Source organism: Dickeya oryzae (assembly GCF_020406815.2).
GTDB classification, from domain to species: domain Bacteria; phylum Pseudomonadota; class Gammaproteobacteria; order Enterobacterales; family Enterobacteriaceae; genus Dickeya; species Dickeya oryzae.
In genome coordinates, this window is record NZ_CP162670.1 from 4,036,998 (window position 1) to 4,094,668 (window position 57,671).

The 57,671-nt window shown below is 53.5% G+C and carries 49 protein-coding genes, 2 tRNA genes and 2 pseudogenes (2 of these 53 cut by a window edge); 27 read left to right on the top strand and 26 right to left on the bottom strand.

The annotated features are described in order from the left end of the window. The 3 genes and pseudogenes from rpoD to LF929_RS17750 all read left to right on the top strand — a co-directional run. Positions 1 to 1,735: the 3' portion of an RNA polymerase sigma factor RpoD gene (gene rpoD / locus LF929_RS17740; RefSeq protein ID WP_038903292.1), read on the top strand. It extends 101 nt beyond the left edge of the window; 1,735 of the gene's 1,836 nt are visible here — the last part of the coding sequence; its start codon lies beyond the left edge, outside the window; it ends in the stop codon at positions 1,733 to 1,735. 255 nt (positions 1,736 to 1,990) lie between these two features. Then, a tRNA-Ile gene (locus LF929_RS17745) sits at positions 1,991 to 2,066 on the top strand. A 216-nt stretch (positions 2,067 to 2,282) separates the two neighbouring features. After that, positions 2,283 to 2,813 (top strand): annotated as a pseudogene (locus LF929_RS17750) (GNAT family N-acetyltransferase). 53 nt (positions 2,814 to 2,866) lie between these two features. On the opposite strand, the pseudogene LF929_RS17755 reads toward LF929_RS17750, so the two are convergent. Then, positions 2,867 to 4,090, bottom strand: a pseudogene (locus LF929_RS17755) (methyl-accepting chemotaxis protein); the annotation flags it as partial. Between the two features lie 83 nt (positions 4,091 to 4,173). Here LF929_RS17755 and LF929_RS17760 point away from each other — a divergent pair. Continuing rightward, the gene (locus tag LF929_RS17760) at positions 4,174 to 5,496 is read left to right on the top strand and encodes an IS4 family transposase (protein WP_102800868.1); all 1,323 of its coding nucleotides are present in this window, start codon (positions 4,174 to 4,176) and stop codon (positions 5,494 to 5,496) included. Here LF929_RS17760 and LF929_RS17765 read toward each other — a convergent pair. The 12 genes from LF929_RS17765 to rlmG all read right to left on the bottom strand — a co-directional run bounded on the left by LF929_RS17765 (position 5,489) and on the right by rlmG (position 21,711). Beyond that, positions 5,489 to 5,938, bottom strand: a complete 450-nt coding sequence (locus LF929_RS17765) for an MCP four helix bundle domain-containing protein (protein WP_226093191.1) — start codon at positions 5,936 to 5,938, stop codon at positions 5,489 to 5,491. The genes LF929_RS17760 and LF929_RS17765 overlap by 8 nt on opposite strands. A 551-nt stretch (positions 5,939 to 6,489) precedes the next feature. Continuing rightward, a complete protein-coding gene (locus LF929_RS17770; RefSeq protein WP_226093192.1) occupies positions 6,490 to 7,470 on the bottom strand; it encodes an FAD:protein FMN transferase in 981 nt (326 codons plus the stop codon). A gap of 91 nt (positions 7,471 to 7,561) precedes the next feature. After that, a complete protein-coding gene (locus LF929_RS17775; protein ID WP_226093193.1) occupies positions 7,562 to 10,339 on the bottom strand; it encodes a flavocytochrome c in 2,778 nt (925 codons plus the stop codon). A 541-nt stretch (positions 10,340 to 10,880) separates the two neighbouring features. After that, positions 10,881 to 12,308, bottom strand: a complete 1,428-nt coding sequence (locus LF929_RS17780; protein ID WP_038907016.1) for a coniferyl aldehyde dehydrogenase — start codon at positions 12,306 to 12,308, stop codon at positions 10,881 to 10,883. Between the two features lie 170 nt (positions 12,309 to 12,478). Next, entirely contained in the window at positions 12,479 to 13,528 is a 1,050-nt protein-coding gene (gene apbE, locus LF929_RS17785) for an FAD:protein FMN transferase ApbE (RefSeq protein ID WP_226093194.1), read from the bottom strand. Between the two features lie 593 nt (positions 13,529 to 14,121). Further along, entirely contained in the window at positions 14,122 to 14,598 is a 477-nt protein-coding gene (gene spy / locus LF929_RS17790; RefSeq protein WP_226093195.1) for an ATP-independent periplasmic protein-refolding chaperone Spy, read from the bottom strand. Between the two features lie 263 nt (positions 14,599 to 14,861). Further along, positions 14,862 to 16,253, bottom strand: a complete 1,392-nt coding sequence (gene uhpT, locus LF929_RS17795) for a hexose-6-phosphate:phosphate antiporter (protein ID WP_168364906.1) — start codon at positions 16,251 to 16,253, stop codon at positions 14,862 to 14,864. Positions 16,254 to 16,462: 209 nt separating this feature from the next. Next, entirely contained in the window at positions 16,463 to 17,809 is a 1,347-nt protein-coding gene (locus tag LF929_RS17800; protein WP_226093196.1) for an MFS transporter, read from the bottom strand. Then, a complete protein-coding gene (gene uhpB, locus LF929_RS17805; RefSeq protein WP_038907011.1) occupies positions 17,809 to 19,320 on the bottom strand; it encodes a signal transduction histidine-protein kinase/phosphatase UhpB in 1,512 nt (503 codons plus the stop codon). Before uhpB ends, LF929_RS17800 begins: the two co-directional genes overlap by 1 nt. Further along, the gene (gene uhpA, locus LF929_RS17810) at positions 19,320 to 19,910 is read right to left on the bottom strand and encodes a transcriptional regulator UhpA (protein ID WP_226093197.1); all 591 of its coding nucleotides are present in this window, start codon (positions 19,908 to 19,910) and stop codon (positions 19,320 to 19,322) included. The genes uhpB and uhpA overlap by 1 nt, the downstream gene beginning before the upstream one ends. Before the next feature lie 260 nt (positions 19,911 to 20,170). Continuing rightward, a complete protein-coding gene (locus LF929_RS17815; protein WP_038903279.1) occupies positions 20,171 to 20,467 on the bottom strand; it encodes an MbeD/MobD family mobilization/exclusion protein in 297 nt (98 codons plus the stop codon). Between the two features lie 83 nt (positions 20,468 to 20,550). Then, on the bottom strand, positions 20,551 to 21,711 hold the full coding sequence (rlmG, locus tag LF929_RS17820; protein ID WP_226093198.1) for a 23S rRNA (guanine(1835)-N(2))-methyltransferase RlmG: 1,161 nt from the start codon (positions 21,709 to 21,711) through the stop codon (positions 20,551 to 20,553). Positions 21,712 to 22,164: 453 nt separating this feature from the next. On the opposite strand from rlmG, the gene LF929_RS17825 reads away from it, so the two are divergent. Further along, positions 22,165 to 23,118, top strand: a complete 954-nt coding sequence (locus LF929_RS17825; protein ID WP_038903277.1) for a TerC family protein — start codon at positions 22,165 to 22,167, stop codon at positions 23,116 to 23,118. Between the two features lie 96 nt (positions 23,119 to 23,214). Here LF929_RS17825 and LF929_RS17830 read toward each other — a convergent pair whose 3' ends face one another. The 4 genes from LF929_RS17830 to uxaC all read right to left on the bottom strand — a co-directional run bounded on the left by LF929_RS17830 (position 23,215) and on the right by uxaC (position 28,661). After that, positions 23,215 to 23,763 (bottom strand): YgjV family protein, encoded by a 549-nt coding sequence (locus LF929_RS17830; RefSeq protein ID WP_012883303.1) that lies wholly within the window; start codon positions 23,761 to 23,763, stop codon positions 23,215 to 23,217. Positions 23,764 to 23,875: 112 nt separating this feature from the next. After that, entirely contained in the window at positions 23,876 to 25,366 is a 1,491-nt protein-coding gene (locus LF929_RS17835) for a UxaA family hydrolase (RefSeq protein WP_210174360.1), read from the bottom strand. An 18-nt stretch (positions 25,367 to 25,384) separates the two neighbouring features. After that, positions 25,385 to 26,836: a tagaturonate reductase gene (locus LF929_RS17840; RefSeq protein ID WP_226093199.1), complete on the bottom strand. Its 1,452-nt coding sequence runs from the start codon at positions 26,834 to 26,836 to the stop codon at positions 25,385 to 25,387. A 415-nt stretch (positions 26,837 to 27,251) separates the two neighbouring features. Further along, complete coding sequence (gene uxaC / locus LF929_RS17845) at positions 27,252 to 28,661, bottom strand: glucuronate isomerase (RefSeq protein WP_210174362.1); 1,410 nt, start codon at positions 28,659 to 28,661, stop codon at positions 27,252 to 27,254. Positions 28,662 to 29,183: 522 nt separating this feature from the next. Between uxaC and LF929_RS17850 the strand changes: the two genes are divergently transcribed. From LF929_RS17850 to LF929_RS17890, 9 genes are all read left to right on the top strand, one after another. Then, positions 29,184 to 30,485: an MFS transporter gene (locus LF929_RS17850; RefSeq protein ID WP_210174363.1), complete on the top strand. Its 1,302-nt coding sequence runs from the start codon at positions 29,184 to 29,186 to the stop codon at positions 30,483 to 30,485. A 359-nt stretch (positions 30,486 to 30,844) separates the two neighbouring features. Further along, complete coding sequence (gene exuR / locus LF929_RS17855) at positions 30,845 to 31,624, top strand: transcriptional regulator ExuR (protein WP_016943152.1); 780 nt, start codon at positions 30,845 to 30,847, stop codon at positions 31,622 to 31,624. 457 nt (positions 31,625 to 32,081) lie between these two features. After that, entirely contained in the window at positions 32,082 to 32,756 is a 675-nt protein-coding gene (locus tag LF929_RS17860) for a DedA family protein (protein WP_038907001.1), read from the top strand. Between the two features lie 3 nt (positions 32,757 to 32,759). Then, a complete protein-coding gene (mzrA, locus tag LF929_RS17865; protein WP_038907000.1) occupies positions 32,760 to 33,113 on the top strand; it encodes an EnvZ/OmpR regulon moderator MzrA in 354 nt (117 codons plus the stop codon). Between the two features lie 232 nt (positions 33,114 to 33,345). Further along, the gene (locus tag LF929_RS17870) at positions 33,346 to 33,651 is read left to right on the top strand and encodes a YqjD family protein (RefSeq protein WP_038903267.1); all 306 of its coding nucleotides are present in this window, start codon (positions 33,346 to 33,348) and stop codon (positions 33,649 to 33,651) included. A gap of 3 nt (positions 33,652 to 33,654) precedes the next feature. After that, a complete protein-coding gene (locus LF929_RS17875; RefSeq protein ID WP_210174364.1) occupies positions 33,655 to 34,053 on the top strand; it encodes a phage holin family protein in 399 nt (132 codons plus the stop codon). After that, positions 34,050 to 34,343 carry a YqjK-like family protein gene (locus LF929_RS17880; protein WP_210174365.1) on the top strand — a complete coding sequence of 98 codons (294 nt, stop codon included), beginning with the start codon at positions 34,050 to 34,052 and terminating at the stop codon, positions 34,341 to 34,343. The genes LF929_RS17875 and LF929_RS17880 overlap by 4 nt, the downstream gene beginning before the upstream one ends. A gap of 290 nt (positions 34,344 to 34,633) precedes the next feature. After that, positions 34,634 to 35,029, top strand: a complete 396-nt coding sequence (locus LF929_RS17885; RefSeq protein ID WP_038903263.1) for a DoxX family protein — start codon at positions 34,634 to 34,636, stop codon at positions 35,027 to 35,029. Between the two features lie 102 nt (positions 35,030 to 35,131). Further along, entirely contained in the window at positions 35,132 to 36,118 is a 987-nt protein-coding gene (locus LF929_RS17890; RefSeq protein WP_210174366.1) for a glutathione S-transferase family protein, read from the top strand. Positions 36,119 to 36,198: 80 nt separating this feature from the next. On the opposite strand, the gene LF929_RS17895 is transcribed toward LF929_RS17890, so the two are convergent. Beyond that, positions 36,199 to 37,095, bottom strand: coding sequence for a LysR family transcriptional regulator (locus LF929_RS17895; protein WP_016943159.1), 897 nt, complete (start codon positions 37,093 to 37,095; stop codon positions 36,199 to 36,201). Positions 37,096 to 37,204: 109 nt separating this feature from the next. On the opposite strand from LF929_RS17895, the gene LF929_RS17900 reads away from it, so the two are divergent. Together LF929_RS17900 and zur are read left to right on the top strand one after the other, a co-directional pair. Then, positions 37,205 to 37,912 carry a pirin family protein gene (locus tag LF929_RS17900; RefSeq protein WP_210174367.1) on the top strand — a complete coding sequence of 236 codons (708 nt, stop codon included), beginning with the start codon at positions 37,205 to 37,207 and terminating at the stop codon, positions 37,910 to 37,912. 136 nt (positions 37,913 to 38,048) lie between these two features. Beyond that, positions 38,049 to 38,558, top strand: coding sequence for a zinc uptake transcriptional repressor Zur (gene zur, locus LF929_RS17905; RefSeq protein WP_016943161.1), 510 nt, complete (start codon positions 38,049 to 38,051; stop codon positions 38,556 to 38,558). Between the two features lie 266 nt (positions 38,559 to 38,824). Here the strand turns inward: zur and lexA are convergent, their stop codons facing one another. Together lexA and LF929_RS17915 are read right to left on the bottom strand one after the other, a co-directional pair. Continuing rightward, entirely contained in the window at positions 38,825 to 39,436 is a 612-nt protein-coding gene (gene lexA, locus LF929_RS17910; protein WP_012883286.1) for a transcriptional repressor LexA, read from the bottom strand. Positions 39,437 to 39,545: 109 nt separating this feature from the next. Further along, positions 39,546 to 39,911, bottom strand: coding sequence for a diacylglycerol kinase (locus LF929_RS17915; protein ID WP_019843762.1), 366 nt, complete (start codon positions 39,909 to 39,911; stop codon positions 39,546 to 39,548). A 128-nt stretch (positions 39,912 to 40,039) separates the two neighbouring features. Between LF929_RS17915 and plsB the strand changes: the two genes are divergently transcribed. Next, positions 40,040 to 42,529, top strand: coding sequence for a glycerol-3-phosphate 1-O-acyltransferase PlsB (gene plsB, locus LF929_RS17920; RefSeq protein ID WP_038906992.1), 2,490 nt, complete (start codon positions 40,040 to 40,042; stop codon positions 42,527 to 42,529). Between the two features lie 220 nt (positions 42,530 to 42,749). Here the strand turns inward: plsB and ubiA are convergent, their stop codons facing one another. The 5 genes from ubiA to LF929_RS17945 all read right to left on the bottom strand — a co-directional run bounded on the left by ubiA (position 42,750) and on the right by LF929_RS17945 (position 47,221). Further along, positions 42,750 to 43,634: a 4-hydroxybenzoate octaprenyltransferase gene (ubiA, locus tag LF929_RS17925; RefSeq protein ID WP_050570638.1), complete on the bottom strand. Its 885-nt coding sequence runs from the start codon at positions 43,632 to 43,634 to the stop codon at positions 42,750 to 42,752. Further along, positions 43,635 to 44,150 carry a chorismate lyase gene (gene ubiC / locus LF929_RS17930; RefSeq protein ID WP_038903258.1) on the bottom strand — a complete coding sequence of 172 codons (516 nt, stop codon included), beginning with the start codon at positions 44,148 to 44,150 and terminating at the stop codon, positions 43,635 to 43,637. It lies immediately after the preceding gene. Positions 44,151 to 44,519: 369 nt separating this feature from the next. Further along, a complete protein-coding gene (gene groL / locus LF929_RS17935; protein ID WP_019843759.1) occupies positions 44,520 to 46,166 on the bottom strand; it encodes a chaperonin GroEL in 1,647 nt (548 codons plus the stop codon). A 52-nt stretch (positions 46,167 to 46,218) separates the two neighbouring features. After that, a complete protein-coding gene (locus LF929_RS17940; protein WP_013316258.1) occupies positions 46,219 to 46,512 on the bottom strand; it encodes a co-chaperone GroES in 294 nt (97 codons plus the stop codon). A gap of 205 nt (positions 46,513 to 46,717) precedes the next feature. Further along, the gene (locus tag LF929_RS17945) at positions 46,718 to 47,221 is read right to left on the bottom strand and encodes an FxsA family protein (protein WP_038903257.1); all 504 of its coding nucleotides are present in this window, start codon (positions 47,219 to 47,221) and stop codon (positions 46,718 to 46,720) included. Between the two features lie 445 nt (positions 47,222 to 47,666). On the opposite strand from LF929_RS17945, the gene aspA reads away from it, so the two are divergent. The 7 genes from aspA to LF929_RS17980 all read left to right on the top strand — a co-directional run bounded on the left by aspA (position 47,667) and on the right by LF929_RS17980 (position 55,143). Beyond that, a complete protein-coding gene (aspA, locus tag LF929_RS17950) occupies positions 47,667 to 49,106 on the top strand; it encodes an aspartate ammonia-lyase (RefSeq protein ID WP_016943169.1) in 1,440 nt (479 codons plus the stop codon). A 173-nt stretch (positions 49,107 to 49,279) separates the two neighbouring features. Beyond that, on the top strand, positions 49,280 to 50,581 hold the full coding sequence (locus LF929_RS17955) for an anaerobic C4-dicarboxylate transporter (protein WP_226093200.1): 1,302 nt from the start codon (positions 49,280 to 49,282) through the stop codon (positions 50,579 to 50,581). Between the two features lie 114 nt (positions 50,582 to 50,695). Next, complete coding sequence (gene cutA, locus LF929_RS17960) at positions 50,696 to 51,076, top strand: divalent cation tolerance protein CutA (RefSeq protein ID WP_226093201.1); 381 nt, start codon at positions 50,696 to 50,698, stop codon at positions 51,074 to 51,076. Next, on the top strand, positions 51,052 to 52,815 hold the full coding sequence (locus tag LF929_RS17965; protein ID WP_226093202.1) for a protein-disulfide reductase DsbD: 1,764 nt from the start codon (positions 51,052 to 51,054) through the stop codon (positions 52,813 to 52,815). Before cutA ends, LF929_RS17965 begins: the two co-directional genes overlap by 25 nt. 92 nt (positions 52,816 to 52,907) lie before the next feature. Continuing rightward, on the top strand, positions 52,908 to 53,483 hold the full coding sequence (locus tag LF929_RS17970) for a transcriptional regulator (RefSeq protein WP_038903254.1): 576 nt from the start codon (positions 52,908 to 52,910) through the stop codon (positions 53,481 to 53,483). A gap of 161 nt (positions 53,484 to 53,644) precedes the next feature. After that, positions 53,645 to 53,720, top strand: a tRNA-Phe gene (locus tag LF929_RS17975). Positions 53,721 to 53,883: 163 nt separating this feature from the next. Continuing rightward, positions 53,884 to 55,143, top strand: a complete 1,260-nt coding sequence (locus tag LF929_RS17980) for an integrase arm-type DNA-binding domain-containing protein (RefSeq protein ID WP_024108196.1) — start codon at positions 53,884 to 53,886, stop codon at positions 55,141 to 55,143. Between the two features lie 969 nt (positions 55,144 to 56,112). On the opposite strand, the gene LF929_RS17985 is transcribed toward LF929_RS17980, so the two are convergent. Beyond that, positions 56,113 to 56,334 (bottom strand): helix-turn-helix transcriptional regulator, encoded by a 222-nt coding sequence (locus tag LF929_RS17985; protein ID WP_024108195.1) that lies wholly within the window; start codon positions 56,332 to 56,334, stop codon positions 56,113 to 56,115. A 120-nt stretch (positions 56,335 to 56,454) separates the two neighbouring features. On the opposite strand from LF929_RS17985, the gene LF929_RS17990 reads away from it, so the two are divergent. From LF929_RS17990 to LF929_RS18000, 3 genes are all read left to right on the top strand, one after another. Then, positions 56,455 to 56,715, top strand: a complete 261-nt coding sequence (locus tag LF929_RS17990; RefSeq protein WP_071603807.1) for a helix-turn-helix domain-containing protein — start codon at positions 56,455 to 56,457, stop codon at positions 56,713 to 56,715. A gap of 104 nt (positions 56,716 to 56,819) precedes the next feature. Continuing rightward, entirely contained in the window at positions 56,820 to 57,086 is a 267-nt protein-coding gene (locus LF929_RS17995; protein ID WP_035044538.1) for a helix-turn-helix domain-containing protein, read from the top strand. A 490-nt stretch (positions 57,087 to 57,576) separates the two neighbouring features. Further along, positions 57,577 to 57,671, top strand: the 5' end (the start) of a protein-coding gene (locus LF929_RS18000) for a hypothetical protein (RefSeq protein WP_024108193.1). Its footprint extends 496 nt past the window's final position; the window shows 95 of its 591 coding nt (coding positions 1–95); it begins with the start codon at positions 57,577 to 57,579; its stop codon lies beyond the right edge, outside the window.

Consider the following 57,671-nt stretch of genomic DNA (forward strand, 5'->3'; position numbering starts at 1 on the left):
TATCATCGACTCCGATCAGATCGAAGACATCATCCAGATGATTAACGACATGGGCATCCAGGTGATGGAAGAAGCACCGGATGCCGATGATCTCATGCTGGCTGAGAATACCGCCGACGAAGACGCTGCTGAAGCCGCAGCACAGGTATTGTCCAGCGTCGAATCCGAGATTGGCCGCACGACCGATCCCGTTCGCATGTACATGCGTGAAATGGGCACCGTTGAACTGCTGACCCGTGAAGGGGAAATCGATATCGCGAAGCGAATCGAAGACGGGATCAATCAGGTTCAGTGCTCTGTTGCCGAGTATCCAGAAGCGATCACCTATCTGTTGGAACAGTACGATCGTGTTGAAGCCGGAGAAAGCCGCCTGTCCGATCTGATAACCGGCTTTGTCGATCCGAACGCCGAAGAAGATTTGGCACCGAACGCCGCGCCTGAAAACGCCGAACTGGCTGATGACGGCATCGACGACGACGACGACGAGAACGAAGAAGACGAAGACGATTCCGACGATGACAACAGCATCGACCCGGAGCTGGCGCGTCAGAAATTCACCGAACTGCGCGATCAGTATGAAGCGACCCGCGTCAGCATCAAGGCGCATGGCCGCAGCCACCCATCGGCGATTGAAGAAATCAACAAACTGTCTGAGGTATTCAAGCAGTTCCGTCTGGTGCCAAAACAGTTCGACCTGCTGGTAAATAACATGCGTTCCATGATGGATCGCGTGCGTGCCCAGGAACGCCAGATCATGAAGCTGTGCGTTGAGCTGTGCAAAATGCCGAAGAAAAACTTTGTCACGCTGTTTACCGGCAACGAAACCAACAGCAAGTGGTTCGAAGCCGCACTGTCCATGGGCAAACCCTGGTGTGAAAAACTGCGCGACGTTGAAGACGACGTACATCGCAGCCTGCAAAAACTGCAACAGATCGAAGAAGAAACCGGCCTGACTATCGAGCAGGTAAAAGACATCAACCGTCGCATGTCCATCGGCGAAGCCAAAGCGCGTCGCGCCAAGAAAGAGATGGTGGAAGCGAACCTGCGTCTGGTTATCTCGATAGCCAAGAAATACACCAACCGTGGTTTGCAGTTCCTCGACCTGATCCAGGAAGGCAACATCGGCCTGATGAAAGCGGTAGACAAGTTTGAATACCGCCGTGGCTATAAGTTCTCCACCTACGCCACCTGGTGGATCCGTCAGGCGATCACCCGTTCTATCGCGGATCAGGCGCGCACCATCCGTATCCCGGTGCATATGATTGAGACCATCAACAAACTCAACCGTATTTCGCGCCAGATGTTGCAGGAAATGGGTCGCGAGCCGACGCCGGAAGAACTGGCTGAACGCATGCTGATGCCGGAAGACAAGATCCGCAAGGTATTGAAGATCGCCAAAGAGCCTATCTCGATGGAAACCCCGATCGGTGATGATGAAGATTCGCATCTGGGCGATTTCATCGAAGATACCACGCTGGAGCTGCCGCTGGACTCCGCCACCTCGGAAAGTCTGCGCTCTGCCACCCACGACGTACTGGCTGGCCTGACCGCACGTGAAGCCAAGGTGCTGCGTATGCGTTTTGGTATCGACATGAATACCGACCACACGCTGGAAGAAGTCGGCAAACAGTTCGACGTCACCCGCGAACGTATCCGTCAGATTGAAGCCAAAGCGTTGCGTAAATTGCGCCACCCGAGCCGTTCTGAAGTACTGCGTAGCTTCCTGGACGACTAAGAAAACAGGTTTTACTCTTTGTCACACCCCCGGTTTCGACCGGGGGTTTTTATTTAGGCCTCAATAGCCTTAGCCTGCCAGTCTGCCCGGCAGAAGCGATCCCCCTCACCTAGCCCATGTACTCATACCCTGCCCCACCAAAGGGTGTATGAATCCCTAATAATAACAATCCACTGTAGAGTGAATACAAAACGACCATATGGTCGCCGCGCTATAGACCCGACTAGCCGGATTACCTATAATCAACACCCGCATGGCCCCTTAGCTCAGTGGTTAGAGCAGGCGACTCATAATCGCTTGGTCGTTGGTTCAAACCCAACAGGGGCCACCAAATTTTAGTTTTAAAATCATATGATTAGGCCACCTTTTAGCGGGTGGCTTTTTTGCTATTCAGGGGCAAGTGTCTCTTATTTGTCTCTCAACACGGGCGATAAACCTCTCAGACCACCATATGAATTCTACAGTCGCCTCACTACCGCGGCTTCCTTCCTCGCCTGATTAAAATCGGTTATAACCTATACACCCTGCACAGACTAACGGTTTCATTATGGAGCTTTATACCGAGCGGTTGTACCTTCGTCCTGTTTCCCCATCCGATGTGGATTGTCTGTTCCGTATCTATGGCGATCCTGCAACTAACCGGTTTAACCCTGCGGGCCCTTATCCTGATATTGAGTATACCCGTACCGTGCTGGCTCGCTGGCTTAGCCACTGGGACGAGCAAGGGTTTGGAAACGTTGCCATTACGCTGCGTGATGACCCGCTGACGGTTATTGGGTTCGGCGGATTAAGCATCAAAACTTTCGCTGACATCACTATCAACAATCTTGGCTATCGTTTAGCGACACAAGCATGGGGAAAAGGGCTGGCAACAGAGTTTGCTCGCCGTATTCTGCGTTACGGATTTGATGATATCGATGTCAGCGAAATTTCAGCCGTGGTCAGGGTAAATCACTAGGATTCACAGAATGTCCTGAACAAAGCAGGCATGAAGTGTGTCGGAACACTGCATGACGTTGACAGTGGACCGCCCAGCCGACTGTTTATACTGACTCAGGATGAATGGCGCAAACGCTGATATTTTTTACCTACAACATTTGCGCCATCACCGCTCACGCGATTCAGGTTGGATTAGAAACGCGTCCAGCCTTCTGTTGCTGTGCTCTGTAACGCTGTCGTTAATTTCGGCTTAGCCAGTCTGGCCACAGAAGGTGGTGCCAGCGACACCGGTGCGGCAGACGTGCCAATATTGAACACCGATACAGACTGCAGAAGCTGTGTTGCCTGCTCTTGCAGACTCTGTGAAGCCGAAGCCGACTCCTCAACCAGCGCCGCGTTCTGCTGTGTGGTTTGATCCATCCCGGTCAGCGCCACGCCAACCTGCTCGATGCCCCGCGCCTGCTCTTCGCTGGCAACGCTGATTTCCGCGACCGTGTCCGTCAGTTGCCCTACAGCGGTCACGATGCCGGTCATGGTTTCGCCGGCCCGGCTGACCAGCTCGCTGCCGCGATCTACGTTTTCCACGTTGGAGGCGATCAACTGCCGGATTTCACCGGACGCCGTTGCGCTACGCTGCGCCAGACTTCGCACTTCGCTTGCCACAACCGCGAAGCCTTTACCGTGTTCTCCCGCACGGGCTGCTTCCACGGCGGCATTCAGCGCCAGAATATTGGTCTGGAAGGCGATACCATCGATAACCGTCGTGATGTCTGAAATGCGTCTGGAGCTACTGTCTATCAATTGCATGGTACTGGTTATCTCAGACGTGACGTCACTCCCTTCCCGGGCGACACGCTGAACGTTTACCGCCAGTTGTCTGGCCTCACGTGCGCTATCGGCGTTATTTTTTACTGTAATACCCAGTTCGCTCATCGTCGAGGCCGTCTGTTCCAGCGCACTGGCTTGCGCTTCGGTGCGTTGTGACAGATCGCTATTGCCCTGCGCTATCTGCATGCTGGCCGATGCCACGCTCTCAGCATTGCTTCTTACCGTGCTGACGGTGCGAGTCAGGGATGTCTGCATCTCGCCAATCGCATTGAGCAACCGGCCCGTTTCATCCCGACTCCCTGTTGGCACCTCGCCACTCAAGTCGCCCCGGGCGATTCGCTGCGCCGACAACAGCGCCTGCTGTAGAGGACGAGTCACACTGCGGGTGATCCCCCACGCAAAGAATATCCCGAGGAGCAATGCAATAGCGGTGGTCACCGCTAGCAATATCACTGCGTTATCACGCTCATTAATGACCCGCGCTGCGCCGTCGCTCATCCTTTTACGCTGGAATTGCACCATGTCTTTTAATGTCGCCATGTAGCTAATCTGGCTCTGATAGCGGGGGCCGAAGAGGAGCCGGGTCGCCTAATGCCGATCGTTTAAGGATCGGTTGACCGATCCGGTGGCTGATGTAAAAAGGGTTCATGTCTTCACATGGACCCTTTTTAATGGAACTTTCACAGGCCCTCGGCATTATCAATCTTACTGCTCCCGATGAAGTTCAGAGTCTTGCCGACCTCCTTTCCCCCGACCTTATTCAGCAGGCCTTTACCCTCACGGATACCGTGACGCTACGTAAGCGTAAGCTTCCCCTCGAATCCATGGTCTGGCTGGTTATAGGTATGGCTATTTTCAACAACAAGCCTGTGTCCCATATCGTCAATCTGATGGACATCGCTGACCGGACTGGCAGACCTTTTACCGCACCCAGCTCCGTCATTGCCCGCCGCAAAACGCTGGGTGAGGATGCCATTAGAGTTCTGTTCGAACTGACACAACAGCACTGGCATGAGGAATCCCGGCATCCGCTCTGGAACGGGCTGACGCTGAACGCCGTTGATGGCGTGGTCTGGCGAACGCCCGACACACCGGAAAATGCCGCTGCCTTCGCGAAAGCGGAAAATCAGTACGGTGAAAAAGGCTTCCCGCAGGTCCGCATGGTGTGTCTGATGGAACTGAGCAGTCACCTGCTGCGCGCCAGCGTGATGGGCCGGTATGACGTTAATGAGATGCGGCTGGCGGCAGGACTGGCAAAGCAGGCACCGGATAATAGCGTGACGTTGTTTGACAGGGGCTTCTGGTCAACAGGCCTGCTGCATGACTGGCACAGGGCAGGAGAGAACCGCCACTGGTTGTTGCCGCTGAAAAAGGGCACGCAGTATGAGGTGATACGCAGACTGGGCAGGCAGGATGAACTGATAACGCTGAAGACCTCGCCACAGGCAAGAAAACAGTGGGAAGGTCTGCCGGATGAGCTCACTGTCCGGTTAATCAGCAGGAAGGTTAACGGTGTGGAACGTCAGGTTGTCACATCGATGACGGACGCGATGCGTTACCCGGCGGCAGACATAGCAGAACTCTACAAACACCGGTGGGAAATCGAACTGGGGTATCGTGAGGCGAAGCAGTTCCTGTGCGGCAACCGCTGGACGCTGAGAAGTAAATTACCGGAGATGGTGAGACAGGAGCTGTGGGGGATACTGCTGACATACAACCTGGTGCGGTATCAGATGGTGAAAATGGCGTTCAGCCTGAAAGGAGATTATCTGCCGTATCAGCTGAGCTTCAGCGGTTCGGTGGCAGAAATAATGCGGCTGTTAATCGGGCTGCCATGGTCCTCACCGGGAGCAGTACCGGGACACCTGAAACACTTCTACAGCAATGCCGCGATGCTGAAACTGCCGCCGAGACGGGAGCGGGAGTATGAAAGAGAAGTGAGGCAAAAAAAGCCCAAATACCCTTTTAAAAACAATGCCAGTCACCTTAAGTGACTGGCATTAGCCGGGTCGCCTCTTCTTTTTTGCCCTGCATACCCAGTGCCACAACATCATCAATAAACGGGAAGAACTGCTCGCCGTTACGTTGCATGGCCGTAAAAATCTCTCTGCCTTTGTCGGTTTCAACGTGGTTTCGCAGCAGTTCTGTCATCACGTTTATCTGGTTTTTTTCTGTATTGTAATCGCGTAAGAAACCCGCTTTTCTTTCCGGGTCATCCATCAGAATGATATTGCGAGCAAGCCGACTCATGTCGGCGGTGAAGAAACCGATTGAAGAGGCAGCGTCAACGTTGGCGTAAATGTTGTCTGTAATCGATACAGTCGTATTACCGAGGGAGTACAGGCGACTGATACTACTCAATGCCATAATGATAACCAGCAGCATCATAAAACCCAATGCCATCCAAAGCCGTGTGCCAATTTTAATGTTATTCATAACAGTCCGTCTTACTATTGATTATCAAAAATACAAACCGGTGGATGAAACAAACACCAGAATACAAGCCTATGCGTTTCAGTATCTCGCCGAGATGGGATCGAATTAAAAAACACATAGCGTACGGAGCGAATAGCATTATCACAAAGATATTTAATAAAAAAGTATCTTGCTGTGTGGCACACAACGTATCCCAACTGCGCCCCATAAATTGCCAGACCAATAAAAATCATAACACACTGATATTTAATAAAATTAATATCACTCACAACGTAAAAGCCTGACTATTTACAGGGGAAAACAAAATCAATAGGAGGGGTAAGCAAGGAAAATTATGATATCGGGAAGTTGAATGCCTGCCTGAACAACCTGTATTGTTATCAGGGAAATAAACCACATGACGATGTAAAAAATCGATTATCCAGCCAGTAAATCATTTAAATCAGAAATCAATCATGCCATTGAAATCCTTCACGCCATTATTCAGCCAAATTAATAATTGATAATATTTTAACACCCTGAAAACACCCTATTTATTAAATATATTTTCATTATTCATCCCCTGCCACCACTACAATATAATTTGTATCTAATGGTAAAAACACAAAATTCCGTTGTGATGATAGAATGATTTTTTGATCTCTGGTGACAAAAATGGCATCAATATCTGAACGTTGCGAGAGATAAGCCAGTCCTTTTTCTACCCCCATGCCATAAAGCAGCGTGGTGTAAATGTCTCCATCAATAGACGCATCCGTGATGAGTGTGACGCTCAGTATTTCATTATCGAGCGGATAACCTGTTTTGGGATCAAAGATATGGTGATAAATGCGTCCCCCAAATGTGAAATAGCGCTCATAGATACCGGATGTCACTATCGACTTGTTCACCACCTGTATCAGCCCAAGCAGTTCATGATTCTCGCCAAACGGCTTTTGTAACCCCACCGACCAGGCGGCCTGATGGGCGCTTTGCGGCCTGCCGATGGCCAGGACATTCCCGCCCAGATTGATCAGCGCATGATAGACGTGATGCTGGTAGAGGAATTGCCTGATGACATCCGCAATATAGCCCTTCGCTATCGCCCCTAAATCGATTTCCATCCCTGTTTTTTCCAGCCATACCGAGCGCGCCTTGGCATCAAGAATGACGTGACGGGGGTCGGTCAGCGCCAGTAACGTACGCACCTCATCAGCGGGCGGAATGCGCTCACCCTGAAAGCCGATTTTCCAGCGCTTCACCACCGGCCCGATGGTGACGTTAAAACAACTGCCTTCCAACAGACTGACCTCTCTGGCACGCGTAATCAGATTAAATAACCACGGGCTGACGACAACCGGGTGTTTCCCTGCCGCCTGATTGATAGCCATCACCTCGGAGTTAGCCCGATTAACGGTCAACACATCTTCCAGTTGTTTAATGCGGCCAAACACCAACAATGCCAGTGGCTCATTTGGCTCAAACAACTTGAGCAGGATGGGTGACCCCATCAGCACCGTGGAATAGCTATAAATCCGATCATCTGGCGGCATAGTGGGGACCTCTGAAAAAGAACAGATCGAGCCTGCGTCAGCAGCGAGGGCTGACGCAGGCAGGTATGACAGACCGACACGAGCCCCGTACTTACAGGCGCACGTAAGTCGCGGCGTTACGGCCGGCCTGAATACCAAACACAATGATATCGGCGATGGCGTTACCGCCGATGCGGTTGCCACCGTGGATACCGCCCACGACTTCACCGGCAGCGAAAGCGCCCCGAATCACCCGTTTCTTGCGGTCCAGTACCGCAGTATCGGTATTGATCACCACGCCCCCCATGGTGTGGTGTACACCGGGTGCGATGCGAATAGCGTAAAACGGCCCCTGATTGAGAGGATGACGCAGCGCGGTTTGACGGCCGAAATCGTCGTCATGCTGTTTTTCAACAAACTGGTTATAGCGTTCCAGCGTCGTCTGCAGTGCATCAGCATCGATAGCCAGTTTATCCGCCAGTTCACGTGGAGAGGCCGCACTCACCACAAAACCACGGGATAAATACTCGTCAGCCGCCTTATTTTTCGTCCTCACCTGCTCATCAAACAAGATATAAGCGTACTTCTCCGGTAAACCGATGATTGACGCCGACACCTTGTCACGGGTTTCCATTTCGTTAAAGAAGCGCTGGCCCTGCTGACTCACCAGAATCGCACCGCCGCCACGAATGGATTCAGAGATCAGATAAGAGGTGTTCTGCTCCACCGTGGGATGGATCTGGATTTCGCCCAGGTCCACCGTATCCGCCCCGACCTTCTCCAGAATGGCGATACCACAACCAGTCGCACCGCTATGGTTGGTGGTGACAAAACCATCCAGATCCGGGCGGTATTTCAGTACCATATCGCGATTAGCGCTGAAACCGCCGGTGGCAACGATCACCCCTTTGGTGGCGATGGTCAGTTGCTCGTTGTCTTCGCTCTGCACCCGCACCCCGGTCACCGCACCGGCGTCGTGAAGGATGTCGATGACTGCGGTTTCCAGCATGACATCGATGTTGCGCTTATTGATATTTTTCACCAGCCCACTGATCAGGAAACCGCCAACCGCCGAGCCATCTGCCGGTCGGTGGGTGCGATCCACGCTCATGCCGCCAGTAATAGTAATGTCGTTCAGTTCGATACCACGCTCTGCCAGCCAGTCGATCGCCATCGGCGCACCTTCGACGAATCGTTTCAGCAAATCGGGGTTATTTTTTTGTTTACCGCCTTTCAGGGTCTCCTCGTAGAAACGCTGCTTGTCGTCGACAATACCGCGCATTTTCTGGAAACGCGTGCCTGCGGCATTCATGCCGACAGACGCTTTGATGGTGTTGCCACCGATGCTGGACATCTTCTCGACAATCAGCACGCGGGCACCGTCATCACAGGCCTGAATCGCTGCGGCCAGGCCCGCGCCACCACTGCCGATCACCACCACGTCATAGCAATTCATCTCGGCCGGGTCGCCACCATCTTCCACAATCGCCGCCTTGCAGGAGCGGGCCAGTGCCTTGGAGACGGCTTTTTTTACCGCTTCACTTTGCACCGTCGCGCCAGTCACCGCATCCACATGTGGGCTGTTCGCCTCCAGAATTCGCGAGCGAATCACCTCAAAGCTGCTGACAAAGTCAGTATGCAACTGCGCATGGGGCGCAAGTGTCACATCTGCGATACGGTCCGTTTCCAGGCTGACGTTGATAACCAGTTCACCCGCATCATCCGCTACGGTTTCCTGAAAAACACCGGCTTTGAATTTTTTCGCCGCCAGACTCATATCGCGGATCATCGCTTCCACCAGAGAGAAGCGCCACAACGGTTCCGGAATAGTGAGGGCTTCACGCTGGGTACTGTCGATAAACAAGTCGACCTTCTGCTGACTGATGAGCCGATCGGTCCAGTCCGGGTAAGCAATGCAGGCTTTCCCTACCGCCACCAGATCGTAACCATGCTCCAGCGCGGCATCGGCATCCGCCTGATTAACCACCCCGCCCACGCCGATAACCGGTACTTTAGCCAGCGTGTCAGAACGCATCGTGACATATTTGCCAATCAGCGGAGTAGGATCGGTGGTATCGACGATGGAAGAACGCAGGGTATACCCCATGGAGAAATGCAGATAATCCAGCCCGCGTGCCGCCAGTTTCTCCAACAGGTACAGGGTGTCGTCAAAGCGGATGCCCGGCTCTTCGATTTCTTCCGGTGAAAAGCGATAGCCGATGATGAAAGAAGCGTCTGCGTACTGGCGTGCCATTTTGTGGGTGATATCCAGCACTGCGAGCGGAAATCTGGCACGGTTGTCGCGGCTGCCGCCCCATTCGTCGGTGCGCTGGTTGGAGTTCGGGGAGTAAAACTGCTGAATCAGATAAGTATTGGCACCGTGGATTTCCACGCCGTCGAACCCTGCTTCAATCGCACGGCGTACCCCTTCGCCAAATTTGGCGATCATCGCCTCAACGTCCTCGCCCGTGAGTGCCAGCGGCACCGCTGCGCCGTCACGCGGTGCGGCCACCGCACTGGGCCCAACCGGTGAACGCCCGCCAATCAGTTTCGGCTCCACCATGCGACCACCGTGGTAGATTTGCAAAATGGCTTTTGAGCCTTTCTCCCTGATGGCAGAGGCGATTTTTGCAAGCCCGGCGATTTTATTGTCGTGGTCGATACCGATGGCGCCCGGAAATGCCAGCCCTTTATCATCAATAAAGCAGCACTCCACAATCACTGCCCCGATACTCCCGGCACGCACCTGATAATACTCCACCAGCTCCCTGGTGACGGTGCCGTCATAAAAGCCGGTACAGGTGGTCATCGGTGCCATCAGCAGACGATTTTTAAGCTCGACGCCGTTAGGCAAGGTAAACGGACTGAATACCTGGTTATTAACGCTCATAAGAGACTCCATAAATTACCAATGTTTTATAGGCTTTGAATGGGTTATCGGTTTATTGTTTTTGGTTTTGCTTAATGGGCCGATGTCATAGCGTTAATATGATTGGCTTTTTAGTTTCTAAATAATCAATTTAGTTAATTAACTAATAAACCACTATGATGTCATCACGTTGTTTAAAGCGTGGTAAAAGGGAAAATAAGTTATTCACATTTATTTAAAATTAAATAACGCCTTATTTACCTGAATATGTCGTCTGCCGAATATATCCGTTCTGAGACAGTACATACAGGATGCGACCAAGCCCTGTAGAACACAACCAACCACCACTGCCGGAGCGGACAAAAAACACATTCAATAAATAAAACACCGGTTCAAAATTATCACTTCAAAAAATATCAGATCGAATTACCCTTTCTTTGTTTATGCATATTCTATTGGCAATGCCCATTATTTCCACATTGCCTGAGACAGGGGGAAAGAATGTAAAAAGCCGCCTCTTCGGCGGCTTATATTCTTATACCAACGGCAAGCGTCAGGCGTGTTACTCATTAATCAATTGTGCAACCAACCGACGAGACGCGTCATCAAACGGTGCCCGCATCAGCAAATTGGATTCGCCGCCGGTGCTTTGATAGAACACCGGCCGCGCATGCGAGAAACGTTTGAAGCCAATCTCGCCATGGTAAGCGCCCATTCCCGACGCCCCAACACCGCCGAAAGGTACATCATGCAGCAGCACATGGCTCATCACGTCATTGATAACCAGCGCACCGGACAATATCCGATGCCGGATTTGCGCGATCTCCAGCGGATCATCGCCGAAGTAATAGGCCGCCAGTGGGCGGTCCATCCCATTGATGAGATCCAGGCACTGTTCAAGATGGTCATAGGTGATCACCGGCAGCAACGGACCAAAAATCTCCTCCTGCATGATGCGGGAAGTTAGCGGCGGGTTAATCACAAATGTCGGTACCATACGCCCACGCGGCAGATCATCCTCTTCTTCCGTCGCTCGTACCAACGTCGCTCCCAATGCACGAGCATCGTCCAGTAGTGTGCAGAGCCGCGTCGTCTGACGATCATTCACCACCGATGTGTATTCGCGGTTGTCGATAAACGTGCCAAAGCGCCGGTGTAAAAACGCCAGTGCCTGTTCAACGAATGTCGGCAGATCATCCTGATGCACCAACACATAGTCGGGAGCGATACAGATCTGCCCGGCATTAAAGGTTTTGACGGTCATGATACGCTGTGCCGCCTGGATGATATTACTGCCGCGCGATACCACCACCGGCGATTTACCGCCCAGTTCCAACGTTACCGGGGTAAGATTTTCCGCCGCCGCTTGCATTATCTGCCTGCCCGTCGCGGTGCTACCGGTAAATACCATATGGTCGAATGGCAACGATGCAAACCGCTTCGATGCCTCAATGCCGCCTTGTAGCGTTGAGATTTCTTCTGCACTAAAGTACTCGGCGATCAGTCGGCACAGTAACCGGCTACCGTTTTCGGCTAATTCGGAAGGTTTAATCATCGCCCGGTTACCGGCGGCAATAACGCCTGCTAACGGACCAAACGTCAGTACCAACGGGAAATTCCATGGGCTGATGATACCGATCACCCCCAACGGTTTATATTCAACTACCACTCGCGTTCCAGGAAATGGCGAGGTTCGTTGCTCCTCAGGTACCCACTGTTCCAGATGCTGCGCTGCATGGCGCAGCGCCTCGATCGAACCGAGGATATCCGAAACCAGCGTATTGCCGGGAGCACGGTAGCCAAAATCCTGACTGTAGGCGTCGCATAACGCGTCCTGATGCGCTCTTAACAGTGCGATACAACGGTTTAATATGGAAATACGCTCGGAGACAGTGGGCGGGTGCTCAGCGGCCACCGCTTTCATTCGGGAAAGGTGCTGTGAAATAACGTCAGCCGAAACGGGCTGATTATTCAAAATAAAGTGACTCATGGCGATTCTCATCTGCAATGCATAGCACAACGCGCCTTCTAACAAAAGAAGGGACCAATAGAAAAAATGAGATGAGTAATAGCCGGGGTTGATTGTACGTTTGCGCCGCCGGATTATCCAGCAATAAGTGCAGGAACCTGATGCACGACGTCATCAGGTTCCTGTTCCGATCACTGCGTCGGCAGCAAAAACGCCTTGAATTGCGGGGTCATCACCGCCTCGAATCCTTTATCGGTTTTGGTAATCAGGTAAACCGCCAGTCCCTGCTGTTCCGCCAGCTTCAACGCTTTTTCCGTACCCAGCACCATCAACCCGGTATCCCAGCCATCGGCTTCCAGCGCTGTTCTGGCAATCACGGTGGCGGAAACCATCTGATGGGTAATCGGCCGCCCTGTGGTCGGGTCGATGATATGCGAGTAGCGCTTGCCATCCTGCTCGAAATAATTGCGATAACTGCCGGAAGTGCTGATACCGTAGCCCTGCAGGTCAACTGCGGCCTGAATGGCGTTTTCTTTATCGGTAGGTTTCTGAATCGCGACCCGCCAGGGTTGCCCCTGACCGTTGACACCTCGACTGGAAATCGCGCCGCCGACCGACACCAGATAATTGGTGATACCTTTGCGGGTCATCAGTTGCGCCAGCAACTCGGCACCGTATCCCTCGCCCAGCGTGGAGAGATCCACATACATATCGGGCAGATCTTTTTGCAACCATTCGCCCTGATTATCACTGATCAGACGCAGGTGGTTTAGCCCCACTTTATGCCGCGCTTCATCAATCTGTTGCTGGCTGGGCACCCTGGTCGGCTGTTTCTGCGGCCCAAACCCCCACAGGTTAACCAGCGGCCCCACCGTGATATCCATCGCCCCACCGGTTGCCCGGCCGATACGTTGTGCGGTCAGAATAATATCCGCCATGCCGTTACTGATGGGCTGCGGGTCTGTCCCGGCGTAGCGGTTAAAACGGGATAGCACCGAATCACTACGGTATGTAGATATCTCGTTGTTCGCCTGCTCCAGCAACGTGTCGATCTCCTGTTGCAACTGCTGGCTGCTTTCCGGCAACGCCCCGCTTATCTTCACGCTGTAGAACGTGCCCATGGTTTTACCTTCAAAGGTGGTAAACGGGCGGGAGTTTTCGGTGGATGATTGCGGTTTACAGGCGCTCAGCACGCCAAGAATACCGAGAAAGAGAACGGATTTTAGGGCGAAAGACGCCATGAACAGCACTCCTTGAATCACAATGACGCGCTATTGATAGAGCAAGATAGGCAGATTGAAAAGTGCTGATGGGAAAAAACCTGTCTGAACGCAAGAGATCGGAGCAACATCATGCCTTCTGCCTGTCAAAATCATCCGCCCGCTTTACGATCTTTACCCCTGTACTCAACTAAAAAACGCGCCCTAAAGCGCGTTTCAAACTGCTGACAAATACCTTGATTATCGGTGAGTAGGTTTTTCTGGCGTTCCAAACAGTGCTGAGGTGGACGACTTCGCCGGGTGAGCCCGCAGGACGCGGCGAAAGCCCGTGCCGTGCCGGGAGCACGTCACGGGCGGCCCGAACAGCGAAGGCGAACGCCGAAGGTAGCGCGCAGCGCCACTGTTTAGCCACCAAGCCAGTGGTCAAGGAGAGGCGGCGTTTGAGCCTCTCATTGTCGTGCGTGCGATAAAGCAGCAAAGAAACTACACCGCTCATTTCGCACGAAACTTTTCACTGACCGGACAAACTTCACCATTCATAAAACAACATCGCTGTTTTTCAACAGCATCAAACGCGCCCCAGGGCGCGTTTCGATGACAGCCGGTTACCGTGATTACGGCGCTTTCGGTGCAGCGGGTTCTTGCTGGTGTCTGGCAAAATTGTCGTTAAACTGTTTTTTCTGGTCTGGCGTCAGCACGTTGTACATTTTGTTCTGAATCTCCAGACGGGTCAGCATATGGGCTTTGTTGGCTTCAACCATGTTATTGACCACCGCTTCCGCTTTGGTTTTATCAAAGCTGTCAGAAGCAATCAGGCTGTGCCATTGCGCACGCTGATCCGCTGAAGGACGCTCACGGTCTTTTTTCGCATTCGCCATAATGTCGCGCATTTTCTGACGCTGCTCATCGGTCAGGTTCAGCCCTTTAAACATCATATTTTCCTCCATGCCGCGTTCGCCACGCGCGCCATCATGATGTTTCATCATACCTCCACCCTGATCCGGCGGGGTGGGGTTATCCTGAGCGTGGGCGAACCCGGCGCTACTCAACGCCAATGCAGAGGCAATCATAATCACGGTTAATTTAGACATAAGACCTTCCTTCACGTTACGGTTTTAATGATCAACACACCACAGTGCGTCAACCTGTAATTCATCAACCTTTGCGATGCAGTATAGGTCGGGGAAATTCAATTAACCGGGTGTCAGGGTAAAGGTTTGCAAGGGAGATATTCACAATTGCACCAACTGTGGAGAAAGCGGAAGTATTGCGTAAGCAACACGCCAGAATGAGAAAAAAGGCGGGGTGGTTAATCACCCCGCCTTTTCGTTAACGCCTGATTACGCGATGTTTATCAGGCGGTTTGCGTCTGACGCAACTGCTTTTCGCGGCGGATTTTGCGCTCTTCCATCACCGCGACCATCGCCATCAGGCAGATGCAGCCGATAGCGGCGGCATCCAGCGCGGCAAACGTCCCCGCCCAGCCGGTCAGCCCGAAAATCGGGGTGCCATCGGCTATCATGCCCAGCCCCAGCTTGGCGAAACTGTCACCAATCAGATAGGCGAAGGTGCCTTTAATACCATCCGCGGCGCCGATGGCTTTCTTCGGTACAAAACCCACCGCGGCCACCCCAATCAGTAACTGCGGGCCAAACACCAGAAAGCCCAGCGCAAACAACGACGACAGGTAAACATATTGGTTGCTGGCGTGCTGATAGACCCCCAGCGTCACGATGATCAACGCCAGTGCGATGCAGGCGACCAGCCCACGGCGACCGTTCGCCAAATCCGACAGCCAGCCCCACAACAGCGTCCCCACCAGCGCACCGGCTTCAAACAAGGTAAAACCCTGAATGGCGACAGCTTTCGGTAACTTCAGTTCCTGATAGGCATACACCGTGGACCACTGGTCGATACCGATACGCACCACGTACAGGAAGATATTGGAGAAACACAGCAGCCAAATCACTTTATTTTTCAGCACGTACTCGACGAAGATCTGCCATTTGGTCATGGTGCCGTCTTCGGCTTCTTTGTCTTCTTCAGAGATAGCCTCGTCAAACAGCTCCTCCGCTTTTCCCAGACCGTAGGATTCCGGTGAGTCACTGCCAAACCGCAGACCAATAAAGCCGACAACCAAGGCAATGATGGACGGGAAAACAAACATACCGATGACATGGCCGTCGAACAGATAGTTAGCGCCGAACAGAGCGACACCCGCCGCCCCTGCACCGCCGAGGTTATGGGAAATATTCCACAGCCCCAGCCAGGTGCCGCGCTTGCGACGTGGCGTCCACTTGGTAATCGTGGAATAGCTGCATGACCCGCCGGTACTCTGGAAGAACCCACTTAATGCATAAAACGCGATCATCAAAAACAGGCTGACGGAACCGGTTCCCATGCTGGCACTAAAACCGAGCATGCAAATCGCCGACAGGATCAGCATAAACGGCAGAAACTGCTTGGTGTTTTTACCGTCGGCGTAATAGGACACCAGCGTTTTACCCACGCCGTAGGTTATCGAAAAACCCAGACCAATCATGCCAAGCTGCGTCATGCTCAGCCCATAGGTACCGATCATGTCATTTTGGGCGATGTTAAAGTTTTTACGGATCAAATACATGGTCAGGTAGCCGATGAATACCACCAGATAGGACTGCATAAACGGCTTAAACCACATTTTTCGCCGCACATCGAGCGGCAGATCCAGCGTCGGGCGACGCACCTGGGTTAAAAAGTTAAGCATGATGTTTCCTCTTACGGGACGGGATAGCCTGCGGCCTTGCGACCCGCAGTGATCTTTTCGCCCACATTGTAAGAAGCCCAGACACCACGGGCTTGAGGGAACGTCCTGCTTAAACTAGGAAATTTTCCCGGTTTTTGCCGGTTCAGAGAGAAAGGGTGAAGCGAATCACGCTATAGCTATTTATGCTGCATCTGTTTCGCTACGTCTGTTCACGCTACCTCTGTCGTGGTACGCGGCGACGACGCACGCAGGAAAGGCAGTAACAACAGTGCCGAGACGCCGCCCGCGACGGCAATAACCGCGAAAAAACCGGTCCAGTGCCAGATGTCCATGATACGCGCCAGCGGCCAGCCCGACAGCGACGCCCCCAGATAGGCAAACAGCCCGACAAACCCGGTGGCCGCACCGGCGGCATCTTTGTGAGAACATTCAGCCGCGGCCATGCCTATCAGCATTTGCGGGCCAAAAACGAAGAACCCGGTGGTAAAGAAACAGGTAGCCTGCATCACATAGCTGGCGAATGGCATCAGCCACAACGAGCCGACAGACAACAAAATGCCAGCGGCGAAAATCAGGTTCATCGGGCCGCGGTTGCCGTTAAACACTTTGTCCGACCCCCACCCGGCTACCAGTGCGCCGATAAACCCGCCCAGCTCAAACATGGTCACCGCCGAGTTCGCCGTCACCAGATCAACCCCCAGCGTTTCCGACATGTAAAGGTTGCCCCAGTCGTTAATGGCGGCACGCACCACGTACACCAGCACGTAACAGCATGCCAGTAGCCAGATGTACGGGTTAGTGAACACATACTTATGCAGGATCTCCCGGTGCGACAAGCCAGCACCTTCCTGCTGCTGGGCGATTTCCAGCGCATCCTGCCGCCATTCCCCGACATGCGGCAGACCAAGCGTCTGCGGCTTATCACGTAGCCGCCAGCATAAAAACAACCCGGCGACGATCGCGAGCGTACCGGCGATCATCATCCCGGCACGCCAGCCGTAATGCAGTGTCGCCGCCCCCACCACCATCGGGATCACCGCACCACCCACGTTATGCGCCGTGTTCCACAGCGCCCACCAGCCGCCACGCTCGGTGCGCGAATACCAACTGGTGAGCAGTCTGGCGCATACCGGTGCGCCCCAGCCCTGGAAAAAGGCATTTGCCATCCACAATGTCGCGAACGCCCACAGCGATGAGGAAAAGCCAAACAAAATATTGGCAACACCGGTCGCCAGCAACCCAATCCCCATAAAATAGCGGGCATTGGAACGGTCACTCACCACCCCCGACAGGAACTTCGACGCCCCGTAAGTCACATAAAACAACGTGGCCAACAGCCCGATATCTGTACGCGCCATTAACCCGCTGGCGAGGATCTCCGGCACCGCAGCGTTAAAACTTTTCCGGGTGAAGTAAAACAACGCATAGCCCAGATACAGCGTAATCAGGATATGACGACGCCAGTAGCGATAGGTGTCGTCAATCGCCTGACGGTCGCGCAGCGGCGGCGCACTGGCGGGAATATTCAGGAACCGGATGAGGGAAAAACGGGACATCAAGACTCCTTGCTGGCAGACAGCGGCACACTGACGGTGACACGCGTACCGTGAGTACAGGAAAGTTGCAGGGTGCCACCCAACGCGCTCACACGCTCACGCATCCCAAGCAGACCAAACCCACCCGATCCGGACCCAGGTGGCAGCCCGCAGCCGTCGTCCTCGATAACCAGCATCAGGCGTTCATCCTGCTGCCAGGCCTGTAGCGTCACCGCACTGGCGTTGGCGTGTTTGACAATATTATTTAACCCTTCCTGACAGACGCGAAACAGCGTGACCCGCAACCCTTCGCCGAGCGACGCTTCGTCGATATGCCAGTCAAGGTGGCTGATGATCCCCTGCTCTTCCAGCTCCATCTCGCGCATCAACGAACGTACCGCCTGTTCCAGCGTGAGGTCGTCCAACTGGCGCGGGCGCAAACGCCCCATCAATCGCCGCACCGAGTCATACACACTCAGCGATAATTGCTCAATGAGCGTACTACTCTGACGGACATGGCGGCTTTCCGGGGCCAGCCGCTGAAGAATACCCGCCTGCGTGCGAATGGCCGTTATCGTCTGACCAATATCGTCATGCAGCTCCCGCGCGACGTCGCGTCGCACGTATTCCTCCATCTCCAGCAGGCGTTCCGCCAGGCGGCGATTACGCGCCAGTTGGTTTTGCAGCGACACATTCAACTCGCGCAAGCGCTGGATACCCGCGCCAAGCAGTAGCCCGGTCAGGCTCTGCGCCAGCAACGAGAGCAATAAATCCACCGGATGCTCATGCCAGGTCTGGCTGGCGATAAGCGCAATCGCATTCATTAACGTGGCAATCAGCGCCCCCTGCCAGCCATAATGCCAGGCCAGCGCGATGATCGGCAGCGCCAGACAAAACGGGGTAAAGCGCGACAAATCCGCCGGTAGCCCCAGTTGCAGCCCCAGACTGACCACAAACAGCAGCAAATACCACAGCAGATGACGCCCACGCCAGTTCACCGGCTGCGACACCAGCGATGGCCCCAGCGGTAGCCAGGTCGAGCTGGACAGGTAATGCCAGATAAGCAAACAGGTCGGCGAGAGCGTCAACCCACCGGTCAGCGTTAGCAATAACACGGTCAGTGAGTCTTCACTGCGACCAAGCCACGGCAGGGATTGCAACAACGCGGCTGCAATCAGCGCGCCGCCTTGCAGCAGCAGCGTGTGCCAGTCATCCTGACGGGCACGTCGGGATGCCAGCATCACCGGCAGCAACGCCAGTATGCTCCCCGTGAGCAACAACGGGAGATGGGTCAACGCGACTTCGTTTGCAAGCCAGACCAGCAGCAGCCATTCGCTCGCCAGCAACACCGGCCAGAAACGGCGCGGCGATTGCAGCATCAACCCCAGCCGCAAACCGAAAGGGAACAGCAGCACCGCCAGATCCGGGCGTGCAACCAGATGCAGGCTGATGCTCCACAGGCAAAACCACGCGGCGCAAAAGATAAAACTGCTGGCGAAAGCGGCAATAAGCCAGGTGATAAGCGGGCGCATCACCAACCATCAAACATGCGTCGGGCCAGTTCCACGTCATTGCTGACGCCCAGCTTTTCCATCAGGTTGGCGCGATGAACGTGAACGGTTTTTGGCGACAACCCCAGCTCTGCGGCGATGGTTTTTACCGCCATCCCCTGCGCCAGTTTTTCCGCCACCTGGCGTTCGCGGCGCGTCAAGGGATCCCGCCTGCCGGACGCCAGTTTCAGGGCGATATCCGGCGTCAGATAACACCCGCCGCCCGCTACGGTACGCACCGCCGCAATCAACTCATCCGGGCTGCAACGCTTAGAGAGAAAACCACGCGCACCGGCATTCAGCGCCTGCTCAATCAATGCCGGGCTATCGAGCACCGACAGCATAATCACCGCCATGCCTTTCGGCAGTTGACCAAGCAGCTCAAGCCCGGAGCAATCGGGCATAGAAATATCGCAGATGCACACCTGAGCGCCCCGTCCCGGTAATCCCGCCAGCGCCTCACGCCCGGAGCCGAACTCCCCGACTATCTGCATATCGGGCTCCAGCCCCAGCAACTGGGCAAAACCAGAACGGACAATAAGATGATCATCAATCAGGGCAAGGGTAATCATGGTTGAACCTGGGGCGACCGGGAGGCGTTTTACCTTAGCGTTAAGCCTGGGTCTGTTCAAGCGCAGAACCCTCACCCATCGTCTTTATATCAACAGTGTGAAAGCCATCAACGGTATGGAAACCGCTAACAGTGAGAAAACTGTCAACATTGAGAAAATAGTCAACGGAAAGAAAGTCACCACAGGGTGGGGGCAATTATCGCCGTCAACATAGTGTGACGGCGAAATAGTGTGACGGCGAATCGGCAGGCCAGAGACACTCAGAGCAACGAGCGATGAAACGCCGCGGCCTCGTTAGCCAGTGCATCCAGATGGGCGCGGATCAGGTTAATTTTCTGCAATAACGGATTACGTTCAGGGGACTGATCCATCATGTTGACCCTGGTCACCAGCTCATTGATTCTGGCGCACAAGTCTGCTTCGCGCTGACGGGCCTGTATCAGTTGCACGTGGAGCTGCTGATAATCGCGCTGCCAGATCTGCTGTTGTCGGCTGACACTGGCTTCCAGCGCCTGCAATGCGCTTTCCAGCCGTGATTCCAACTCTTCGATACACATGGGGGTTCCTTCTGCCGTGCCTTCTCTGACGTAACCTGCGGATTATAATGACACTCCCGTGCGACAACAAATGCCATACGGAATTACCGGGTTTTCACCGAGCGCAGCACGACGAATTTCGCGTTACTGGCAACGTTCTGGCAATTGCCAAACAGCCGTTTCAGCTTGTGGAAATAATCCAGATGACGGTTGCCGACTACCCGCAACTCCCCCCCTACCGTCAGACAGCGACGCGCATCAACAAACATCTGCCAGGCAATGTCATCGGTGATCGCCTGTTGCTGGTGAAACGGCGGATTACACAGTATCGCCTGCTGACTGTCTGGCCCGACGCCTGCCAGTGCATGGTTCACAACAAAGCTGCAGCGGTCCTTATCCTGAGGCCGGTTGTCTTCCACATTGCGCTGACTGGAAGCCACCGCCATATAAGACTCGTCGAAAAAGCCGACCGATGCCTGCGGGTTCAGCGCCAGCGCGGTCAACCCAATCACGCCATTGCCGCAACCTAAATCGACAATTTTGCCGTCCAGTTGCTCTGGCAGATGCTGCATAAAAAACCGTGCGCCGATATCCAGCCCGCTGCGGGAAAAGACGTTGGCGTAATTATGAATGCGGGCATTGTGGATTGGGCTTGCGGCCTCATCCAGCGGCCAGACTGTCATCACCGGGTTGCTGTCCACCAGGTTGTCATCGACAACACACGCTTGTGGCTGACAGTGAATCAAACGGGCTTTTTTCCATGCCAGCGAGGTACGGGTTGGCCCCAGAATGTGCTCGAACAGTTGCAGCGTAGACGTGTGGATGTCACGCGCTTTCGCCCCCGCGATAATCACGGTTTGCGGCGTCACCACCTCCCGTAACTGGCGCAACTGATGCTCCAGCAACGCCAGCGTTTTCGGCACTTTCAATACCACCAGTGCCGGTGCACCCGGCAATGGGGAGAGGCTGTCTTGCAACGTAACCGACTCCGGCGCGTAACCATTGAGCGACAGGTTATGTCGGGTCGCCAACTGACTCAGGAACGAGTCGCTGATGCAATAAGGGGCCTGCGACTGCAAGCCACAAGCCAGTGCGCCGAACGCATCATTGAAAATCAGTCGGGGACCGGGGCCAATCGGCATCGTCGCCAGTTCCTGCAGCAGATACTCATCCGCCGCTTCCCATGCCTGCAACGTGGATTCCCGTTCAGACTGCGGATAGCGGACCAGCGTCAGGTTATGTGTTTCCAGCTCAAGTTGGCTCATGGCCTCTCCTGCAATACAAAATCTGGCGCTGTTTATCCCTTAAAACAGCGTCGCAGTAAATGGTTTTCCGGCAACGTAGCGACAGTTCGTTACCTCTACGCCCTATTATACTGAGGTATCAGGCAATTGCGGTGAACACGAACGCAGCAGATTGTCATGCGCGGCAAGCCAGGGGGTTGACCCTGTACAGAAGCTATCCTATCTTTTGTAATGCAAAGGGGAGTAACTTCTCGCTGGTTAATCGTCATTACGGTGCAAGCGCACTCGGTTACCAGGCAACCTTAATGACTCTATCCGCATTAAGTTGTAAGTGAGACCTTGCCAGAAGGCGAGGTCCATTTGCAGCACCGCGAATAGCAAACGGCCTGTGCCTTCTGACACAGGCCGTTTTGTTTTCTGACACAACAGGGCCTCGACACAACACCTCATGGGAAAGGCGCTAAGGATACAGTTATGGTAACGATAGGAACCCCGCTGCTGTGGAGCAGCTTCGCCATCATCGTGGTAATCATGCTGGCTATTGACCTGTTTTATCAGGGCAAGAAAGGCTCGACGGTGATGACATTTAAACAGGCCGCCGTCTGGTCGCTGGTGTGGGTCAGTCTGTCCATATTATTCAACATCGGCTTCTGGTGGTATCTCAGCGGTACGGCGGGCCGTGACGTGGCAGATGCTCAGGCGCTGGCGTTCTTTACCGGTTATCTGATTGAAAAAGCGCTGGCTGTCGACAACGTGTTTGTCTGGCTGATGCTATTTAGTTATTTTGCCATCCCCGCGCAGTATCAGCGCCGGGTACTGATCTATGGCGTGCTGGGGGCGATAGTACTGCGTACCATCATGGTGTTCGCTGGCAGTTGGCTGGTTTCTCAGTTCCAGTGGCTACTGTACCTGTTTGGTGCGTTCCTGCTGATAACCGGGCTTAAAATGGCGCTGGCGAAAGAAGACGATGCTGCCATCGGCGAGAAACCAGTCGTGCGCTGGCTGCGCGGTCACCTGCGGATGACCGATACCCTGCAAGGCGATCGTTTTTTCATCCGGCAGAGTGGCTTGCTGTACGCCACACCGCTATTTCTGGTGCTGGTGATGGTGGAAATCAGTGATGTCATTTTCGCGGTAGACAGTATCCCCGCGATTTTCGCCGTCACCACCGACCCGTTCATCGTGTTGACGTCAAACCTGTTCGCCATTTTAGGGTTGCGCGCCATGTACTTCCTGCTGGCGGGCGTGGCACAAAAGTTCTCTATGCTGAAATACGGCCTGGCGGTAATCCTCGTGTTCATCGGCATCAAGATGATGCTAATAGACCTGTTTCACATTCCCGTCGCCATTTCACTCAGCGTGGTGGCCGCTATCCTGCTGGTCACCATCCTTATCAACATCTGGGTTAACCGGCGCGCCGGACAGTAACGCCATCCTGTCAACGTCGCCCTATCACTCTACGCGCCCCGTCGGAAGACGGGGCATTTTTTTAGGTGTGTTGGGTTCTTTTTGCAGGCGCTGTTCTCAGGCGCTTTTGGTAGAGGAATGCGCCTCATCCACCCTGAACGGGTCGATACCGTTACGCTGCATACGCCAGAAGCGGATGATATTGAAGCCGTTTATCACCAGGAAACTGGCTTCGATCAACGAGCCGCCAATCGACCCCAACCAAATGTTGTGTGTCACCCACAGCGCGGTCGAACACCAGATGATGCAACGGGTCGTCAGTCCGTGTGCACGGAACAGCGCCCAGGTACTGCACACCGTACCGATAATCGGCAGCAGTTCCATCGGGTGTTTTACGCCCGGCAACCCGAGCGACAGTGTCAGGGCGATAAACACGAACATCACCACGATATTGCTGGTTTTCAGGGTAACCAGGGTACGGCCTGAATTGAGCAGAGCACTGATGCCTGCCGCGTTCGCGCCCATCAGGAAGAAGTGGCAGGCGATAACCGCGCTATAGACGGAGAGTTGGATTTTGAATTTTTTTTCACTGCGGTTGAAAAACATGGTGATACCGACAAAAAAAGCCAGTACACCAACAGCCTGGGCAAACACGTAAGAAGTCATGATTCCTGCCTTAAAGCGCCATGATGAAAAAACGGCGTTCAAATAATGAAACGCCGTTTTATTTTATGTGAAATCGTTTAGATTTACAACGCCAGGCTTATCACGATCGGTTTTATAACGTTACACCGCTCTTAAATATCGCCAGTTCGCGGAAGTCGTTGATTTCGTTTTTCGCCAGTTTACCGTTGGCTATCTCGACAATCAGCTCGACAAACTGCGACAGCAGCTCATCCATCGACATCCCATGAATCAGACGCCCGGCGTCAAAATCGATCCAGTGCGGTTTCTTCTGCGCCAGTTCGGTGTTGGTCGCCAGTTTCACCGTCGGCACAAAGCCGCCGTAAGGCGTACCACGACCGGTACTGAACAGCACCATATGACACCCTGCCCCAGCCAGCGCACTGGTCGCCACCGCGTCGTTACCCGGCGCGCTCAGCAGATTCAGCCCCGGCGTATGCAGGCGCTCGCCATACTTGAGCACGTCCACCACCTTGCTCTGCCCGGCTTTCTGGGTACAACCGAGGGATTTCTCCTCAAGCGTAGTGATACCACCCGCTTTGTTGCCCGGCGAGGGGTTCTCGTAAATCGGCTGATTATGTTCAATGAAATACTGTTTAAAATCATTGACCATATGCACGGTTTTCTCGAATGTGCTCTCATCACGGCAGCGGCTCATCAGAATACGTTCGGCTCCGAACATTTCCGGCACTTCGGTCAGCACCGTCGTGCCGCCGTTGGCGATGAGATAATCAGAGAAACGTCCCAGCAGCGGGTTGGCGGTAATACCTGACAACCCATCCGAGCCGCCGCACTCCAGACCAAATTTCAGCTCGCTCAGTTTACCCGGCTCACGGCGATCGTCACGCATCACCTGATACAACTGGTGCAAGCGTTCCAGACCGGCTTCCACTTCATCTTCCTGCTGCTGGCAGATCATGAAGTTAACGCGATCGGCGTCGTACTCGCCCAGCGAGTCACGAAACGCGGACACCTGATTGTTCTCACACCCCAGGCCAATCACCAATACCGCCCCGGCATTCGGGTGGCGCACCATGTTTTGCAGCATGGTACGGGTATTTTCATGGTCCTGACCCAATTGAGAACAACCAAATGGGTGAGTGAACAAATATACGCCGTCGATACCTTCCGCGTTATTGGTTTCCTTGAGGAAACGCTGCTGGATCTGACGGGCGATACCGTTGACGCAACCGACAGTCGGCAGGATCCACAGTTCGTTACGGATCCCGACATCGCCGTTTTTACGACGGTAAATCTGGACTTCACGATCCGCCATCTGCTCCGGCAGACTGATGAACTCCGGCTGATAGTGGTACTCATCCAGATCGCTCAGGTTGGTTTTCGCGTTCTGAGAGTGGATGTGCTCACCTGCGGCAATCGCCGCCAGTGCATGACCAATCGGCAGACCGTATTTCACGATCATCTCGCCTGACGCTATCGCCTTGAGGGCGAATTTGTGCCCGCGCGCCACCGCCTGCGGCAGCGCCAGGGTGACATCACCAACCGACACCGTCTCATCCTGCGCCAGATCGCGCAAGGCAACGGCGACATTGTCCAGTGAGTGAATTTTAATGATGCTCTGCATGGAGACGACCTTATGCGATTAGCAATAACCTGCTAACGCGTCGCGCATGCCGCGCTCAACGATAGCCTGCAGTTGTTCGGTGACCAGCGCCGCCAGACCGGGCACCAGCGTCAAATCCTGCTCCCAGTGTTCCGCATCGCTCAGCACCGCGTTCACTACCTGCGCCAGCGACGTGGTACCGGCGCGCACGCCGCTCCACAGCACTTCGTAACGCTCCAGCCAGTGGGCGTCGTCCTGCAACGGATAGCGGTCATCGTTACGCTCGCCGCGATAAAACGCGATCAAAGCCGCCAGCGCAAACGTCAGGCGCTTGGGCAACGCGTTATGACGTTCACGGTACATCAACAGTTGCGGCAGAATGCGGGTACGGAATTTAGTCATGCCGTTCAAGGCGATAGACAGCAACTGATGCTGAATGAACGGGTTTCTGAAACGGCTCAGTACCGCCTCGGCAAACGACATCAGCTCGTCATGCGGTAAATCCAGTACCGGTACGATCTCTTCGGCAATCGTGGTTTCGACAAATTTGCCTATCTGGGCATCATTCATCGATTCGCCCACGGTATCGAGGCCTGCCAGAAACGCCACCGGCACCAGCGCGGTGTGGGCACCGTTCAGAATCGCCACCTTGCGCTCTTTATAAGGCTTGATGTCATCAACAATGCGCACGTTCAATTTCAGTTGGTTCAGGCGCAGTTCATCTGCCAGCCACTGCGGCCCCTGAATCACGAACAGGTAGAAATATTCAGCGGTATCCAGGAAGGTGTCCTGATAACCCAGTTCTTGTTGTAACACGTCCACTTCATTGCGTGGATACCCCGTCACAATGCGGTCCACCAGCGTTGAGCAGAAGGTGTTGTGCTCGTTAAGCCAGGTGGTGAACGCGGCCGGCAGCGCCCATTGCGCCGCATAACGCAACACCAGCTCTTTGAGTTTTTCGCCGTTGTAATCAATCAATTCGCACGGCAGCAGCACCCAGCCTTTATCGGCAGCGCCATTAAAATGGTTGAAGCGTTCGAACAGCAGACGGGTCAACTTCGCCGGGAAGCTGGCTGGCGGCGTGTCAGTCAGTTTGTCATCGGCATGGTAGCTAATGCCAGCTTCCGTGGTGTTGGAAAATACAAAGCGGATGTTGGCGTCATGTGCCAGCGCCAGATACTCATCAAACTGACGGTACACGTTGATTTCACGGTTAACCGAGCGGATAAGGCGCGGCTCGCGCACCGCGTTACCCTGTTCGTTCAGGCCGCGAATAATGGTGGTATACAGCCCATCCTGGGTATCCAGAGCAGGCGGGAAATCGGTATCAATCGGACGAACCACAACAATACCGGCATCCAGATCAGTATGTTCATTCAACAGATCCAGTTGCCAGTCAACAAAGGCGCGAAGGAAATTGCCTTCACCAAATTGAATCACGCGGTCAGGATGACGACGGCCAGGAAAATCACGACGATTAAGCGTTTGCATTAACAAGCTACCTCAGAACACGACACTATTTCGGGACGAAACCCAGTAGGTTCGGGACGAAACCCAGTAGGGAAAAACGCCAGTCGCTACAGCCATCAGATCATTAAACAGCGTCAGGTCAGCACGACAGCGTCAGGGCGGCAGATTCAGCACCCTGCGCCAGCCCGAAATCACCACATTGACAGACGGGCCAGTGACAGCGCCCGCCCTCCCTTTTTCTTATATACCCGTCATACTTCAAGTTGCAGGTATGTTGGCTACCCTTACTCACCCCGGTCACTTACTGATGTAAGCTCCCGGGGATGAAATGAGAGACATCCTGTCTCTCACCGGAGGCCAGCCGTTGGCTGGTCAAATTCGTTCCCGACGAATTTGTCGCTCGGTTGCCGCCTTCCTGCAACTCGAATTATTTTGGTTATAACTCGATACCGAAATAATTTTTGGCGTTATCGAAACAAATATTTTTCACCATCTCACCCAACAGTTGCAGGTCGCCCGGTGCTTCACCGTCTTCCACCCAACGGCCGATCATCTGGCACAGAATGCGGCGGAAATACTCATGGCGGGTGTAGGACAAGAAACTACGGCTGTCGGTCAACATACCGACGAAGCGGCTCAGCAGGCCCAACTGCGCCAGTTGCGTCATCTGACGTTGCATACCGTCTTTCTGGTCGTTGAACCACCAGCCGGAACCGAACTGCATCTTGCCCGGCATCCCTTCACCCTGGAAGTTGCCGATCATGGTGCCCAGCACTTCGTTATCACGCGGGTTCAGGCAGTACAGGATGGTTTTCGGCAGCAGGTTTTCTTCATTCTGCTTACTGAGCAGGCGTGACAGTTCTTGCGCCAGTGGACGGTCGTTGATGGAGTCGAAACCCACATCCGGCCCCAGCAGGTTGAACTGGCGCAGGTTGTTGTTGCGCAGCGCACCGATGTGATACTGCTGAACCCAGCCGCGACGGGCATATTCAGCCCCCAGCCATACCAGTACCGCGGTTTTGAACTGCGCCACTTCGTGTTCGCTCAGGGTCGCGCCGGACAGGCGGCGAGCCAGAATGCTATCCAGCGTGGCTTCATCCGCGTCGGCGTACAGCACCACGTCCAGCGCGTGGTCGGACACTTTACAGCCGTGTGCAGCGAAGTGGTCCAGACGTTTGGTCAGCGCGGCCTGCAAATCGCTGAAACGACGGATATCGGTATCAGACACTTCACCGAGCTTCGCCATATAGTCGTTAAACGTCGCCTGTTCAATATTGAAGGCTTTGTCCGGACGCCAGCTCGGCAGCACTTTGACGGAGAAAGTTTTATCTTCAGCCACCGCTTTGTGATGCTGCAGGTCGTCAATCGGGTCATCCGTGGTGCCGACCATTTTGACGTTCATCTGCTGCATGATGCCGCGTGCGCTGAACCCATCACGCTCCAGCAAGGCATTGGCGCGATTCCAGATGTCTTTAGCGGTAGACGGCGACAACAGTGTGCCGGTGATGCCGAATGGACGGCGCAGTTCCAGGTGTGTCCAGTGATACAGCGGGTTACCGATGGTGTGCGGGACGGTGGCAGCCCAGGCTTCGAATTTCTCCCAGTCGCTGGCATCGCCAGTACAAAAACGCTCTGGTACACCATTGGTACGCATAGCACGCCATTTGTAATGATCACCCTTCAACCAGATGTCATACAGGTTTTTAAAGCGATAATTCTCGGCAATCTGCGCAGGCGGCAAATGGCAGTGGTAATCAAAAATAGGCTGATCCGCTGCAAATTCATGATACAGCCGACGGGCAAACTCAGTATCCAACAAAAAATCTTCACTTAAAAACTGGGGCATGTTCGCTTCCTCACACTACATTTGCCAACCAAAACGCGGTCACGATTACAAAGATATCACACCAATTATCTGCAATAACCTACATCATTAGTGAGGTCATGATCGCAAAAATGGCAGAAATCGCTTTCAATTACACCATTTTTACGCTTTCACCGCACCAGGAGGCCCTGTTCGTCGGCCTGATTATTTTATTCCCCAGCAAAATAATGGTTTTGTGATATCACTCAACTTTTAAATTGGTATGACAAATTATTGTAGCGCTGCCTGATGAGGGGATTCAATCTCAATATTTATCGTCAACCAGGTTGAACCCCACCGGAAAACAATAAACGCGTACGGCGGGATCGCCGTCGCAGCCCGCCAGCTGTGCCCGGCGGCAGGGCAACCGGCCAGGCGGCAACTCCCGCAGGTTTTGACCGGGGGGCATAGAAGCGCCCCGTCACTTTCAGCGTGGTCGACACCTATCGCAGCAGACTGATAACGGTATTCGTTGCGGTAATTACACTCGGAGAGATATTTAACATGTTCAAGATCAAAGGCTTGCGCTGGTACATGATCGGACTGGTGACCATCGGTACCGTTCTGGGCTACCTGACGCGTAACGCAATTGCCGCAGCGGCACCGACACTGCAAGAACAGCTCCACATCAGTACTCAGCAGTACTCCTATATCATCGCGGCTTACTCAGCCTGTTATACCGTGATGCAACCTGTTGCCGGTTATGTCCTGGATTTACTGGGTACCAAAGTGGGTTACGCTATGTTCGCCATCCTGTGGGCGTTGTTCTGCGCCGGTACAGCGCTGGCGAGCAGTTGGGGTGGTCTGGCAATAGCACGCGGCGCAGTCGGCGCAGCGGAAGCGGCGATGATTCCCGCCGGTCTGAAAGCCAGTAGCGAATGGTTCCCCGCTAAAGAACGTTCTGTGGCGGTTGGCTATTTCAACGTTGGTTCATCAATCGGCGGCATGCTGGCTCCACCGTTGGTTGTCTGGGCTATCATGGCACACAGCTGGCAGATGGCATTCCTGGTCACCGGTGCATTGAGCATGTTGTGGGCAATCGGCTGGCTGTATTTCTATAAGCACCCGAAAGATAAGAAAAAACTCAGCAAAGAAGAACGCGACTATATTCTGAGCGGTCAGGAAGCACAGCATCAGGCTGGCAACGCCAAGAAAATGTCCGCCTGGCAAATCCTGCGCAACCGTCAGTTCTGGGGTATCGCCCTGCCGCGCTTCCTGGCTGAACCAGCCTGGGGGACGTTTAACGCCTGGATCCCGCTGTTCATGTTTAAAGTCTATGGCTTTAACCTGAAAGAAATCGCCATGTTTGCCTGGATGCCGATGCTGTTTGCCGACCTCGGCTGTATCCTCGGCGGCTACATGCCGATGCTGTTCCAGAAGTACTTTAAGGTTAACCTGATCGTTTCCCGTAAACTGGTTGTGACGCTGGGCGCGTTGCTGATGATTGGCCCCGGTACCATCGGCCTGTTCACCAGCCCGTACATTGCCATCGCGCTGTTGTGCGTCGGCGGTTTTGCTCACCAGTCCTTGTCTGGTGCGCTGATTACGCTGTCTTCCGATGTCTTCGGCCGTAATGAAGTCGCCACCGCCAACGGTTTGACCGGGATGGCTGCCTGGACTGCCAGTACGCTGTTTGCTCTGGTGGTCGGTGCACTGGCTGACACCATCGGCTTTAGCCCGCTGTTCGCCGTACTGGCTATTTTTGACCTGCTGGGCGCGGTCGTTATCTGGACGGTACTGAAAAACAACCCGGCTTCCGAAGAGGGTGACAAAGGTGCGGACCTGAAAGCCGCACAGCAGCACTAACAGAGAAATTTCAGCCTCACGTCATTCATCCGGTATCATAGGGTACCGGATGAATCCTTTCCTCTGGGCGAACCCTAGCCGCTAACTGTGACATGGGCGTTGGTCGCCATCTATTGTAGGTGGTATAACAAATCTATTCTGATTATCATTCTATATACCCCAGGTCATTCGAGTTGCAGGACAACCCGCTAGCACATTGAACGCTGACCATGACGCAAGACGCGTTGACGGACAGAGCCAGAAAGCCAGTACACCAGCAACGGGAAGCATGACGGGGATATTAACGACACACCATAACGGGATAGACGCAGTGACGCCGCTTACCTCAGGGAGCGTCATCTATCTTAAGAGCAGGCATCATGGCACTGACAGAATCCAGGCGGCTTTACCAGCAACTGGCCGCAGAATTGAAACAACGCATTGAGAACGGCGTTTATCCGGTTGGTGACAAACTACCGGCCGAGCGCAATATTTCCGAAGAGATGAATGTCAGCCGTACTGTTGTACGCGAAGCGATCATCATGCTGGAAGTGGAAGGTTACGTGGAAGTCCGCAAAGGTTCGGGTATTCACGTGATCTCCAATCAACAGCGCCACCTGCTGGCCGCTAACAGCAGTGATGCCGATTTTCTCACCGCCGGACCGTTTGAGTTGTTGCAGGCGCGTCAGTTGATAGAGAGCAATATTGCGGAATTCGCCGCCACCCAGGTGACTCGTCAGGACATTATCCAACTGATGGAAATTCAGGAGAATGCCCGTCAGGAAGATCGTTTTCGCGACTCAGAGTGGGATCTGAAATTCCACGTACAAGTGGCACTGGCGACGCAGAACTCAGCCATGGCGACTATCGTGGAAAAAATGTGGAGCCAGCGCATTCACAACCCATACTGGCGCAAACTGCACGAACACATCGACGATAAGTCGATTGAAAGCTGGTGCGAAGATCATGACCAGATCCTCAAAGCGTTGATCCGTAAAGATCCTTACGCAGCTAAGCTGGCGATGTGGCAGCACCTGGAAAACACCAAACAAATGCTGTTTCGCGCCACTACCGACGATTTTGAATTTAACGTCGACCGCTATATGTTTGCCGAAAACCCGGTTGTCCACCTCGACCATATCACCAGCGGCAAATCCTGACTTTCCCCACGCGTTAGCACCGTTCGCCCCCATACTTCGGGGGCAAAAAAAGTCATCCAACGTCGAGTTCTGTCAGCAAGTGTAAAATATGACGGCAATCACACTGTTTTCCCGCTAAACATCTCGTTATACGTTTTCAGAACGTGATATTTTCCTATCTCGTCTGCATGGCTTTTGTTACAGTTAGGACACTTTTTTTACGTTTAATGACTGGCAGAATGACCTGACCGGCAAAAAACGAAAAGGAATAATACCGGGCGTGAAAAATACACGGATAAAGAAATAAGTACGTCCGGTGCGCAAACCGCTGGCAGAAAAAGCAGAGGACAGACATGTGAAGGAATACGCAACCGATGTTCAGTCATGACCGCTCTGCGTACCTGACTTGTCAGACTGCCGTTGACTGGCCGCAGGTTCCCAGCGTGGTTTCTCCAACGCCGCAGTACAGGAACACCAGATGGATATAATAAAAGAACTTTTGCATGCGCTCTGGCATCAGGACTTCACTGTTCTGGCCGATCCCAAACTCGTCTGGATGATTTACCTGCTGTTGTTTCTGATTCTATTTCTGGAAAATGGCCTGCTGCCTGCCGCCTTCCTGCCGGGTGACAGCCTGCTGTTTCTGGTTGGAGTGCTTATCACCAAAGGCACCATGAACTACCCGTTTACCATCGCCTTGTTAACCGCCGCCGCCAGCCTTGGCTGCTGGGTCAGTTACCTGCAAGGGAAATGGCTTGGAAATACACACGTCGTTCAGGGGTGGTTGTCACATCTTCCCGCACACTATCACCAGCGGGCTCACCAGTTATTCCATCGTCATGGGTTATCAGCTCTGTTGATGGGGCGTTTTCTGGCTTTTGTTCGCACACTGCTGCCGACCATTGCCGGGTTATCCGGGCTGAACAATGTCCGCTTTCAGTTTTTTAACTGGATGAGCGGCTTTTTGTGGGTCATCAGTTTGGTTTCTCTCGGTTTTGCACTGGGTAATACACCGTTATTCCGCAAATACGAAGAGCTGTTGATGTCCTGTCTGATGCTGCTGCCGCTGGTTTTACTGTGCGTCGGGTTAGCGGGCTCGGTACTGGTGCTCTGGCGTAAAAAACGCATGATGTCACGTGAAAAAAGGAATTGATTGATGAACTCCTCTGGGCTCAAGAAGCCCTCCATCTGGCGTCCACTATTGCTGCTGTTTCCACTGCTGGCAGTGCTGTTGTCGATGTCATCGCCACGACTGCCGGATGAAGTGATGCTGCACATCACCCCGCTGCATCAAGGCATGACGTTGCCAGATGGTTTCTACATCTATCAACGCCTTAATGAACGGGGTATCGCCATCAAGAGCATTACCCCGGAAAACAACAGCATTATTGTGCGACTGTCTTCACCGGACCAAAGCGGCGCGGCCAAAGAAATATTGAGCATCGCACTACCGAATACCATCGTCATCGCACAGCGTACTCACGGCACGACGCGGCTTGCCAGAAGCTGATAGCCGTTTTTCCTCCCGTCAGCCACCTGAGCTGGCTTTCTTCTTTTTCGCTTTTCATCTTGCAGTTCACTCTCGCCTCGTTCTTCCCTCGTTTTTCCTGGCGTTCAAAACTGCCCTGCTGCAGGTTATCAGAATTATCCGTAGTCATTCCGCTAACAAAGATGAAAATCTGCACTATAGTTAAGGTGACTATTAGTTAACACTATGATTCATCAACTAAAGGAGTGTTCATATGGCACAAGAATCCGATACCGAACAATTGCGGGCGGAGTTGCGCTCTTTGGGAGATACTCTGGAAGAGGTGTTACGTTCCTCTGGTGATAAGTCGAAAGCTGAACTGGAAAAACTGCGCGACAAAGCCGAAAGCGTACTGAAAGAATCACGCGAACGCCTGAACGACACCGGTGATCGCATTACCGCACAAGCCCGTGAAGCCACACAGTGTGCTGATGCATTTGTGCATAAAAACCCCTGGACCGGAATAGGCATTAGTGCTGCCGTCGGTGTTGTGCTGGGTATGCTGCTGGCACGTCGTTAACGTATGGCGACAGAATTACCACGTCAGGGCCCCGGCCGTTCCGCCGTTTCTACGGTACAACGCATTTTCGCCTTGCTGATTGGCATGGCGGAAACGCGGCTCAGGCTGGTGGTCATTGAGCTGGAACAGGAAAAAAACCTGCTGATTCAGTTGTTACTGATGGTGGGCATGACGCTGCTGTTTACCGCCTTTGGCCTGATGAGCCTGATTGTACTGATCATCTGGAGTATCGACCCGGCGTCGCGCCTGACAGCATTGTGCTGGATTACCGCCACCTTGCTTGGACTGGCCTTATGTGGCGCGGTGTGGACGCTCAAACGCGCGCGTCGCTCCACGCTTTTACGGGACACCCGTAAAGAACTGGCGGCAGACCGCTCACTGCTGGAGGACGAAACCAAATGAACCGCCAGCAACGCCTGGCTGCCGAAAAGCGACAATTGCTGCGCCGCATCCAGCAACAGCGGTTAGATCTGGCCGCCGAGAAAAACCACTGGCTGGACCTGACTGCACCCTACGATGAGTGCTGGCAAAAATGGGCGCGGATTCGTCGCTATCTGGTGTTGATCCCACCGGCCATCGCCATTCTGGGAATACGCCATCCACAGCGACTGGTCGGATTTGCACGTCGGGCCGCCACCGTCTGGAGCACAGTAAAACTCGTTCGCTCCCTCATATCGCCACCACGTCGTTAAGCCCGTTTTCTCGCTGTTGCCAACCGTTTGCCTATCAAACGCTGCTCTTTTCCTCCAAATCCGTATTTTTGTATGCAACGGGACTTATGCCCTTCCCTCACGATTTTTGTCAGTTAGTTCGCTACATGGTCAATTTTTCTGACAAAAAACAACAATTTTACTCGCTGGTGTCTGCACGTTTACACCTCTAGTATTCCTTCCATCAGTTACACAAACACTTAGACAAGCTACTGCCGGATGCGCCCCCTATCAATTTTGCTCCGGCCGCAAACACACTACTGGAGATATCGATGAAAAATTTTGAAAATGCATTGCTGGTTGTAGCCCGTATCCTGATGCCCATTCTGTTTATCGTTGCCGGTTACGGCAAACTGGGTGCCTCTTACGCCGCAACGCAGCAATATATGCAAGCAATGGGTGTTCCGGGGGCGCTGCTGCCACTGACTATCCTGCTGGAACTGGGTGGTGGACTGGCGGTGCTGTTCGGTTTCCTGACACGTACTACCGCGATCATCACCGCAATTTTTACCCTGTTGACCGCATTCATTTTCCACACTGATTTCGCTCAGGGTGCCAACCAGCTGATGTTCATGAAAAACCTGTCTATCGCTGGCGGCTACATCCTGCTGTTTGTGAGCGGTCCGGGCGCATTCAGTATCGACCGCCTGCTGAACAAAAAATGGTAATAGCAGTCTGAATTACCAGCGGAGTAACACCACCTGATTATCTCATGGCGGTCAACAGCATGCTGTTGACCGCCATTGTCATCATTCTGGGAGGAACCGATTATGGGATTGTTGGTTGACGGTGTATGGCACGATACCTGGTATGAAACCCAGTCATTCGGCGGGCATTTCAAACGACCGCAAACATTCTTTCGCCACTGGGTCACCGCCGAGGGTGAACCCGGCCCTACCGGCAGCGGCGGATTCAAAGCGGAAGCGGACCGTTACCATTTGTATGTATCCCTGGCGTGCCCGTGGGCTCATCGCACCTTGCTGATGCGCAAACTCAAAGGACTGGAACAGCACATTGGTGTTTCCGTGGTACACCCACTGATGCTGGATCAAGGCTGGACCTTTGGCACTGACTTCCCACACGCCACCGGCGACACACTTTATCAACACGAATTCCTGTATCAGCTTTATCTGCATGCGAAAGCTGACTACAGCGGGCGTGTTACCGTCCCCGTATTGTGGGATACCCAGCAGCACACCATCGTCAGCAATGAATCAGCAGATATCATTCGTATGCTTAACAGCGCCTTCGACGGTTGCGGTGCGGTACCTGGTGATTACTATCCGCTGGCGCTACGCGGGCAGATCGACGAGCTTAATGAGTGGATTTACCATCAGGTCAATAATGGGGTGTACAAAGCGGGTTTCGCCACAACACAACAGGCTTATGACGAGTCGGTCGGTTTGGTATTTAGCGCCCTGGAGAGACTGGAAACGCATCTCGACAGGCAGCGTTATCTGACTGGTGAGCACCTAACTGAGGCCGATATCCGGTTGTGGACAACCTTGATCCGCTTTGATCCGGTCTACCATACCCATTTCAAGTGCGACAAACGCCGGATAAGCGATTACCCCAACCTGTATGGTTACCTGCGTGACATCTATCAACTACCGGGGATCGCCGAGACGGTCAATCTGGAGCATATCCGCCACCATTACTACCGCAGTCATGGCACCATCAACCCTCACGGTATTATTTCCGTCGGGCCGGAGATGAATCTGGATGCGCCACACGCTCGGAACAGGCGTTACCCGTAATCCCATACTGTCCGCCGTGAGCAGGCTTTATGGCGTAACACCGTCGCGTGATTAACATCAGCGACGGTGTTGTGTCATATTCAATTGGCGTTGAATATGCGGGGGATTTCCCGTAGAAACCACGCCTTGGCTTCGCCCATGCTATCACGCCGCCATGCCATGATGATTTGGACTTCGATGATGTTTTCCGGACTGACGACTCGCAGCCTGCCTTCGGCAATATCCTGAGCCACCCGTTCATAGGGCATTGTCGCCACCCCCAGTCCGGCCAGCAACGCCCGTCGCTTGTCATCCATCGAACTCACGGTCAAACGCGGCTGCTTATCCAGCAATTGCACCGTTAATACAGGGCGTTCGCGGGCGGTATCGGCAATCGCGATACCGCGATATTTTACCCGCGTCACTTCCGATAACGGCTCCGGTTCATCGTGAATCGGGTGGTCCGGGCTTGCCACATACACACTCTTCATGGAGTAGAGCTTGCGGGTGTTGATTTCCGAAGACGAGCGAAAGTGCATGTCTGGCGCGATAACGATATCTGCCCGTCCTTGCTCAAGCCGTTCCCATGCCCCTGCCAGCACCTCCGTCAATAATGACACCTGGGTATTGGCTTTAAGCGACAACTTATCCAGCAAAGGGAAAAAACGCTCGGTCGGCACCAATGCTTCCATCACAATGGTCAGATGGGTTTCCCATCCACGCGCCAGGGCTTCAGCATCCGTCGTCAACTTATCGGCAGCTTCCAGCAAGATGCGCCCACGCTCCAGCAGCATACGCCCCACATTGGTAAACTTCGTACGATGCCCGGAACGGTCGAACAACACGACATCCAACTCATCTTCCAGTTTCTGCATGGTATAACTCAGGGCAGAAGGTACACGCCCCAGCTCATCTGCAGCGGCGGCAAAACTTCCCCGGCGATCGATAGCATCCATGACTCTCAAGGCTTCCAGTGTTAGTGCCCGTTCCTTTGCCATTTATTCACTCATTCAGGATTTTTGAACGTACCGACCAGATTAACTGGCTAACAATCCATCGTCCAGACAATTACTATCGCTTCATCAATAATTCTCAGGGTCGAATACCATGATCATTAGCAGAGCAGCAGAACAATGCGGCAAGGCTGACTATGGCTGGTTGCAGGCGCGCTATACCTTTTCTTTCGGTCATTACTTTGATCCTGATCTGCTGGGCTTTGCCTCGCTGCGGGTGCTCAATCAGGAAGTACTGGCCCCCGGCGCCTCCTTTCAGCCACGCTCCTATCCCCGCGTGGATATCCTGAATATCATCTTGCAGGGTGAAGCAGAATATCGTGACAGCAACGGCAACCATACCCGAGCCAAAGCTGGCGAGGCGTTGTTGCTCGCCACGCAACCCAATATCAGCTATAGCGAGCACAATACTGGCAGTGAGACGCCACTGACCCGGCTACAGCTGTGGCTGGACGCTTGCCCTACCCGGGAAAACCAGTGTCTGCAACGGCTGCAGGTGGAAGAGCAACAGCCTTATCAGTTGATTGCATCGCCAGATGAATCGGCCAATGCCCTCCATCTGCGTCAGCAGGTCTGGATCCACCATCTGAATCTGGCCGCCGGTGAACAACATCACCTGACACTGAACGGCAATCGGGCTTATCTGCAGTCGATTTACGGCACTCTGCATATTAATGGGAATAGCGCGCCGATACCGAGCGTATTACGTTGTGGCGACGGTGCGTTTGTTCAGCAGGAAAAGAGCATTATCATTCGGGCAGAAACCGCCGCACGTGCATTACTGATTGACCTGGTGGTCTGAGTGCCTTCGGGCTCATCAGACCAAAGCTCCCTAATGCGGGAGCCACCCAAGTAACCTCGATGTCGCTATCTCGGCGTTTTTGTCCAGTCATGATACTATGCCGGGATAATTTCACACTCGCTTCAGGGTTACTGCAATGGATTCAACCAATCCGGACAAACTTGTTGCCCAGGCTGAACAGCTTTGTCAGCAACGCAATGTACGTCTGACGCCTCAACGTCAGGAGGTGTTGCGTTTGATGGCCCTGCAGCCTGGTGCGATCAGCGCGTATGATCTGCTGGATCTGCTCCGTGTTTCCGAACCGCAGGCCAAGCCCCCCACCGTCTATCGCGCACTGGATTTTCTGCTGGAGCAAGGTTTTATCCATAAGGTGGAATCCACCAACAGTTATGTGCTGTGCCATCATTTTGAGGAGCACAGCCATACGTCAGCGCTGTTTATCTGCGATCGGTGCGGACAAGTGACAGAACGCCAGACGGAAGGGGTGGAAGAAACCCTGCACCAGTTAGCCAAACAGGCAGGTTTTGCCTTGCGTCACAGCGTGGTGGAAGCGCATGGTTTGTGTGGCGAATGCCAACAGGTTGAATCTTGCGAACATCGTGACAGTTGCCATCACGATCACAGCATCCCCGTGAAAAAACGCTGAACAGCAAAAACCAACCACGGAGTGCCGAGTGTGAAGCGTTGCTTCACACTGTTTTATCCTGCTCTCTTGAATCTATTGCTTCTTCTGATGCTTCTTCTGAATTCATTTATGAATTCATCGCCCTTCCCTGACGCTATGATGTAACTATCGGCCCATCCCTGACGCAAACCGGAGATCAAACCGGGGATAAAGGTGCCCATCCAGACACACCGGACACCAGTATGGGCAATGCGTACACCCATCAAGGACGGACTGGAACAGGGGCGTCAGCTCCAGTCGCTGTTGCGGATAACACCCACCGCCAACCCTTCAATGGAGAAGTTTTGCTCGCGCAAATCGACAACGATTGGTGAAAACTCTTTATTTTCTGCCAGCAACTGCACAATGTTGCCCTGCTTTTTCAAGCGTTTAACCGTCACTTCATCTTCAATGCGCGCGACAACAACCTGACCGTTACGCACATCCTGCGTTTTATGTACCGCCAGCAGGTCGCCATCCAGAATACCGATGTCTTTCATCGACATCCCACTCACCCGCAGCAGAAAATCAGCGCTGGGCTTAAACATGGCGGGATCGACCTGATAGTGACATTCGATATGCTGCTGAGCCAGCAGCGGCTCACCGGCAGCGACACGGCCAATTAACGGCAGACCTTGGTCTTCTTCTTCCATCAACAGGCGGATTCCGCGAGAAGCGCCCGTCACGATTTCAATGACGCCTTTACGTGCAAGCGCCTTGAGGTGTTCTTCGGCTGCATTGGGCGAGCGGAAGCCCAACTGACTGGCAATTTCGGCCCGGGTGGGCGGCATACCGGTTTGTGAAATATGATCGCGAATCAGATCATAAACCTGCTGTTGTCTGGTAGTTAGCGCTTTCATTCCGCCCCCTGTTTGTTTATACAGTTTCGCTGTGAGTATATACAGGGAAAGTGCCTATGGGAACCGCGAGATCGCTATTGCACGGATTTTTCTGTGATTATGCAGAGCGTCACGCAAAACGGCTCCACAGTATCCCGCCCCACACGACTGCCGCCAACAGACAGGCGACGAATACCGCCGCCGAGCCGATATCTTTGGCCCGGCCTGACAATTCGTGGTAATCCGTACCGACGCGATCCACCACTGCTTCAATCGCGCTATTGACCAGTTCAAACAGTACGATCAGCACGACTGCGCCGATCAACAGCAGTCGTTCCACCATGGAAACCGGCAACCAGCAGGCAATCACCACCGCGACCAGCGTAAGCAGGAGTTCCTGTCGAAACGCCGCCTCATGCTGCCATGCCTGTTTCAATCCTTGCAGCGAATAACCCGTCGCTTTGATGATGCGGGTCATTCCGGTTGCTTTGTTCATACGTACTCCGCCTTTAATTTGTGATTAGCCATGATTTTAACGCGCAGCCCTGGTTTCATCACCACAGATATCCTGTCTGGTTTCTGGTATCCTTGGCCCGAATTGCTAACAAGAGGCTTCTGGTTGTTATGTCAGGTTGGCGTATAATTTACTATAAACTACTGAATTTCCCGCTAAAATTACTGGTTAAAAGTAAGGTTATTCCACAGGATCCCGTTAATGAACAACGGTTGGATCCGGCGCGGCCCATTTTCTATGTCCTGCCTTACAACTCCAAGGCGGATTTGCTGACTCTGCGCACGAAATGTCTGGAGCAAGGCCTGCCCGATCCGTTGCAACCACTGCAGATCGACGGAAAAACCTTACCGAGCTACGTTTTCGTTAATGATGGCCCGCGCCTGTTCCGTTATTACGTGCCTAAACAGCAGTCGATAAAGCTGTTCCACGATTATCTGGATCTGCATCGCAACAATCCGCAACTCGATATACAGATGGTGCCGGTATCCGTCATGTTCGGTCGTTCGCCTGGACGCGAAGGGCAGAATCAGGACACACCACATCTGCGCCTGTTGAACGGTATTGAAAAATTCTTCGCCGTGTTATGGCTGGGACGCGACAGCTTTGTACGTTTCTCCGTCCCCGTATCACTGCGTTACATGGCAACCGAGCACGGCACCGATAAGACTATCGCCCACAAGCTGGCGCGCGTAGCACGGATGCACTTTTCTCGTCTGCGGCTGGCGGCAGTCGGCCCGCGTTTGCCGGTCCGTCAGGAGCTGTTTAATAAGTTGCTGTCTTCCCGTGCTATCGCCAAAGCGATTGACGATGAAGCCCGGGTTAAAAAGATTTCGCATGACAAAGCGCAGCAAAACGCCATCACGTTGCTGGAAGAGATTGCAGCCGACTTCTCCTATGAAGCCGTGCGGTTATCAGACCGAGTACTGAGCTGGACCTGGAACCGCTTGTACCAGGGCATCAACGTGCATAATGCCGAACGGGTGCGTCAACTGGCACAAGACGGGCACGAAATCGTCTATGTTCCCTGCCACCGCAGCCACATGGACTATCTGCTGCTCTCCTACGTGTTGTACCATCAGGGGCTGGTGCCGCCGCATATCGCTGCCGGCATCAACCTTAACTTCTGGCCGGCTGGCCCCATTTTCCGTCGCCTCGGCGCGTTCTTCATCCGCCGCACGTTCAAGGGCAACAAACTCTATTCCACGCTGTTTCGCGAGTATCTGGGTGAGTTGTTCACCCGGGGTTATTCGGTGGAATACTTTGTCGAAGGCGGTCGTTCCCGTACCGGTCGTTTGCTGGAGCCTAAGACCGGCACGCTGGCCATGACCATTCAGGCGATGCTGCGTGGCGGGACTCGCCCTATCACATTGGTGCCGATTTACATCGGCTATGAGCATGTGATGGAGGTGGGCACCTACGCGAAAGAGCTGCGCGGCGCGACCAAAGAAAAAGAGGGTTTCCTGCAAATGGTGCGCGGGTTACGCAAACTGCGTAACCTCGGTCAGGGATACGTGAACATCGGCGAACCGCTGTCGTTGACCACGTACCTCAACCACCACGTACCGCAGTGGCGTGATGCTATCGATCCTATCGATCCGCAACGACCGGCCTGGCTGACGCCAACCGTGCAGGATATCGCCGATAACATCATGGTGCGTATCAACAATGCTGCGGCGGCCAACGCAATGAACCTGTGTTGTACTGCGCTGCTCGCCTCCCGCCAGCGGGCGTTAACCCGTGAGCAGATGGAAGAGCAACTGGAGTGTTACCTGCAACTGCTGCGTAATGTCCCTTACAACCAGGATATCACCGTGCCGAATCGGACCGCTGCCGAGCTGTTGGATCACGCGCTGGGTATGGATAAGTTCGAGGTGGAGAAGGATAACGTCGGCGATATTATCATCCTGCCACGCGAGCAGGCGGTGTTGATGACGTACTATCGCAATAACATCCAGCATATGCTGGTGCTGCCGTCTTTAGTTGCCTGCATCGTGATGCACTGCCGTCGTATTACGACCGCTGAGCTGCTGCGCCAGATAACACTGATTTATCCGCTGCTACAGGCTGAATTGTTCCTGCATTACGAGAAAACCGCACTGGCGGACGTACTGAATGATCTGGTCGCCGAGCTGGCGAATCAGCAACTGATTCAGGCCAGAGATGATGTGCTGGAACTGAACCCTGCGCGTATCCGTACGTTGCAATTGCTGGCCGCGGGTGTGCGTGAAACGCTGCAGCGTTATGCCATTACGCTGGCGTTGCTGAACGCCAACCCGTCCATCAGCCGTGGTGCGCTGGAGAAAGAAAGCCGCAGCATGGCGCAGCGTCTGTCTGTATTGCATGGTATCAATGCGCCAGAGTTTTTCGACAAGGCGGTCTTCTCAACGCTGGTCAACACATTGCGTAACGAAGGGTACGTCAGCGATACGGGTGAAGCCGTGCTGGAACATGTGCAGGCGATTTACGCCATCCTGGGTGAACTGCTCACACCAGAAGTCAAACTCACCATTGAAAGCGCCAGTCTGGCGCAGGAAAGCAGCGAGAGCGAACCCGCTGTGGGTCTGGCTGAAAAGGAAAAAGAAAAGGAAGACGTCGAGTAACATCGAGTAACAATGAAGCCCTGCGCTGGCGCGCAGGGCTGTTTTACCACTTAAGACCGCCCTGTTGCGATAAAACAGCCAGCCACAAAGCTATTTTGCTTTTATAAAACTATCTTACTTTTATAAAACTATCTTGCCTTTATAAAACAACCTTTCTTTTATAAAACCATCTTTCTCTTACAAAACAATCTGCTACAAACAGCCTACGCCAGAAAACCGGCTACAAACCAAACAGGATGCCGAAGAACAGCACCATGCCAACATAATTGTTATTGTTGAATGCCCGGAAGCAGTCATCACGTTCACGCCCGGCAATCAGCCGTTGCTGATAAGCAAACAAGGCAGCCGCCACCAGCACCGACCAGTAGAAGATCTGGCTCAACCCCATCATCCTTCCTAGTGCCAGCATCGCTACCAGCGTCATCAGTTGCAGTACGCCGATAATCAAGGTGTCATGACGGCCAAACAAGATGGCGGTGGATTTTATCCCAATCTTGAGATCATCATCGCGATCCACCATCGCGTATTCGGTGTCATACGCGACGGTCCAACAAATGTAGGCAAAAAACATCAGCCAGCAGGCGGCAGGCAAGGATTCGCTAACGGCGGCATACGCCATCGGGATAGACCAGCCAAACGCCGCCCCTAAAACCAGCTGTGGCAGATGACTAACGCGTTTCATGAATGGATAGACCCACGCCAGCGCCAGCGCGGCAACCGATAGCCAGATGGTCATCGGGTTCATGGTCAGTACCAAACCAAACGCCAGCAATACCAGAACAACAAACAGCACCTTGGCTGAGTGTTCACTGACTAACCCGGCGGGTAACGGTCGTGCGGCGGTACGTTTGACGTGCCCATCGAAATGGCGATCGGCGTAGTCATTAATCACACACCCAGCGGCACGCATCAAAAATACCCCTGCCACAAACACCAGTAACGTCCAGAACGTCGGTGCGCCACGCCCTGCCAGCCATAATGCCCACAGCGTTGGCCATAACAGCAATAACGTGCCAATCGGCTTATTGATACGCATCAAACGGAAGTACGCACCCCAGCGTTCTGACGTTAACAATCTTTCCAACGCCTGATTCTCCTTTTGCATTCAGCCCTGATGGGCGTCGGGGAAATAAACGGGGGCATCCGGCAAAAATAGCTCGGTAATCAGCAACGGATTGCCCGACAAAAGCAAACGAGCACGCCGCACCCACAGCGCGCCACATCGACCAGTTTGAATCACATCGCGCGGCGGCGGCCCTTGCAGGAACAAATAACGCCCCAGTGGCGTATTACCAATCTGCGTCAGGTCAATATCAGCCTCTTCCAGCGTCTGCTCCGGTATCACAGTGCGGCCGAATAACCAGGGCTTGCCGTCACCTGACAGCGTAACCTCACGTAGCCAATAGCGCTCACTCAACGGCAACAACGCCGCTTCACCCGCCACCTCTGGCGACGAGACAAACTGCTCCTGCCTGACGTGTACCGTCAGGCGTAAGCAATGCCGTTCAAGACGGCGCGTCATAGACTCGTGGTAAACCAGCCAGTCCATCACCGACGCAGGTAATTCTTCAGGCGCGCACCACTCAACCGAGTGCAAGCTAGCCAACGCCTCATCAGACATCTCTTCCATTCCACCCGGTGTTTAATAAATAAAACGCGCTTATTGTAACGCAGAAGCGCATTGTAGCGAAGAAGCGTGCGCTGATAACAGGTTCCGAACCCCGCGTTAACGATTTGAACGATTTTCACACAAGTGGTAAGTGTCAGGATAGCTATCCGGCTCACAGCCTGTTGCAAATGCATGGCGCGGTGTCACGCATCATGTACGTTGTAAATAGATGCCTTGTAAACAGATGTGCTGTAAAGACGCCACGGGCGAGCACAACACACCAGAGCGCTGGCCCCATAAAAAAAACTACCCGGCCAAAGCCGGGTAGTTTCTTGTGCGACGGGTATCGTAGCGAAGATATCGCTGCGACGGCACGGCTGATTACATCATGCCGCCCATACCACCCATGCCGCCCATGCCACCAGCAGCACCTAAATCAGGCGCGTCGCCTTTCGGCAGCTCGGTCACCATACATTCGGTGGTGATCATCAGGCCCGCTACGGAAGCCGCGTACTGCAGAGCAGAACGGGTTACCTTGGTCGGATCCAGAATACCCATGTCGATCATGTTGCCATACTGCTCGGTGGCTGCGTTGTAACCGTAGTTGCCTTCACCCGCTTTCACGTTGTTAGCAACCACAGACGGCTCTTCACCGGCGTTGGAAACGATCTGGCGCAGCGGTGCTTCCATCGCACGCTGAGCAACTTTGATACCGACATTCTGCTCTTCGTTATCGCCTTTCAGGCCACTGATAGCAGTAGCAACGCGGATCAGCGCCACGCCGCCGCCAGCAACCACGCCTTCTTCAACGGCAGCACGGGTCGCGTGCAGCGCATCTTCAACACGGGCTTTCTTCTCTTTCATTTCGACTTCGGTCGCAGCACCGACTTTGATAACCGCAACACCGCCAGCCAGTTTAGCTACGCGCTCCTGCAGTTTTTCACGATCGTAGTCGGAAGTCGCTTCTTCGATCTGCTGGCGAATCTGGGTAACACGGCCCTGAATAGTGGCTTCGTCACCCACGCCATCAATGATGGTGGTGGTGTCTTTGTTGATAACCACACGTTTAGCCTGGCCCAGATCTTCCAGCGTCGCTTTTTCCAGCTCCAGACCGATTTCTTCAGAAATCACAGTACCGGCAGTCAGGGTAGCGATGTCCTGCAGCATAGCTTTACGACGGTCGCCGAAGCCCGGTGCTTTCACCGCAGCCACTTTCACGATACCGCGCATGGTGTTAACCACCAGCGTTGCCAGCGCTTCGCCTTCTACGTCTTCAGCGATGATCAGCAGCGGTTTGCCCGCTTTGGCAACAGCTTCCAGCACCGGCAGCATTTCGCGGATGTTGGAGATTTTTTTGTCAGCCAGCAGGATGAACGGGCTTTCCAGTTCAACAGAACCGGTTTCCGGCTTATTGATGAAGTACGGAGACAGGTAGCCGCGATCGAACTGCATACCTTCAACCACGTCCAGCTCGTCTTGCAGACCAGAGCCTTCTTCTACGGTAATCACGCCTTCTTTACCTACTTTTTCCATGGCTTCAGCAATCAGCTTGCCCACGGTCTCGTCGGAGTTGGCGGAGATGGTACCTACCTGAGCGATAGCTTTGGTATCAGCGCAAGGAACGGACAGTTTTTTCAGTTCTTCTACAGCAGCGATAACCGCTTTGTCGATACCGCGTTTCAGATCCATCGGGTTCATGCCCGCAGCAACGGCTTTCAGACCTTCGTTAACGATAGCCTGAGCCAGTACTGTCGCGGTGGTGGTGCCGTCGCCTGCTGCATCGTTAGCTTTAGAGGCAACTTCTTTCACCATCTGAGCGCCCATGTTTTCGAACTTGTCTTCCAGTTCGATTTCACGCGCAACGGACACGCCGTCTTTGGTGATAGTCGGCGAGCCGAAGGATTTGTCCAGTACTACGTTACGGCCTTTCGGGCCCAGCGTAACTTTTACTGCATCAGCCAGCACATTAACGCCACGCAACATTTTTACTCGAGCGTCATTACCGAATTTTACGTCTTTAGCTGCCATTGGTAGTTTCCCTTGAATTCGTTTCGTTCAGTTCACAGATGATTACGTAAGATTAGGCTTCAACAATCGCCAGAATGTCGCTTTCAGACATGATCAACACCTCTTCGTTGTCGATCTTCTCAGTCTTCACGCCATAGCCATCATTGAAAATGACGATATCGCCTACTTTTACGTCCAGCGGTTTCACTTCACCGTTTTCCAGGATGCGGCCATGGCCAACAGCCAGGACTTCACCACGGGTGGATTTACCCGCTGCAGAACCGGTCAGAACGATGCCGCCAGCAGATTTTGACTCAACTTCTTTGCGCTTGACGATTACACGGTCATGCAATGGACGAATTTTCATTGATAGCTCTCCTTTGAGAAAGTCCATATCAGCTTAGGTTAAATGCCGGATGCATCTGACATCCGGCCTTGTGGTGAACTAAGTGGGGACGTTTCACGACGCTTCAAGGGAGGAAAGAAATTTTTTTTGCATTAAATGAAATTTTTCTGCCAAACCCCGGCGACAAACGCGCCCGACGCCAGTCAACGCCCCACAGGGGTCAGATTTAACGCTGCGAGGAACCGCCCGGTGGGTTGTCGTTGTGATGATCGTTGTCGGATTGATCCAACCGCTCATGCTCATCTTTACGCTGAAACTCACCTTCAAACACATTGCCCTGACCACCGCGGTTATTCGGCCCGGGGCGCCCACCCCAGACTTGCAGATGCGGCATCAGTTTAAGCGTCAGGTGTTTTTGTATCGGCGGCAGCAGCAACAATAAGCCAAGAAAATCGGTGAAAAACCCCGGTACCACCAGCAGGAAACCGGCCAGGATCAACGACACGCTCTTAACCAGCTCAGCCGCCGGGCTTTCTCCCGCCTGCAGACGCTGCTGCATCAGCATAATGTTCTTCACTCCCTGGTTGCGCACCATGGAGATCCCAATGCAGGACGTCATCACGACCAACAGCAGCGTGACCGCAACGCCCAGCACATCGGCCACCCGAATAAAGATGGAGACTTCGATGTAAACGAACAGAAAAATCAGTAAAAGCGGTAACCAGCGCACCCCAAGCTCCTGTGGTTAATAGCTAACTCATTGATAAAAATGTTTACTCAACATCACGCGGTGATACAGAACACCTCGCGCTGTCATCATGATCAGGTATGAAGATACGACCAGTCGGCGTGGTACAGTACCTTATACTCGTACACGCCATTTACCCATTATTGGCGGGCGCTGATCAAGGAGATGGTAGTGCAGTCGCCTTTTTTCAACCACGTTGATGAGGTATCTAACTATTTCTTTATGAGGTCATGACCCTCATCACAGATCATGCGCCAGGAGATAAATGACTGCCCATATGTGATCCGGGCAACGGAAATTCGGTTAACCAACAGAATATCATAATAGCAACAGCAAGCATGGTGGTTAAACATTCTGCTGCTGTACTCCACGGTAAGACGATACACCCTATAAATTCTAATCGACAGAAGTATAAGAGAAGGCTCTCATGTCAGATAACATTCGTATTGAAGAAGATCTGTTAGGTACCAGAGAAGTTCCGGCTGATGCGTACTACGGCGTTCACACACTGCGTGCTATAGAAAACTTCTATATCAGCAACCAGAAAATCAGTGACGTGCCAGAATTTGTACGCGGCATGGTGATGGTGAAAAAAGCCGCTGCCATGGCCAACCGTGAACTCCAAACCATACCGCGCAAGATTGCCGACACCATCATCAAAGCCTGTGACGAAGTGCTGGTCAACGGCAAATGTCTGGATCAATTCCCAGTCGATGTTTTCCAAGGCGGCGCGGGTACATCCGTCAACATGAACACCAACGAAGTGCTAGCCAACATCGGTCTGGAACTGATGGGCCACAAAAAGGGGGAATACCAGTACCTGAACCCCAATGACCACGTCAACAAATGTCAGTCTACCAACGATGCCTACCCTACCGGTTTTCGTATCGCGGTATACACCAGCATTCTGAAACTGGTCGAAGCGGTCACCGTACTGGGCGACGGCTTTGAACAAAAAGCGAAAGCATTCGAAAACATCCTGAAAATGGGCCGTACCCAGTTGCAGGATGCGGTACCGATGACGCTGGGCCAGGAGTTCCATGCTTTCAACGTGCTGTTGAAAGAAGAGAACAAAAACCTGCTGCGCACCGCAGAACTGCTGCTGGAAGTGAACCTGGGCGCGACCGCTATCGGTACGCGTCTGAACACACCGGAAGGCTACCAGCAACTGGCGGTGCAGAAACTGGCCGAAGTCAGCAAACTGGCATGCGTACCGGCCGAAGACCTGATCGAAGCGACCTCTGACTGCGGTGCTTACGTCATGGTACACGGCGCGCTGAAACGCCTGGCGGTGAAACTGTCCAAGATCTGTAACGACCTGCGTCTGCTCTCTTCTGGTCCGCGTGCCGGTCTGAACGAAATCAATCTGCCGGAACTGCAGGCGGGCTCGTCCATTATGCCAGCCAAGGTCAACCCGGTTGTGCCGGAAGTCGTCAATCAGGTGTGCTTCAAAGTGATTGGCAACGACACCTGCGTCACCATGGCAGCCGAAGCCGGTCAGTTGCAGCTGAACGTGATGGAACCCGTAATCGGTCAGGCTATGTTCGAATCTACCCAGATTCTGACCAATGCCTGCTACAACCTGCTGGAAAAATGCGTCGAAGGCATCACCGCCAATAAAGACGTGTGCGAATCCTACGTGTTCAACTCTATCGGTATCGTCACCTACCTGAACCCGTTCATCGGTCACCACAACGGCGATATCGTCGGTAAGATTTGCGCCGAAACCGGTAAGAGCGTGCGTGAAGTGGTGCTGGAGCGCGGTCTGCTGACCGAAGCTGAGCTGGATGACATCTTCTCTGTACAGAACCTGATGCACCCGGCTTACAAAGCCAAGCGCTACACCGAAGACCAAGACGCGTCCTAATTCCGTACCGTCTTCTCTGTAAGGCACGTCAGTCCATTAGGGCTGCGTGCCTTTGTTCTATCCACTCTTTTTTCCGCGCCGCAAAGGGCCAACCTTTAGCTATAACCATAAGAAAAAGATATGGAAAGACGTTTTGCAATGTCACGGGCAACAAAATCAGAAGGAACATCAACATGCTTATTCTGGAACTATTTATAGTACTCCTCGCTATTTATCTGGGCGCCAGGCTCGGTGGCATCGGTATCGGTTTTGCCGGCGGGTTGGGCGTACTGGTTTTAACGCTAGGGCTTCACATTAAACCGGGTGCTATCCCGTTCGATGTCATCGAAATCATCATGGCGGTTATCGCCGCTATCGCTGCCATGCAGATAGCCGGTGGTATGGACTATCTGGTCAGTCTGGCGGAAAAACTGCTGCGCCGTCAGCCGCGTTACGTCACCTTTCTCGCTCCGCTGGTGACCTATTTCATGACGCTGCTGGCCGGTACCGGTCACACCGCGTTCTCTACGCTGCCAGTTATCGCTGAAGTGGCAAAAGAACAAGGCATCCGCCCGTCTCGTCCGCTGTCGATAGCGGTTGTCGCGTCACAAATCGCGATCACCGCCTCACCTATCTCTGCGGCGGTGGTTTTCGTCGCAGGCCTGCTCGAACCGAAAGGCGTGAGCTATCTGGCACTGCTTGGCATCTGCATCCCCAGTACGCTGATTGCCATTCTACTGACCGCTATCCTCACCAATTTCCTCGGCAAAGAGCTGAAAGATGATGAGATCTATCAGGAGCGTTTGCGCAAAGGCGAAGTCACACTGCGTGGTCACAGCCATCAGGAACTGAAACCTGGTGCCAAACTCTCCGTTGGACTGTTTCTTATCGGTATTATCGCTGTGGTGTTATACGCGACCGCTATCAGCGACACGGTTGGGCTGATTCAAAACCCGGTGCTGCCACGTAACGAAGCGATCGTCGTCTTCATGCTGACAATCGCCACGCTTATCTGCATCACCTGCCGCGTTGATACCGCGCAGATCCTCAGCGCCAGTACCTTTAAATCCGGTATGAGTGCTTGTGTGTGCGTCATGGGCGTAGCCTGGCTGGGCGACACATTCGTTAAAGCACACATCACCGATATTCAGAGCACAGCAGGCACACTGTTGCAGAGCCATCCGTGGATGCTGGCCGTCGTGCTGTTCTTCGCCGCGACGCTGCTCTATTCGCAGGCGGCTACCGCCAAGGCGCTGATGCCAGCGGCACTGATGTTGGGTGTGAGCCCGGTAACTGCCATCGCCTCGTTCGCTGCCGTATCAGCACTGTTCGTCCTGCCTACCTACCCCACACTGTTGGCGGCGGTAGAAATGGATGACACCGGTTCTACTCGCATCGGTAAATATGTATTCAACCATGCGTTTTTGATCCCCGGTGTGGTGGCGATTTCGTTGTCGGTCGCCTTCGGCTTTATCGTGGGTAACATGGTGCTGTAACCCTCCCTCCTTTCGTAAAGTTTTTTCGGATCGGCGTGCTGGCGCCGATCCAACCTTACGCTTCCCCACCTCACACGGTATAGTGTGTCCACCGTTACCGTTATCGAGGTCACGATGTCTGATTCCAGCGACACTCCGCTGTTAAACAGCGACCCGTTGTTAAATAATGAAGCGTTACCCAACAGTGCCGTGGTGGTATTGTGTACCGCCCCCGATGAGCACAGCGCCCGACAACTGGCCCAATCGGCGCTGCAAGCGCATCTGGCCGCCTGTGTCACCTTACTGCCCGGCGCAATCTCCCTCTACCATTGGGAAGGCAAACTGGAACAGCAGACGGAGATTCAACTGCTGCTTAAAAGCGACAGGGAACACCAGTCCGCCCTGCTGACTCACCTGAAACAACAGCATCCTTACCAGACACCAGAACTGCTGGTGCTGCCGGTCGAGGGTGGCGACAGCGACTATCTCTCATGGCTCAACGCATCCTTACGCTGACGCTCCTGTGCCTCAGCCTGTTTTTCAGCCCTCTGGCCCCGGCGCAAAACCCGTTCGGGCGCAGCGCCCAGTCTCAGTTTCTGACGGTCGACCAAGCCTTCGCACTGGATTTTCAACAGCATGGCGATCAACTGACCGTCAGTTGGCAGATTCACCCTGGCTACTACCTGTATCGCCAGCAAATCAAGCTGGATAGCACGCTTATCGCGCCACCGGGTGTGACGCTGCCACCAGGCGAATCACACCGTGATGAATTTTTTGGCGATGTTTCTATTTACCGCCAGTCGCTGACGCTCAACGTCCCCCTGCGTAATGTGCCGTCCGGTGCGGCGTTGAGCATCACCTATCAGGGCTGTGCCGACGCGGGCTTCTGCTACCCGCCGGAAACCCGTTCGATACCGCTGAGTGCAACAAACGCCAGTTCTACAAACGCTAGTTCGATAAACGCCAGTACGACACACACCGACACACCTGCAACGCCAGCCACCATCGTGCCGCAGCCAGACGCCACGCATACGCCGACGCTGCCGTTTTCGCCGTTGTGGGCGTTGTTGATTGGTATCGGCGTGGCGTTCACGCCTTGCGTATTGCCGATGTATCCGCTGCTCTCCGGGCTGATTCTCGGTCGCCAGCAACGTTTATCGACCGGTCGCACACTGCTGCTGACGCTGGTGTACGTGCAGGGCATGGCGTTGACCTACACCCTGCTCGGCCTGATCGTGGCCGCCGCCGGGCTGCGCTTTCAGGCTGCGTTGCAACACCCTTATGTGTTGACAGGCTTATCGGTCATGTTCGCGGCACTGGCGCTATCCATGTTCGGCGTCTATAGCCTGCAGTTGCCGTCATCGTTGCAGACACGCCTGACGCTGTGGAGCAACCGCCAGCAAAGCGGTTCCGTTGTCGGGGTATTCGCGATGGGTGCACTGGCTGGGTTGATTTGCTCGCCCTGCACCACCGCGCCGCTTAGCGCGCTGCTGCTATATATTGCGCAGAGTGGCAACCTGCTGGCGGGTGGCGGTTCACTGTATTTGTATGCACTGGGTATGGGCCTGCCGCTGATGGCGATTACCCTGTTCGGCAACCGGTTATTGCCCAAACGCGGCCCCTGGATGAATCACGTCAAAGAGGGGTTTGGGTTTGTCATTCTGGCATTACCGGTCTTCCTGCTGGGAAGGGTGCTGGGCGATACCTGGGAGTGGCGGCTGTGGGCGCTGCTCGGCGTGGCATTTTTCGGCTGGGCGTTTGCCCTTAGCCTGCGCAGTCATGCCGGTGTCATGCGCGTGGTACAGATTCTGCTGTTGCTGGGGGCGCTACTGGCAGCCCGGCCATTACAGGATTGGTTCTTCACACCGGTACAGGCAGAGCCAACCCACACCAGCCAGCTGAGTTTTACGCCGACCAATACGCTGGCGGAACTGACGAGCGCGCTGAATCACAACGATAACCGTATCACCATGCTTGATCTCTATGCCGACTGGTGCGTGGCCTGCAAGGAATTCGAGAAATACACCTTCCGTGATGCGGCCGTGCAGCAGTCACTGTCTACCATGCAGCGGCTACAGGCGAACGTCACCGCCAACAACGAAGCACAGCGAACGCTGCTAAAACAGTTAAACGTACTGGGGCTGCCGACGATTCTGTTTTTTGATGCCAGCGGCCAGGAAATTCCCGGCTCACGCGTCACTGGCTTCATGGATGCCGCCGCCTTTGCCGCACATTTGCAAACGCTAAAACGCTAACCCGAGCGATAGCGTGCCGTCGGCACTGGGCTTGAAAGATAGCGGGGATAAACCACACTGGTTAGTGACAGTGAACAAGCAGGAGAAGCATGATGCAACGCGAAGAAGTACTGGAACAGGCGCTGGCGTTACTGGAGCAGCGCGGATTCGCCGATACAACGCTGGAGATGCTGGCAGACCAACTGGGCGTTTCTCCCGCCGAACTCCTGCCCTTCTGGCCTGACCGCGAGGCGCTGTTGTATGACAGCCTGCGTTACCACAGCCAGCAAATCAGTATCTGGCGCAAGCAGGTGCAGTTGGATGAACACCTCAGCCCCGAGCAAAAGCTGTTGGAGCGCTACCAACGTTTACAGGATGCCGTCAGCCAGCACCGTTTTCCCGGTTGTCTGTTTATTGCGGCCTGCAGCGCCTATCCTGACCCTCTCCACCCTATCCATCAGATTGCCGAGCAACAAAAGCAGGCCTCGTACCAGTACACCAAAGCCCTGCTGGAAGAGCTGGAAACCGACGACACCGACATGGTGGCCCTACAACTGGAACTGATTCTGGAAGGCTGCCTGAGCAAGTTACTGGTAAAACGCCAGTTATCCGATGTCACCGTGGCAAAACGGCTGGCAGAAGACGTACTGCGGGTCGCCATGTGCCGTAAACACGGCGCGCTGGCGTAATGTTTTCACGCCCGACGTCCTCTGAAAGCATGGCATTGCGCCGGATGTTGTTGTTTATTTACGCAAAAACCGCATAAACGCTGAAAAAGCAGCCAAACCGTCAAAAAGTGGGTGAATTCACGTTGACGCAGACGCCTGAATCCGGTTTAATGCGCCCCGTTGCCCGGATAGCTCAGTCGGTAGAGCAGGGGATTGAAAATCCCCGTGTCCTTGGTTCGATTCCGAGTCCGGGCACCATATTTTTGTTTTGGGACGTGCCTATATGTCCGGGAACATAGAAAAATCAGTAATTTGATGAAAATCTGGAGTACCTCAAGGTACTGCCAGATTTTTTGACATCCGTAGTTTTTGGGGGCTTAATTGGGGGCCTGTCGGTTCGATAAACTACGGAGCCCCCGCCATGCCTCTGACTGATACCGCCATCCGCAACGCCAAGCCGCTCGATAAACCTTACAAACTCAGCGACGCGCAAGGTTTATACCTGCTAATCAAACCTAACGGTTCCAAGCTCTGGCATCTTAAGTACCGCTTCGGCGGCAAGGAGAAGAAGCTGGCGTTTGGCGCTTACCCGACGGTTTCGCTTGCCAGTGCCCGTAAACTGCGTGAAGAAGCCCGGACTATTCTCAGCGCAGGGGACGATCCCGGCGTAAAAAAACAGCACGACAAACAGGCGAAGAAAAACGGCAATACCTTTGAAGCCATCGCTCGTCAGTGGGTGGCCGCGAACATTCGCTGGAGTGAGGCACACGCCGCCAAAGTCCTGCGTTCACTGGAACTGCACGTTTTCCCGCTCATCGGCAATGTCCTTGTCACCGACCTGAAAACCGCCAACCTGCTGATCCCGCTGCGGGTAGCGGAGAAAAAGGGTTGTCTGGAAACGGCTGCACGGATACAGCAACGCACGACAGTCATCATGCGTTACGCCGTACAGGAAGGACTGATTGCCAGCAATCCGGCCAATGACCTCTGCGGCGCAATCACCCCGCCGCCAAAAAACCATTACCCTGCCCTGCCGTTAGAAAGGTTGCCGGAACTACTGGAAAGAATCGAAGGCTATTCCGGCAGACTGCTGACAAGATTGGCGGTACAGCTTAATTTGCTGATCTTTATCCGTTCGAGCGAATTACGTTTTGCCCGTTGGACGGAAATCGATCTGGATAACGCCATGTGGACACTTCCCGCACAGCGGGAGCCCATTACGGGTGTGCGTCACTCAGAGCGTGGTGCAAAAATGAAAACACCGCATCTGGTGCCGCTGTCAAAACAGGCGGTAACGGTACTGAAGCAGCTAAAACTACTATCCGGCAACGGGGATTTGCTCTTTCCGGGCGATCACGATGCGCGTAAACCAATGAGTGAGAACACCATCAACAAGGCGCTGCGAACGATGGGGTACGACACGCAGGCGGATATCTGCGGGCATGGCTTCCGCACGATAGCATGTAGCGCGTTGATTGAATCAGGTCGATGGTCAAAAGATGCCGTGGAGCGGCAGATGAGCCATCAGGAGCGCAACCACGTTCGCGCCGCCTATATTCACAAGGCGGAGCACCTCGACGAACGCACGCAGATGATGCAATGGTGGTCAGACTATCTCGATGTCTGCCAGCATCAATTCATCCCGGCTTATCGCTTTGAGAAGTCGATTAAGGTCGCCTGAGTCAGACGGATGCACCGATGGAATAAGCCGCTTCTGATCGAACAGAGGCGGCTTTCTTATTTCTCTACGCCGTTGTTGTATTAGGGCTGAGGCGGAGCGCAGCAGAGCGAGCACTGAACATCCCTGATACAACAGCGGGATTCTGTCACCATCGCAATGACCCGATTTTACAGGGACAAGCGATATGACAGACCGAGCTTGTATGGCTTTTTAATGGATGCGAACAGCAGAAATTAAAAAGTGGCGTGGAGCAAGAAAATTCCGTTTCGCAGAAAAGGTTAATTTGCGTCGCCGAACCCATCAGCAAACAGCCGCGCCCACGCGGCTTTTGCAGACCGGGGGGAGCCGCAAAAAATTTGCCGCCCCAGCGAGCAAATAGGCGCGCCCACGCGCCGGTTTTTGTGGGGGGCTTGCCCCGCACACCGTCGCCGCTAAGTCTCCGGCCACCAGCCGGTAGCGTGGCGCGACCAACCCATTTAAAGCGGCGTTTCCCGTTATTTCGCACCGAGCCAGCGAGGAAAAGAAATAACAGGCTAAAACGCGCGTCTTAAAGGGGTTGGTCGCGCGTAGCGCGCGACGGTGTGCCGCCGTTGACCTTGGGGGTTTTGGCGTGGCGTTCAGCCGCGACATTACCCCCATGAGCCAGGCAATAAGGGCGTCCAGCCCGCATGAACTGGCGCACGCCGTTTTGTGCCGGGAAATGTATTTTCCGGCACATGACTGCATTGCGGCCACCGCATTCGCCTCACGCTGTCGGCGCATCACATCGGCTCATACCGTGAGGCGAACTAATGAGGCAATCTCATGAGGCGAATAACAGACGAAGATGATGGAACCAATAATAGTGACACTCACTATCGCGACTCACTGAGAAATTTATCGATAAAAGTAAACTGCCGCGCTTCGCTTGCCTTCTCCCGAACCGTTACCGACCCAGGCCGATAACGGTTCGGGAGATCCTGTTTTACTTTAACGATTTTCTGACTTGAGGTAACGGGAAGGCCAGATTTCCGCAGGCGAAACACCAAGCGCTTCCGCAATCAGCTTTTCCCCTTTAGGCCAGTGTCTTGTTAGCGCATTTGCCAGCGTGGAAGACGCTAACCCCGCGTTACGCGAAACCGCCGCCAGTGTTGTTCCTCGCTTTCTTAACCCGGCGATGATATCAGCCGGGTGCCAGTCCTTATCAATCATCGCCATGATCCTTATTCTGTAGCCTCACATTAAACATCACTTGTTCAGAGAGTCTAAACAACCACGATGTTAAGTAATGCTAAACACTAAGTCAATCTATGATCATTGATGGTGTAATGAATGCTGCCAGCTCGTCTCAAAACTGCCCGACTACGGGCTGATCTCACTCAGGAAAAACTGGGAGTTCTTGCTGGCATCGAGGAAGAAACTGCACGTTCCCGCGTGTCTCAGTATGAAGGTGGGATACATCGTCCAACGTTTGAAATGGTGTGCGCATTTGCAAAGGTGCTTAATGTGCCGGAATGTTACTTTTATACGGTAAACGATGATTTTGCTGACATGATCCTGGAGCTTTACCTTAAACATCAGCGCCATTCCTGATGAATGCAAAATAAGTCCCCCTCCCTATTGTTCAGGAAGTCTAAGCAACCATCATGTAAAGTAGTGCTAAACATGCTATCAATATTCTTATTGATGGTGCCATTATGCTGCCCATTCGCCTTAAAACTGCCCGCCTACGAGCAAATCTCACTCAGGAAAAGCTAGGCGTACTGGCGGGTATTGAAGAAGCCACCGCACGATCACGCATATCCCAATATGAAAGCGGTATACATCGCCCAACATTTGAAATGATGTGCGCATTTGCTAAGGTGCTTAATGTGCCGGAGTGTTATTTTTATACGGTTGATGATGATTTTTCGGAAATAATTTTAAAATTACATAATGGTGAAATGGTTCAATGGAAAAAATAAATTAATCTATATAATGGTTTTGAAAATTAAACCAATAATATGGCAAATGATTGTTTTAACTACCACCTAAGAAACCAATCTTATTGGTGGTGGAACCGGACGGAGTTGGTCTTACCGGCCTTACTGGACACTGGCGCGTTTTGTGACGCCTCTGCCCGACCCACCATTGATATGTAGCCGGATGAACGACATAAAAAAGACGTCAAGCGCGTTATATGTCGCCAGTAAGGAATATCTTCAGGGGAAATAATCAGTATGTCGGAAGATCTCTAAAGATGAATGGGCCGTTTTGGTGGGATACTTACAATACCGCTTTCAGCAATTGACAGTAAGAGGTTTTTTGTTGAACTTTTCTGGTGTCTTCTGGTAATGATTTGCAACCTTCAGGAGAAATTGAAAATGTATAAATATATCATTTCATCAAAAGATTTAATTTCGCTCGCACCAACTAATACCTCCTTTACAGTGATGAGACTCAAAAGGAGCATCTATGAATGATCCATCCCTTCGATTACGCCCGCTGGTTTCAGTATTGCTGTTTTTGAGTGCGTATGCTCCACTAATGATAATAATAATTATCAAGGA

What these genes read in the sequence shown, in the direction of transcription:
- LF929_RS17760 (WP_102800868.1), top strand. Translation starts at nt 4,174, where the DNA reads ATGGAACTTTCACAGGCCCTCGGCATTATCAATCTTACTGCTCCCGAT.
- LF929_RS17765 (WP_226093191.1), bottom strand. Translation starts at nt 5,938, where the DNA reads ATGAATAACATTAAAATTGGCACACGGCTTTGGATGGCATTGGGTTTT.
- LF929_RS17770 (WP_226093192.1), bottom strand. Translation starts at nt 7,470, where the DNA reads ATGCCGCCAGATGATCGGATTTATAGCTATTCCACGGTGCTGATGGGG.
- LF929_RS17775 (WP_226093193.1), bottom strand. Translation starts at nt 10,339, where the DNA reads ATGAGCGTTAATAACCAGGTATTCAGTCCGTTTACCTTGCCTAACGGC.
- LF929_RS17780 (WP_038907016.1), bottom strand. Translation starts at nt 12,308, where the DNA reads ATGAGTCACTTTATTTTGAATAATCAGCCCGTTTCGGCTGACGTTATT.
- apbE (WP_226093194.1), bottom strand. Translation starts at nt 13,528, where the DNA reads ATGGCGTCTTTCGCCCTAAAATCCGTTCTCTTTCTCGGTATTCTTGGC.
- spy (WP_226093195.1), bottom strand. Translation starts at nt 14,598, where the DNA reads ATGTCTAAATTAACCGTGATTATGATTGCCTCTGCATTGGCGTTGAGT.
- uhpT (WP_168364906.1), bottom strand. Translation starts at nt 16,253, where the DNA reads ATGCTTAACTTTTTAACCCAGGTGCGTCGCCCGACGCTGGATCTGCCG.
- LF929_RS17800 (WP_226093196.1), bottom strand. Translation starts at nt 17,809, where the DNA reads ATGTCCCGTTTTTCCCTCATCCGGTTCCTGAATATTCCCGCCAGTGCG.
- uhpB (WP_038907011.1), bottom strand. Translation starts at nt 19,320, where the DNA reads ATGCGCCCGCTTATCACCTGGCTTATTGCCGCTTTCGCCAGCAGTTTT.
- uhpA (WP_226093197.1), bottom strand. Translation starts at nt 19,910, where the DNA reads ATGATTACCCTTGCCCTGATTGATGATCATCTTATTGTCCGTTCTGGT.
- LF929_RS17815 (WP_038903279.1), bottom strand. Translation starts at nt 20,467, where the DNA reads ATGTGTATCGAAGAGTTGGAATCACGGCTGGAAAGCGCATTGCAGGCG.
- rlmG (WP_226093198.1), bottom strand. Translation starts at nt 21,711, where the DNA reads ATGAGCCAACTTGAGCTGGAAACACATAACCTGACGCTGGTCCGCTAT.
- LF929_RS17825 (WP_038903277.1), top strand. Translation starts at nt 22,165, where the DNA reads ATGGTAACGATAGGAACCCCGCTGCTGTGGAGCAGCTTCGCCATCATC.
- LF929_RS17830 (WP_012883303.1), bottom strand. Translation starts at nt 23,763, where the DNA reads ATGACTTCTTACGTGTTTGCCCAGGCTGTTGGTGTACTGGCTTTTTTT.
- LF929_RS17835 (WP_210174360.1), bottom strand. Translation starts at nt 25,366, where the DNA reads ATGCAGAGCATCATTAAAATTCACTCACTGGACAATGTCGCCGTTGCC.
- LF929_RS17840 (WP_226093199.1), bottom strand. Translation starts at nt 26,836, where the DNA reads ATGCAAACGCTTAATCGTCGTGATTTTCCTGGCCGTCGTCATCCTGAC.
- uxaC (WP_210174362.1), bottom strand. Translation starts at nt 28,661, where the DNA reads ATGCCCCAGTTTTTAAGTGAAGATTTTTTGTTGGATACTGAGTTTGCC.
- LF929_RS17850 (WP_210174363.1), top strand. Translation starts at nt 29,184, where the DNA reads ATGTTCAAGATCAAAGGCTTGCGCTGGTACATGATCGGACTGGTGACC.
- exuR (WP_016943152.1), top strand. Translation starts at nt 30,845, where the DNA reads ATGGCACTGACAGAATCCAGGCGGCTTTACCAGCAACTGGCCGCAGAA.
- LF929_RS17860 (WP_038907001.1), top strand. Translation starts at nt 32,082, where the DNA reads ATGGATATAATAAAAGAACTTTTGCATGCGCTCTGGCATCAGGACTTC.
- mzrA (WP_038907000.1), top strand. Translation starts at nt 32,760, where the DNA reads ATGAACTCCTCTGGGCTCAAGAAGCCCTCCATCTGGCGTCCACTATTG.
- LF929_RS17870 (WP_038903267.1), top strand. Translation starts at nt 33,346, where the DNA reads ATGGCACAAGAATCCGATACCGAACAATTGCGGGCGGAGTTGCGCTCT.
- LF929_RS17875 (WP_210174364.1), top strand. Translation starts at nt 33,655, where the DNA reads ATGGCGACAGAATTACCACGTCAGGGCCCCGGCCGTTCCGCCGTTTCT.
- LF929_RS17880 (WP_210174365.1), top strand. Translation starts at nt 34,050, where the DNA reads ATGAACCGCCAGCAACGCCTGGCTGCCGAAAAGCGACAATTGCTGCGC.
- LF929_RS17885 (WP_038903263.1), top strand. Translation starts at nt 34,634, where the DNA reads ATGAAAAATTTTGAAAATGCATTGCTGGTTGTAGCCCGTATCCTGATG.
- LF929_RS17890 (WP_210174366.1), top strand. Translation starts at nt 35,132, where the DNA reads ATGGGATTGTTGGTTGACGGTGTATGGCACGATACCTGGTATGAAACC.
- LF929_RS17895 (WP_016943159.1), bottom strand. Translation starts at nt 37,095, where the DNA reads ATGGCAAAGGAACGGGCACTAACACTGGAAGCCTTGAGAGTCATGGAT.
- LF929_RS17900 (WP_210174367.1), top strand. Translation starts at nt 37,205, where the DNA reads ATGATCATTAGCAGAGCAGCAGAACAATGCGGCAAGGCTGACTATGGC.
- zur (WP_016943161.1), top strand. Translation starts at nt 38,049, where the DNA reads ATGGATTCAACCAATCCGGACAAACTTGTTGCCCAGGCTGAACAGCTT.
- lexA (WP_012883286.1), bottom strand. Translation starts at nt 39,436, where the DNA reads ATGAAAGCGCTAACTACCAGACAACAGCAGGTTTATGATCTGATTCGC.
- LF929_RS17915 (WP_019843762.1), bottom strand. Translation starts at nt 39,911, where the DNA reads ATGAACAAAGCAACCGGAATGACCCGCATCATCAAAGCGACGGGTTAT.
- plsB (WP_038906992.1), top strand. Translation starts at nt 40,040, where the DNA reads ATGTCAGGTTGGCGTATAATTTACTATAAACTACTGAATTTCCCGCTA.
- ubiA (WP_050570638.1), bottom strand. Translation starts at nt 43,634, where the DNA reads ATGCAAAAGGAGAATCAGGCGTTGGAAAGATTGTTAACGTCAGAACGC.
- ubiC (WP_038903258.1), bottom strand. Translation starts at nt 44,150, where the DNA reads ATGTCTGATGAGGCGTTGGCTAGCTTGCACTCGGTTGAGTGGTGCGCG.
- groL (WP_019843759.1), bottom strand. Translation starts at nt 46,166, where the DNA reads ATGGCAGCTAAAGACGTAAAATTCGGTAATGACGCTCGAGTAAAAATG.
- LF929_RS17940 (WP_013316258.1), bottom strand. Translation starts at nt 46,512, where the DNA reads ATGAAAATTCGTCCATTGCATGACCGTGTAATCGTCAAGCGCAAAGAA.
- aspA (WP_016943169.1), top strand. Translation starts at nt 47,667, where the DNA reads ATGTCAGATAACATTCGTATTGAAGAAGATCTGTTAGGTACCAGAGAA.
- LF929_RS17955 (WP_226093200.1), top strand. Translation starts at nt 49,280, where the DNA reads ATGCTTATTCTGGAACTATTTATAGTACTCCTCGCTATTTATCTGGGC.
- cutA (WP_226093201.1), top strand. Translation starts at nt 50,696, where the DNA reads ATGTCTGATTCCAGCGACACTCCGCTGTTAAACAGCGACCCGTTGTTA.
- LF929_RS17965 (WP_226093202.1), top strand. Translation starts at nt 51,052, where the DNA reads ATGGCTCAACGCATCCTTACGCTGACGCTCCTGTGCCTCAGCCTGTTT.
- LF929_RS17970 (WP_038903254.1), top strand. Translation starts at nt 52,908, where the DNA reads ATGCAACGCGAAGAAGTACTGGAACAGGCGCTGGCGTTACTGGAGCAG.
- LF929_RS17980 (WP_024108196.1), top strand. Translation starts at nt 53,884, where the DNA reads ATGCCTCTGACTGATACCGCCATCCGCAACGCCAAGCCGCTCGATAAA.
- LF929_RS17985 (WP_024108195.1), bottom strand. Translation starts at nt 56,334, where the DNA reads ATGATTGATAAGGACTGGCACCCGGCTGATATCATCGCCGGGTTAAGA.
- LF929_RS17990 (WP_071603807.1), top strand. Translation starts at nt 56,455, where the DNA reads ATGCTGCCAGCTCGTCTCAAAACTGCCCGACTACGGGCTGATCTCACT.
- LF929_RS17995 (WP_035044538.1), top strand. Translation starts at nt 56,820, where the DNA reads ATGCTGCCCATTCGCCTTAAAACTGCCCGCCTACGAGCAAATCTCACT.